We start from the raw sequence: 57,671 nt of genomic DNA, 5'->3' as shown, positions 1-57,671 counted from the left end.
CCTATCTCCCCGGTCCGTACACCCCACAGGGGCGAGGGAGCGGTGAGCGCGAAAGGGGAGAGGGAGCGGTTGAGCGCGGCGCGCGACGCCCCGAAACTCCTTTCTCCCCTCTCCCTCCGGGAGAGGGCTGGGTAAAGGCCCATGACACCTCCCCTCTCCCTCTGGGAGAGGGCGAGGGTAAGGGCCGGGTAAGGGCGGGGAAGAGGTCTCGTGCAGACGGAGGCGGATGCGAGGTGGACCCGTCGCGCGGTCCACCGGAAGGGGATTGCGGCGCACCTGGAATGGTTCGGCTGCAGGAGAGATTATCCGGTGCCGGGTGGAAGGACGTCCTCCGTCGTGTCCGCTCGGTGTCTCTTGCGAACCGGCCCACCACCTTCCTGTCCGCTTTCGTCACTCCCTCGTCCCGTTAGGGAGAGGAGTTCCCAGGGTTAGCGGACAGGCTCGCCCCGGGGCTTTTCCGGCGCCGGCGTGGGGCGGGCGCGGCCTCTGGTCCCGGCAGCCTCCGGGGCCTTGGGAGCCGCCGCCCGGGGTGCGGCCTTCCGCATCCGCCGCCGGCGGCGCGGCCGGCCCGGCCGCCTGCGGTCCACGCTGAACAGCAGTTCGGTCTTCTTGCCTGTGTCCAGGAAGTGAATCTGCCTGCGCAGCAGCCGGCCGGCGGCACCCAGCCGGCGCTTGACGGCGCGGGCGCTCTCCCGCGGCGCGATCACTACCCGCGCCCAGTCTCCGGGCCGCAGTTTCTGCAGGAATTCCACGTAGTCGGCCAGCTCCGGGCGCCCACCTGGTGCCTGCAGCCGCCTGACCTCCGCAGCGGAGAGCTTTTCAAATCTCGGCATTACGTCTGCCTCCTTTCCCGTGTGGCGAGGTGTTTCGCCGGTGCAATCTCTTCCTGTAACCCTAACCTCATTATAGGTAACCAGAACCGGGTTTGTATTCTCCGGGCATTGATCGCACGATCGCGCGATTGCGACCTGCATTTTCTTTGCTTTCGCTGGTGAAATTCCTCTTCCGGCTCGATCTTTCGCGCCTGCCTGCCGCAGTACACTCTGAGCCGACAGTCACAGTGGCTTGTTTCTTTGACATCGCGCGAGGAGCCAACTACGATAGTTTGAGGAGCGACCTGGTTATGGCGCGCGTGTCGCGACTCGACAGGCTGGAGGCGGCCCTCACCCGGTTGGCGGAAGCGCAGGCCCGGGCGGACGAACGGTTTGCGGGCCTGGAGCAGTCGCTGCAACAGCTGGCCGACGCGCAGCGGCGGACCGAGCAGCGGTTGGAGACGCTGGCGGCGCGGGTGGACCAGCTGGCCGACGCGCAGCGGCGAACCGAAGAGCGGTTGGAGGCGTTGGCGGTGCGGGTGGACCAGCTGGCCGACGCGCAGCGGCGAACCGAGCAGCGGCTGGAGGCGCTGGCGGCGCGGGTGGACCAGCTGGCGGTCCGGGTGGACCAGCTGGCCGACGCGCAGCGGCGGACCGAGGAGCGGTTGGAGGCGCTGGCGGCGCGGGTGGACCAGCTGGCCGACGCGCAGCGGCGGACCGAGGAGACGGTCCGCACACTGGGGGAGCGCGTGGACGATCTGGCCCGGCAGGTCGGCCGGCTGGCGGAGACGATCGGGTTCACTCTGGAAGACCTGGCCCGCGAGGTGACGCCGGCCTATCTCGCCCAGCACTACGGGATCACCGTCGCGAGCCTGGACCGGCGGTTCTTCTCCGTGGACGGGCAGGAGGTAGAAGTCGACCTGTACGGAGAAGGCCGGCGGGACGGCGAGGTCGTGGTGGTGGTGGGGGAGGTCCGCAGCCGGATCTACGGGCGGGACGTGGAGCTGGCGGCACGGCAGGCGCAGCGCCTGGCGGCCCAGCTGCCGGGCCCCCCGGTGACCGTGCTGTTCGGTTTTGTCATTCACCCCTCGGCGCGGGAGGCCGCTGCCCAGTACGGGGCGGTGCTGATCTCCTCTTCGGGCCGTCCCTGAGCCGCCCAACCGCCCGCCCGGGCCGGTTGGCTGTGCGGCCAGTCCGGCATCCCTTCCAGACCAGGCCGGCCCGATGCTCGTTTTCCGCCCCAGGGCAGGTCGGCGGTCGCAGGTGCCGTCGTTTGACGGATACCGTATAGCTGAGGTCATCATTCGAAAGGGATTTTGGTCGGTCGAGTCGTACTCCTTATGACACCTGCGTCCCCCCGATTGGGAGCCTGGGCCAGATTGGCGGGGCTGAGAACGCACCGGCCCCGCTCGTCAACCGGAGTGGCGGGCGATGGGGATCCGGCTTCTCATCGTGGACAGCCAGCCCCTCATCCGCTCAGGGGTGGCTGAACTGCTGCGCCGGGCGCCGGACATTTCCGTGATCGGGCAGGCCGCCTCCGCGCGCGAAGCCGTCAGGCTTGCCTGCGCGGAGCGGCCGGATGTGGTGGTCATCGAACCGTTTACTCCCGACGACGACGGCGTGGAGGCCATCCGGACGATTCACGCCAGGTGTCCGGGCGCGAACGTGCTCGTCCTTACCCAGCGGGAGGACCCCGAGGAGGCGGTGCGGGCGCTGGAGGCGGGAGCGGTGGGGTATGTGCTCAAGGACATTGAGCCCGAGCACCTGCTCAGCGCCGTCCGCCGGGTGGCCAGCGGCCAGGCGATGCTCAATCCCCGGATCGCCCGCCACCTGGTGGCGCGGCTGGGATCGGGCAACGGAGCCGGTCCGCCGTCCCCGCGGGCGATTGGGCTGACGGAGCGAGAAGTGGAAATTCTGCGTTTGGTGGCCTCCGGACTCAGCGACCGGGAAATAGGCAAGAGGCTGTTCCTGTCCGAGGCCACCGTCAAGACGCACTTGAAGGCGACCTACCGCAAGCTGCGCGTCCGCAACCGCGCCCAGGCGGCCGCCCTGGCGGCTCTGGCGGGTCTCCTGTCCCCGCCTTCCGTGCCCCCGGCCTCGTCGGCGGAGGCCGACGAGGGGCGCCGTCGCTGACCACGCGGGCGGGAGCGGCGGTCACTGTCGGTGTTCTGACCATGGACCGGCTGAATTCCGTGGCGCGGGCACAGCCCCCGCAGGGGAACAGGGGGCAGACCCTCCATGTCCGGCCATTTCGTCCCGTTCACATCGCGTTTACCGTTCCGCTTCGCCGGGCAAAACGAGCAAAAAGGGGTCAGACCCCATTCGGTGCGTTCGGGCCCGCGGGGTGGTGCCTCGTGGCCGTGGTAGGCCTCGCTGTCGCCGCGAGCGCGGCGGGCGCCGGCGGCACGGACCCCGCTCCCACCTTCGCGGAGGTCGTCCGTCGCCTGGAAGCAGTCAACCCGACGCTGCGGACGCTGATCGTGGAGCAGGACGCGGACGTGCGGGTGCTGGGGATCTTCCGCTTCATCCTGCGCACGACGGTCTACGCCGCCCGCCCCGCCGTCTACCGGGTAGTCGTCCACGAGGCGCCGGCGGCGTTGCGGTCGCTGGGCAACACCTTCCAGCTGGTGTCCTCCCCGCAGCAGGTGCTGGCCGACTACCGTGCCTCCGGCGTCCGCTGGGCGGACCAGCAGACCTTGGAGGTGGAACTGGAGGCCCTGCGGCCGGCGGTGAACCCGCCGTCGGTGACGGCCCTGATCGACGCCCGCCGCTGGCTGGTCCTGGAGGCGACCCTGCGCTACGCGTGGGGCCCTCTGCAGGTGCGCTACCACTATGCGGAGATCGAAGGCTACCTGCTGCCCGACGCCGCCCGGGCGTCCATCCCCACGCTGTTTCCGGTGACCGCCTCTCTCAGCTACCGCAACTACCGCCTCAACGTCCCGCTGCCGCCGGACATCGTATCGGGGCCCCCGTCCACCGCCCCGTAACTCCTCCCGCCCGCACGTCCCCGCCCATCCCGCGGCTCTCGAGTTTCCCTGGCCGGTCCTCCGCACCCGGAACGCTGGGCCGGGCGTCGGAAAGGCCTGCGGGTGCGGTTCCCGAAATTCATCCGTCGTGGCCATGCGGGTCATGATCCCTTACGACGTCCCGGGCACGTTTCACCGGGCTCAGCTGCACTGCCACACCACCGAGTCCGACGGACGGTTCACGCCGCGCGACCTGCTGCGGATGTACCGGGACGCGGGGTACAGTTTCGTGGCCCTCACCGACCACAACCGGGTGACCCGCTGCGACGACCTGAACGGATCGGACTTTCTGGCCATCCCGGGCACGGAGGACACCGTGTCGCGGCTGCTGCGCCCCCTGGGGCCGCACATGGGCCGGCTGTTCGTGGACGTCCCCCTGCGCGAGGGGACGGCCCAGCAGCGCGTCGACCGGACCGTCGCCTCAGGCGGCATCGTGTCCCTGTGCCACCCCTCCTGGACCGGGAACCTGTGGACGGGGACGTGGTCTCCTCAGGCGGTCGTCACGCTGCGGGGATACCACCTGCTGGAGATCTGGAACCCCCACTCAAACCCGACCGAAGACCTCCGCCGGTGGGACATGGCGCTCACCGCCCGCGGGCCTCAGGCGCCCGTCTGGGGGGTGGCGGTAGACGACTGTCACCACGCCGGGCAGTTCGACCGGGGCTGGATCATGGTGAAGGTGCCGGCGGTGACCGCGGAGGCCCTGCGCGCGGCCCTGCTGGGCGGGGCGTTTTACGCGTCCACAGGGCTGTCGGGGGAAGTGACGGTGTCGGACGGGCGCATCGACGTCCGGGTGGACGAGCCCGCCCGGATCCGGTTTGTCGGCCGGGGAGGCCGGCTCCTGGCGGAGGCGCGGGGAACGGCCGCCGGCTACCGTCCCGACGGGACGGAAGGCTACGTGAGGGTGGAGGCCACCTCCGGCGGACGGGCCCTGTGGTCGCAACCGTTGTGGGTTGCGCCGGAGTGAGGATGTCTATGGCGGCCCGACGACCGGGCACCACCGGGAAGAGGATTTGCTCTCAGTGTGGGGAAACCACGGGGCAGGAACGGTGTGGGAAGGAGCATCCGCCCGATGATCGGACCTGAGGTGTACATTCTCCTGGGGCTGATCCTGCTGGTCTGGTTCATGCGTCAGGCCGCGGGTGAATAGACCCGACGGTCGCGCGTCGTCCTCCCACCGGCCCGTGCGCCTCTCGGTGAGGCCGCCTCTCACCGGTCCTCCGGATGTCTGAAGCCCCGCGCTCGTCCGTCTGGCCCGGGTGGTGGCTTGCGGCAGCCGTGGCTGTCCTGGCGGCGGGCCTGAATCTCCCCCTCACAGACGGCGATACGGCGCTGTACGCCACGGTCGCCCGGGACGCGCTGGCCCGCGGAGAGTGGGTCGCCTACACCTTCCGGGACGGGCGCGTCTTCGACAAGCCGCCGCTGACCCTCTGGCTGCTGCAGGTTTCCATCGCCGCGTTCGGGACGGCGGAGTGGGCGGTGCGGTTGTGGCATCTGGCGCTGGCGCTGGCGACCGCCGGCGCGACCTACCGGCTGGCGCGCCTGGTCCTTCCGGTGCGGGAGTCGCTGCTGGCCGCGGTGGTCCTGCTGACCTCGGCGCAGTTCTTCTACCAGGCCCTGGTCCCCCAGCAGGACGTGCCGCTGACGCTGTTCGTGGCCCTGGCGGTGTACGGCTACCTGCGCTGGGAGGCGGACGGGCGCGTGGTCTGGGCCGTCGTGGCGGGGGTGGCGGCCGGGCTGGCCGTCCTGTCCAAGGGGCTGGTGGGGGTGGTGCTGCCGGCTCTGGTCGCGGGGACGCGGCTGGTCGTGGACCGTCCGCGGCCTCCCGCCCGGTGGCCGGTGGCGCTGGCCGTCGCGGCCGCCGCGTGCCTGGCGGTGGCCGCCCCGTGGTTTGTGGCGGCCGGACTGCGCCAGGGCCGGGAGTTTGTGGAGACGTTCTTCGGGGGCGGGACTCTGGGCGTGGGCCGCTTCTTCCGTCCGGCCCTGTCCGCGCCGGGGTGGGTGCCGGCTGCGGCCGGGCTGTTCGCCTACGCGGTCTTCCTGCCGCTGGGCCTGCTGCCCTGGACGGGGTGGCTGTGGCCGGCGCTGCGGGAGGGCCTCCGCGCGCGCGATCGCGTGCTGCGGGTGTGCTTTCTGTGGGTTGTGGCGGTGCTGGTCTTTCTGTCGGTGTCGCCGGGAGACAAGGTCATCCGGTTCCTGCTGCCGGTCTTTCCGCCGGCGTCCGTGCTGCTCGCCTCCGTCGTGTCCGACCCTCGCAGGATCCGGGGGGCGTCGGCGGTCTCGCTGGCGGCAGGGGGCCTGCTGACGGCGGCCCTGGTGACGCTGGCGGCGGCCCCGCTGCCGGCCGAAGTGACGCCGTTCCGGCCGGTGGCAGCCGCCCTGCTGCTGCCGCTGGCCGGGGGGCTGGCGGTGTCCTCGCTCCTCCTGCGGACGAGAGCCGGCCGCTCCGCAGTCCCCGCGCTGGCCGCGGCGGCGCTTGCCGGCTACAGCCTTCTCCTGGTGGCGACGGCCCGCCAGTGGGACCGGATGTCCCCGTGGAGGCCGGTGGCCAGGATGGTGGAAGTGGCGGCCGCCGAGGACACCCACGTCCTCGTCGAAGGCGAGCCGACACCGTTCGCCTGGTTCTACATCCGGCGGCCGGTGCGCTTTGTCTCCCGCGACGGGCTGGCGGCCGAGTGGACGAGCGGGCGGGTCGTGGCCGTCATGCCCGTGGACATGGTGGCCGCCCTGCCCGGTCCTCCGGTGGTGGTGGGCGGCGCCCCGGGCGGGCTGGTGGTGGTCAAGAACTACTAGGGGACGACGCCGCGGGCCGGGGCAGCAGGGCCAGCACCTCCGCCGCGATCTGACTGACGGCTCCGGGGGGCCCCATCCGCTGCCGTCCTGCCTCGCCTCTGCGGGCCCGCTCGGCGGGATTTCCCAGCAGGCGCAGGACGGCCTCCGCGGCTTCGTCCCAGGAGCCCACCGCCACCACCGCATCTCCCAGGATGCGCTGCTGCAGCCGCAGGAACGGGCGCGTGAACTGGGGGCCGGGACCCGGGAACGCCACCACGGGTTTGCCCAGTCCCGCCGCCTGCTCGTTGGCGGTTCCGGCCAGCCCGACCACCACATCAGCGACGCGCACGGCCGCGCCGAAGGCGCCCGTCAGGCGCACGGCCGCCTCCGAAGAGCGCAGCACGTCTCCGTCCGCCTGCCACCCGGCCCGCACGGCTGTCGCGTGCACGCGGTCCAGGTCCAGAGACGGCGCCAGCGCGCACACGAGGTTGACCCGCTCCGTCCGGCCCACCCGGCCCGCCAGGGCCAGCAGCAGCTCCAGGTTGCCGTAGGCCTCCTGGCGGCTTCCCGGCAGCAGGAGTACCGTCGGCAGGCGCGGGTCCAGGCGGGGGTCCGTGCCGTCGGGGCCGATGGTGTCCATCAGGGGGTTGCCCACATGGCGCGCCGGGACGCCCCGGGCCGCCAGGGCCGAAGCGGTGAGGGCATCCCGGGCGAACACGACCGCGGGCAGCCGGCGCATCAGCCGCAGCTCCAGCCACTGGTGAGGCTCGCCGTGCTCGGATTTGGCCGTGGCGATGTAGACCACCGGCCGGCCGGCGTGGGCGGCCATCCACAGGCAGTAGAAGTCCCCAATCGCCACCACCGCGTCGAACCGGCCGCGGCACGCCCGCAGGGTGCGCCGCTGCTGCCACCACAGGCGCAGGACGCCGGCGCGCAGGTCGGCCAGCAGGCCCGGCAGGTGGTTGCGGAATCCGAACCCCCCCGAGGGCAGCGCGCGCCGGGGGTCCAGGAGCGGGATGTCGCGGTAGGCCGTGCCCAGGCCGACCAGGGGAAAGGCCGCCACATCTGCCGCCGGGCGCAAGGCCTGCGCCAGGACCATCCCCACGGCGTCCTCCCCGTGGCCGTTGCTGACCACCAGGACCGACGGCCGGCCCGCCAGCGGGGCCGGATCCCCGGAGACCGGGGCAGGCTGGCGATGTTGTGAGAATGCCGCCTGCACGGCGACCAGCATCCAGAACCCTGCCGCCACGTTGACGGTCATGATTGTCCCGTCGAACTGCTCCCTCACCAGCAGGCCCACAAACGCCGCCAGCACCGCGGCGGCGAGGATCCGCTCCTCCCGCGTGGCCGCCGCGCGGCGCCACCGGTAGCCGGCTGCCAGGGCGCCAGCGATCACGGCGACCAACGCCGCCAGCCCCACCAGTCCCCCTTCGGCCGCCGCGTTGAGGATGATATTGTGGGCGAACGCGCGGGGTATTGCATCGACCACGACGTAGTCCGGGTGCACCATCCAGAAAGTGTTCATCCCCGTCCCCACCAGCGGGTGGTCACGAAAGATGGCGAGGGCCGCCCGGGCCAGGGCGAGGCGGTCCTCGTTGGCGGCCGGATTGAAGATGGTGGCTGCCCGCTGCACAATCCCCGGTCCAGCCGAGGGGAACAGCACCACCCAGACGGCGGCGGCGGCTGCCAGCGACACCAGTGCCGGTGCCACCCACCGTCCCCGCACCATCACGAGCAGTGCGACCACTCCCGCCGCGGCGCCCACCCAGGACCCCCGGGAGTACGTGAGGGCGAGGGCGAGGACAGAGGTCGCTCCGGTCGCGGCGGCCAGCAGGCGGACCGCCCCCGCAGACGTCATCGCCAGGCCCAGGCTGAGGACGCACGCGATCATCAGCGTCGTCCCCAGCGGGTTTACCGACAGGGCCGGCAGCTCGGCCCGGCCGGTCAGCGGGGTACTGGCAAGGGTCCACACCGCCGCCCCCAGGCCGCCGGCGACCCACGCCCGGACCAGCGCCACCCCCAGCGAGGGCCTACCGCGCAGGTTCCGGTAGAAGGGGGCAAATCCCGCCCACAGCACCAGGGCCGACAGCACGGCGGACCCCGTGGCGGTGCCGCGGTAGGGGGACGCCACCCCCGCCAGCAGAAACGCGGCGACAAATGCCGCCAGGGGCAGGTCCAGCGGGCTCCGCTCCCAGGGGATCCGCCGCGTCGCCAGGCTTTCCGCAACGCCGAACACCAGCAGGAGGAACAGGCCCGCGGCCGCGTAGCCGGAGCTGAAGACCAGGGCGGTGCCCAGGATCAGCAGGCGTGTGAGGCGCGTCCACCAGGTCTCCTGGTTCACTCTTTGAGGGCTCCTTCCAGGGTGTACAGGTAGTGGCGGTTCAGCACGCCGCGCAGCGCCAGGTCCGCCAGACCTCCCAGGCGGTGCCGTCTTAAGGCCGACGTCACGGCCCGGATGTTTTCGCGGGTCGTCAAGCCTCCTGCGGTCTGGAGCCAGTACAGCAGGCGGTGCAGCCGCGTGGCCTGGATGAGGATGCGGGTCTGAAAGGTGGGGTGCTTGCGGTAGAAGTGCACCGCGCTGCGGGCTCGGTCCTCTTCCTTCGCCAGGAGGGCATCCACATCGACGGGTCGGGCGGCCGGCGCCAGGTGGAACGCGACGGCCTGACGGCAGAACACCCGCCGCAGCCCCAGCCGCTGCAGCCGGAGCCCCAGCTCAAAGTCCTCCCACCCGTAGCCGGGGAAGTCCTCGTCAAACAGGCCCGCCCGCAGCAGAGCCGCTTTCTCCACGGCGGCGTTGGCGGTGGTCAGAAACGCCGGCGAGGGAGGGACCCACCGCAGCCGGGAGCGCCGGGCGGTGGCCGCGTCGGGCACGTCGACCACCGGCCCGCGGGAGACGACCCCCGGGCCGCGGCGGCGGTGGACGTCCAGGTGACGGTCGAGGAAATCGGGGCGGACCACGATGTCGCTGTCGATCAGGACCACCAGCGGCGCCGCCGCCTCCCGGATGCCGGCGTTGCGGGCGGCGCTGCGGCCGCGGTTGGACGGCAGCCGCACGGCGCGCACCCGGGGGCTGAACTCCCGCAGCACGGCCGCCGTGTGGTCGGTGGACCCGTCGTCCACCACGATGACCTCGTAGCGGTCTGTGGGCAGCGTCTGGTCTACTAGCGACCGCAGGCACTCCCGCAGCAGCTCGGCCTGGTTGTAGGTGGGGACGACGACGGTCAGGTCAGGCATCGGGGGACGAGCGCGGGGAAACGTCCACCAGCTGCAGGCCGGCCAGCCGGGCGTAGACTCCGCCCCGGCGCAGCAGGTCTTCGTGGCGGCCTTCCTCCACGATGCGCCCGGCCTCCAGGACGACGATCCGGTCGGCCTTGCGCACCGTGGACAGCCGGTGGGCGATGATGAACGTGGTGCGGCCCTGCATCAGGCGGTCCAGGGCTTCCTGGATCAGGCGCTCGGACTCGGCATCCAGGGCCGAGGTGGCCTCGTCCAGGATGATGATGCGCGGGTCGGCCAGCACCGCGCGGGCGATGGCCAGGCGCTGGCGCTGCCCGCCCGAGAGCTCGACCCCGCCTTCGCCGACCATCGTGTCGTAGCCCCGGGGCAGGGCCAGGATGAAATCGTGGGCGTTGGCCACCTTGGCGGCCGCCACCACCTCCTCCTCGGACGCGTCGGGGCGGGCATAGGCGATGTTGTCGCGCACGGTGCCGACGAACAGCACCGTCTCCTGGGGGACCAGCCCCACCTGCCGGCGCAGCGACCGCAAGGTGACCGTCCGCAGGTCCCGACCGTCGATCTCCACCACGCCCCGGGTGGGGTCATAGAAGCGGGGGATCAGGTTGACCAGGGTGGACTTGCCGGCGCCGCTGGACCCCACGATCGCCACCCGCTCCCCGGCCCGCACGTCCAGCGACACGCCCCGCAGGACCATGTGGGAGCCGTCGTAGCTGAACCACACGTCCTGCATCCGCACGTCGCCCCGCACCGGCGGCAGGTCCTTGGCCTTTGGCGCGTCGGCCACACCCTCGGGTACCCGCAGCACCTCCATCACCCGGTCCAGCGCTCCCAGCCCCTGGCGCATCCCGGCGTACAGCCGGGACAGGGCGATGGCCGGCTCCACGGCGATCCCCGCATAGGCCAGGAACGACACCAGCGTCCCCGCCGTGATGGCGCCGGCGGTCACCATCCGCCCGCCCAGCCACAGGACGCCCACCAGGCCCAGAGCGGTGAAGAAGCTGACCACCGGCACCTGCACGGCCGTCAACTGGCTGACCCGCAGGTTCTCGCGGAAGGTGCGCTCGTTCTCCTGGACGAACCGCCCGACCTCCCGCTCCTCCTGGACGAAGGCGCGGATGACCCGCGCGCCGCCGAACGCCTGGCGCAGCAGCGACGCCAGCCCGGCGACCCGCTCCTGGGCCCGCACCGAGACCCGCTGGATCTCCTGACCGAACGCGCGCGCGCTGCCCAGCAACAGCGGGACCACCACCAGCGTGTACAGGGCCAGCCGCCACTGAAGGATGAACAGCATCGCCGCAATGCCCACCAGCGTGAGAGCCGTGCCGATGAAGTCCAGCAGACCCACCAGCAGGGCATTCTGCACCACCTGAGTGTCCTGCAGGCTGCGGGCAATGAGGTCCCCGCTGGTCCATCCCGTGAACCGGTCCAGGGACCAGCGCTGGACCTTCTGGAAGATCATCCGCCGCAGGTCGGCGATCACCCGGTGGCCCAGGTACAGGCCGAAGTACAGCTGGCCGTACAGGAACAGGCTGCGCAGGGCGAACGCCCCCAGCATGACCAGGGCGGCCTCGTCCAGCACCGCCAGGCTGCGCGTCCGGACGATGGCGTCGATGGTCAGCCCCGCATAGCGCGGCACGAACAGCTGGGCCGCCGTGAGCAGGACCACGCACAGCACGCCCGCGCCCAGGTGGGGCCAGTAGGGGGCGATAAGGCGCGCCAGGCGTCTCATGGCCGCCTCTCCGATCCCGCCGCCAGGGACAGGGCGCAGGCAGCGACCCGGTCGGCCGCCCCGGCCTCCGCCGGGTACAGCCGCCGCAGGTCAGCGGTGATGGCCGCCCGGCGGTCCCGGTCGGCCAGGAGGTCGGCCACCCGGCGCGCCAGGTCGGCCGGGCTGAACCGGCCGACCCACTCGGGTACGACCGCGCGGACGGCCCGGATGTTGGGCAGGGCCACCAGCCGCGGCCGGCGGAAATACCACGCCGCCGCGGCGCGCTTCAATGGCCTGCCGACCCCGGGCAGCCGGCTGGCCCACTCCAGCAGACCTTCGGCCGGCGCGCGGTCAATGAGGTCGAGCGGAACGATGACGGCAAACGGCACGCCGAGCAGGGCGAGCTCCATGGTGTTGGTGCCCGGGATGGTCAGGACCAGATCGCTGTGCCTCAGGCTCTGCCAGGGCTCGCCGGCGACCCACCGCACCGGCAGGTGAGGCCAGCCCTCGCGCACCCGCCGCTGCAGGGATGCGACCAGGGCCGGGGAGAGGAACGGGGAGGCGACCACCTGGAACGTCACCCCGGGGCGCAGGCCGGCCAGAGCATCCGCGGCCCGCAGGAAGAAGGGGACCAGCTCCCGGGCAAACCGGTCCCGGCTGCCCGGCAGGATGGAAACCACTTCGCTTTCCCGCTCGTGACCGAAATCGCCGGCGCGGCCCGCTTCCGCGTGCGCCGCATCGGCCATCTGCGTCGTCCACCCGTCTCGGAGAGTATCGTCCCCCCCACCCTTCGCCTTCTGACTCCCCTCTCCCCTCCGGTCCTGACTCCCCTCTCCCCTCCGGGGAGAGGGCGAGGGTGGGGGGGTATGCAGGACCCCAGTCAGGGCGTCCGCCCGGGGATCCCCCGTCACCACCACCTTGCCCGCGGGGACCCCCAGGCCCACCAGGCGGCGGGCCAGGTCCTCGGAGGTGGCGCAGATGGTCTCAAACGCCGCATGCCGACGGGCCACCAGCGGCGTCTCCACCAGCGCGCAGGCGGGAACACGCAGCCGGCGGGCCAGCCGCGCGGAGAACCACAGGTCCCCGCCCAGGTGGACCACGGTGGCCTGCGGCACGATGTCCAGCGGCTTCAGCCCCAGGGCCACCCGCACCGCCTCCGCCGGTTCCAGGATCCGGTCAAACAGCCCCCAGCTCCGCGCCACCGCCGGCTCGCGCCCGCCCGCAAACTGGGTGGGCGACAGGACCAGTGTCACCCGCAGCCCCGGCGGGCCCGCGCGACGGGCGGCGTCCGCCACCGGACGGATCCACCCCGCCAGTTCGCCGGGGCCGTTGCCGGCGAGGATGAGGTCGACGATGTCGGGCAGCGCCGATCCGTGCGGCATGCTTCACGATTATAGTGTCCCCCCCGGCACGGCGAAAGAACCGGAGGAGGGAGGGGAGGAGGGGAACCGAACCTGTCGCGATGTGGGCAGACGAACGCCTTTCGCGGTGTGCGTGGTCCTGACGGGCGCTCTGCTGATTTCCCCAGGCACCGTTGCACGGGCCTCCGAAGGAGGACACGGGGCCTGCGGGCGTGCCGCCGCGCGCCTGGAGGGTGGCCGCGTGGCGTCGCCGGCGGTGTCCCCGGACGAGCTGACCGTCGAGGCGGATCGGATCGTCTACGACGATGCCGCCCGGACGGTGGAGGCCGTGGGACGGGTTACCCTCGCCTACCGCGGGATTGGTGTGCGGGCCGATGTGGTCCGCGTGGACCTGGACGCCGGACGCGTGGAGGCCCGCGGGCACGTCATCATCCTGGACTCCCAGGGACGGGAGATGCGGGGAGATGTCCTCGTCTATGACGCCCGGCACGAGGCCGCCGAGCTGGCGCCGGCCGAGACGATCGTCAGCGGCGTGTACGTGCGCGCCGCGCAGGTGCGGGCCACCCGCGAGCGCATCGAGGCCACCGACGCGACCCTCACCACCTGCCATCCCGCCGCGCCTCCCTACCGCGTCACCGCCCAGCGCCTGGAGGTCATTCCCGACGACCGCGTGACGGCGTACGGGGCCACCTTGTGGGCGGGCCGCCACTGGCTCCTCGGCCTGCCGGTGCTGGTGGTGTCCCTGCGCAGCCCCCAGGAGACCGCGGGGAGCTTTCCGAGCGTCGGATACAACAACGTCGACGGGCTGTGGGCGGCCTACAGGTACGCCTTTCCCACGGGCACGCCGCGCGCTGATGTGTCCGCCGCCCTGGGGACCCTGGCCCAGCGGGTCGAAGGCGGCCTGAGCCTCTCCCCGCAGCCGCTGGCGGGATCATTCCTGTGGTCGGCCGCCGTCCGCTACGGGTGGCACCGGGAGCAGGGGACAGGCGTCGAGACGACCAGGTTGCGCTATGAGGCGGGCGTGCACCTTCCCCCTGTGGCGTTGGGCCCGACGACCGAGGCGAGGGCAGCCTGGACCTGGCGGCAGGCCACCTACGCCACCGGCGACCGCCTGGAGACGGCGGTGGCGGACGTGGCGGTCACCCACCGCCTGGGACCGCAGGCGCTGCTGTCTTTGACCCACACCCAACTGCGCCCGGCGGGAACGACGCCGCTGGCCGTGGATGTCGTCAATCCCGCGGACATCGTCGACCGCGTGACACTGGCCTATGAGACATCCGGCCTGCGGGACGGCACCGTGGCCACCAGGTTTTCCGCCTCGGCCTCCTATGACTTTCTCACGGAGACCCCGTCGGTCGGCGTGTCCTACGGTGAGCGGATCCCGGGCGCCTACCACTGGACGGTGGGTCCGGCCTACAATCTCACCACCCGCGCGACCACCCTGCGGGCCGACGTCGGATGGGCCCTGGGGACCGACGCCTACGTCACCGTTCGGGGGACATACAATACGACCACGGCGCTGTTCGAGGACCTGGATTATATCCTCACGGCGCAGGTCGAGGGCTGTTTTGAGCTCTCGGTCGAGTACCGCCAGGTCCGCCAGGAGCTGTGGGTCTCCCTGGGCCTGGCGGCGTTTCCCCAGGCTCAGATGCAGTTTCAGTTCCGGGGTCCCTGACGATCTCGAGTCGTGGAGTTGATTGAGTAGATTGAGCCGATTGCGCAGATTGCGTAGATTGAATGTGGTGACCATCTCCCCGACGATCTTCCGCGAATACGACATCCGCGGTGTGGCCGGGCGCGACATCACCCCCGAGGTCGCCGAGGCCATTGCCCGGGCGTATGCGTCCTACCTGCGCACAGAGGGGGCACAGGAGCGCGAGACTCCGGTCCTGGTGGGCAGGGACAACCGCGAGAGCTCTCCGTGGATCCGCGACGCCGTGGTGCGCGGCCTGGTGGGAAGCGGATGCCGCGTGGTGGACATCGGCACGGTGATCACCCCGGTCTTCTACTTCGCCCGGGTGCACTACGGCATCGACGGCGGGGTGATGGTCACCGCCAGCCACAACCCGCCCGAGTTCAACGGCTTCAAGCTGGCCCACGGATTCGGCACCCTGTACGGCGAGCAGATCCAGCAGATCCGCCGGCTGACGGAGGCGGGGGAGTTTGTCGGGGGGGTCGGGTCCGTGGAGGCCCGCGACGTGATCCCCGCGTACCGGGCGATGCTCCGGGAAAAGGTCCGCCTGGGTCCGCGGCGGCTGCGGGTGGTGGTGGACTGCGGTAACGGCACCGCCAGCCTGGTGGCCCCCGACGCTCTGGAGGACCTGGGGGTGGAGGTCGTCCGCCTGTACTGCGAGTCCGACCCGCGCTTTCCCCACCACCACCCCGACCCGGTGCAGCCGGAGAACCTGCGCGACCTGATCGCCGCCGTGCGCCGCGAGGGCGCCGACGTGGGCTTCGGCTTTGACGGCGACGGGGACCGGCTGGGGGTGGTGGACGACCGGGGCGAGATCGTCTGGGGCGACATCCTGATGATCCTGTTCTGGCGGGAGATCCTGCCCCGCCACCCCGGGACGGTGGGGATCGTGGAGGTCAAGTGCTCCCAGGCGCTGTACGACGAGATCCAGCGCCTGGGCGGCCGGCCCATGTTCTACCGCACCGGCCACTCCCTCATCAAGGCCAAGATGCGCGAGGTGGGCGCCGTCTTCACCGGCGAGATGTCGGGCCACATGTTCTTCGCCGACGAGTACTACGGCTACGACGACGCCGTCTACGCGGCGGCCCGGCTGCTGCGGATCCTCTCCCACACCGACCGGCCCCTGTCGGCGCTGCTGGCCGACGTGCCCCGCTACCCGGCCACCCCCGAGGTCCGCGTGGACTGCCCCGACGAGGTGAAGTTCGAAGTCGTCCGCTCCCTCACCGAGCAGTTCAAGCGGGAGGGCTACCCGGTGATTGACGTGGACGGGGCCCGGGTGCTGTGTGCGGACGGGTGGGGCCTGGTGCGGGCCAGCAACACCCAGCCGGTCCTGGTCCTGCGGGCGGAGGCCCGGACGCCGGAGGGCCTGGAGAGGATCAAGCGCACCCTGGAGCAGGCGCTGTCCCGTTTCGCCGACGTCGGTCCCGTGCGCTGGTGACGGCCGGTCCGTCCGCCGGACGACGCGTGGGCGCCCCGGGCACTCCCGCGATCCGGTCCCGCCGCCTCACCCGGCACGCTGCTCAGGCGGCGGCCGCGGTGCCGCACCGGGCGGGGACCTGACGACGCGGGGATGGACCTGGGTAGGCAGACAGGCCTGGAGGGCGGCCCGGGAGAATTTCTCACACCCGTGAAGGCCATCATCCCCGCCGCCGGGATGGGGACGCGGCTGCGGCCCCACACCTTCACCCAGCCCAAGGCCCTGCTGCCGGTGGCCGGGCGGCCGATCCTGGCCCACATCGTGGACGAGCTGTCCGCCTGCGGCGTCGACGAGGTCATCCTGGTGCTGGGCTACCTGGGCGAGCGGGTGATCGACTTCGCCCGCAGGCGCTATCCGCACCTGACCGTGCGCGCCGTCTGGCAGGAGCAGCCCCTGGGCAACGGCCACGCCGTCTACGTGGCCCGGGAGTACCTGGACGGCACGCCGGCGGTCATCATCTTCGGCGACACCATCGTCAAGGGCGACCTGGCCGCCCTGGTGCGCGGCCCGCACTCCCTGGCCGGGGTGAAGGAGGTGGCCGACCCCCGGCGGCTGGGGGTGGTGGAAGTGGACCGGGAGGGCTTGATCCGGCGCATCGTGGAAAAGCCGGAGGTGCCGCCCAGCCGCCTGGCGGTGATCGGCGTCTACTACATCACCGACACCCTGGCCCTGCGCGAGGCGCTGGAGCGGCTGGTGGCCGAAGACCGCCGCCAGCGGGGGGAGTTCTGGCTGGCCGACGGGCTGCAGCTGATGCTGGACCGGGGGGTGCCGATGCGGCCGTTTGCGGTCGAGCGTTGGTACGACTGCGGGACCGTGGAGGCGTGGCTGCAGGCCAACCGGGACCTGCTGGCGCTGGACCCCCCGCCGGTCCCGGAGGGGCTGGGCGGGACGGTGATCCCCCCCTCCTACGTCAGTTCCTCGGCGACCCTCGAGGGGTCGGTGGTGGGCCCCCATGCGTGCGTGGGGGATGAGGTCCGGGTGGTGCACTCCACGGTCCGGGACTCGATCCTCCTGCCGCGGGCGGTCGTGGAAGACGCCCACCTGACCGCCTCGGTGGTGGGCGAGGGCGCGGCGGTGCGCGGGGTGCGGGGACGGGTCAACATCGGCGATGCCTCGCGCGTGGAGGGCGCGTCTGGAGAGGCAGGCGGCGCGGGCAGAGACCCGATGCCGCCATGAGGCACCGGCTGCCTGCTCTACCCGCCGCCCTCGCGATCCTGCTGGGTGGACTGCTCGCCCTCTCCGGGCCTGCCGGCGCCTCCTCCAGGGCACAGACGTACGTAGTTCGCCCGGGCGACACCCTGTGGGCCATCGGCGCCCGCCTGGGGGTGCCAGCCAACACCCTGGCGCGGGCCAACGGAATCTCGGATCCGGAACGACTGGTCCCCGGGCAGGTCCTGCGGGTGCCGGCGGGGCCGGCCTCGCGGCGGCCTCCTTCCTCCGGCACCCGGCCGGCCGCTGCATCACGGGGTCCGGCGCTGGTGGTCGCCGTCCACCGGGTGCGGTGGGGCGACACCCTGCTGGCCATCGCCCGCCGCTACCGCGTCCCCGTCGAGTGGATCGTCCGGGCCAACGGGCTGTGGTCGGACAGGATCCACCCCGGCCAGCGCCTGGCGATTCCCACCCGGCGGGGAGTGGAGGTGCTGGCGCGCCGCCACGGACCTCCCCCGCGCCCGATCCCGGTGCCCCCGGCCGCGTTCGCGCGCTCGGCGGCGGCCGGAACGGCGGCGTGGGATCTGGTCCAGCGGGCACGCCGGTACCTGGGCGTCCCCTACCGCTGGGGCGGCGAGTCGCCTGCGGGGATGGACTGCTCGGGGCTGGTGCACCGGGTCTTCGCCCCGTACCTGTCGGGGGTGGGGCGGCTGACCTCCTACGACTACTTCCGCCTCGGCCGGCCGGTCCGGCCGGAGGCGATCCTGCCGGGCGACGTGGTGTTTTTCACCACCGACGAGCCGGGGCCGTCCCACGTGGGGATCTTCATCGGCGCCGGCCTGTTCATCCACGCCTCCTCGGCCGCGGGCGAGGTCACCGTCACCTCCCTGGACGACCCGCTGTACCGGGAGCGCTTCCTCGGGGTGCGGCGCCTGGTCGACCTGTCGGCGCGCAATTGACGGGGCGGGGGGTGGCCGGTACAATGGTCCCCGCCGTGTCACGCAGCGCTGCACCTGTGAAAACCTTCCAGCCTGCTCCGGGCTCTGTCGTCCGCCGGTGGCACGTCGTCGACGCCGAGGGGATGGTCCTGGGCCGCCTGGCGAGCCGGGTGGCGACACTCCTGCGGGGCAAGCACAAGCCCGAGTTCAGCCCGCACATGGACGTGGGCGACGGGGTGATCGTCATCAACGCGGCCAAGGTGCGGCTGACCGGCCGCAAGGCCCAGCAGGAGAAGGTGTACTGGCACACCGGCTATCCGGGCGGGCTCAAGCAGGCCACCCTGGGCCAGCTGCTGCGAACCGACCCGGAGCGGGTCATCACCGAGGCGGTCTGGGGGATGCTGCCCAAGACCTCCCTGGGGCGCAAGATGCTGCGCCGGTTGAAGGTCTACCGGGGCAGCGAGCACCCTCACCGGGCGCAGAAGCCCGAAATGGCGGACCTGCGGGACCGGCGATCAGCGGTCAGAGATCAGGGATCGGACGGGACGGAGACGTGAGCGCGATGGCTGTGGAAGCGGTGGCGACCGCCACGGGGCGGCGCAAGGAAGCGGTGGCGCGGGTGCGCCTGCTGCCCGGCAGCGGGAAGATCGTGGTCAACGACCAGCCGGCCGAATCCTACTTCCCGCGGCCCACGCTGCAGAGCCTCGTCCGCCAGCCTCTGCAGCTGGCCAAGGCCGAGGGGCGGTTTGACGTGGTGGCCACGGTCGACGGCGGAGGGATTTCCGGACAGGCCGGGGCGCTGCGGCACGGCATCGCCCGGGCTCTGGCCAGCCTGGACGCATCCCTGCGCTCGCTGCTGCACAAGGCGGGCCTGCTGACCCGCGATCCCCGGATGAAGGAGCGCAAGAAGTACGGGCACAAGCGGGCGCGCAAGGCGTTCCAGTACTCCAAGCGCTGACTCTGGGCAGGGTCACGAAGTCCCTCACCCTGGCCCGCTCGCCAGGGAGAGGGTAGGTGAGCACACAGCGGGTACCAGCGGGAGAGGCGCAGGACGGCGGGACCTGTGGGTCCCGCCGTCGCGCTTTTGCGGGGGGTCTAGGCGCGCGGCGGACGCGGGTACACACGTAGTACCGCAACCCCACCGATCCGCCGATGCGCCTGGGCACCGTCTCCGCCGCCGCCGTCCTGGTGCTGGCGCTGGCGGGCCCGCTGGCCCCGCCGGCCCCGGCGTCGGCGTCGGCTCACGTGGTCCGGCCGGGCGAGACCCTGTACCGGATCGCCCTGCGCTACGGCGTGCCCGTGGACGCCCTGGCGGCGGCCAACGGGATCGCCGACCCCGCGCGCATCCGCGCCGGCCAGGTCCTGCGCATCCCGGCGGCCGGCGTCCGCCCGGTGCGGCCGTCTGCGGCCCCGCGCATTGCCCCCCCATCCGTCCAGACCTCTGCCCGCGGGCCGCGCGCCGACCTGGCCTCCGTTCAGGTCCGCCGCATCAGCCTGCGCTACACCGTCGGCCGCGGGGACACGCTGTACGGCATTGCCCGCCGGTTCGGCGTCACAGTCCACGCCCTGCGTGGCGCCAACGGATTGCGGTCGGACCTGATCCACCCCGGCCAGAGGCTGGTGGTCCCCGGCGCCCGCGTCGTCGTGCGCATTCCTCCGCCCGGCCCGACCGTGCGCCTGCGCCTGCCGGTCCCCGAGCCCGCGCCCGCCCCGCAGATCCCTGACCTGGACACCGGCGATGAGATCAGCGCGCCCCGTCCCGTCCGCGTGCGCCGGGGCCCGGCGTCGTATTTCACCACCCTGGCCGTCGCCGCGGCTCAGACCCCGCTGCAGGTGGTCGGTCGCCGGGACGAGTGGTACGAGGTGCGCCTGCCCGACGACACCACCGGCTGGATCCGCGCCGCCGACCTGACCCCGCCGCCACCCATCCCCGCCTCTCCCCAGCCCGCCGCGGCGGTGATCGTCCGGGAGGCGTTGCAGTACGTGGGCACCCGGTACGTCTGGGGAGGCGCGTCGGCAGGGGGGCTGGACTGCTCGGGGTTCGTCTACCTGGTCTTCTCGGCGTTCGCGCCCGAGCTGGCCCGCCTGCGCTCCTTTGACTACTTCCGCCTGGGCGTCCCGGTGCCCCCGGGCCAGCTGCGGCCGGGCGACCTGGTCTTCTTCACCACCTACGCCCCCGGTGCGTCCCACGTCGGGATCTACCTGGGCGACCGCCGCTTCATCCACGCCTCCAGCAGCGCCCGCCAGGTCACCGTCTCGTCCCTGGATGAGCCGTACTACGCCGCCCGCTACGTGGGCGCCCGGCGGCTGGCTCCCTGACCTGCGCTGGACTGGCCCGCGCGCCGGTGCCAGGGTTTGACAGTCTTTGCACAGAACAAGGTCAGCAGGACAGTCCGACGCTTCTGGGAGCCCCGATGCCCAGGACCACCGCCCGACGGCGCGCCCGGAGACCCCTGCGCGGCCTCGCGCGCCCGTCCCGCTCTGCACCCCCCACCCGGGTCATCATCCTGGGGGCGGGGGGACGCGACTTCCACAACTTCAACGTCGTGTACCGGGATCGGCCGGAGTACCGGGTGGTGGCGTTCACGGCCACCCAGATCCCCGAGATCGAGAACCGCATCTACCCTCCCGACCTGGCCGGGCCCCTGTACCCGGAGGGGATCCCCATCTACCCCGAGGAGGAGCTGGCCGACCTCATCCGCCGCCTGCGGGCGGACCAGGTGGTGTTTGCCTACAGCGACGTCTCCCACGAGCACGTGATGCACGTCAGCTCCCTGGCGCTGGCCGCCGGCGCCAGCGTGGTCCTGCTGGGCCCCCGGGCCACCATGCTGACGGCGCGGGTGCCGGTGGTGAGCATCGGCGCCGTGCGCACCGGCGCCGGCAAGAGCCCCGCCACTCGCCGGGTGGCCCAGATCCTGCGGGGCCTGGGGCTGCGGGTGGCCGTCGTCCGCCACCCGATGGCCTACGGCGACCTGGCCCGCCAGCGGGTGCAGCGGTTCGCCACCCTGGAGGACCTGGACCGGATCCCCGTGACCCTCGAGGAGCGGGAGGAATACGAGCCGCACCTGGCGGCGGGGACGGTGGTGTACGCCGGCGTGGATTACCGGGAGGTCATCCGCCAGGCGCAGCGGGAGGCCCACGTGCTGGTGTGGGACGGCGGCAACAACGACTTCCCTTTCGTGCGCTCGGGCCTGCACATCGTGCTGGCCGATCCCCACCGGCCCGGCCACGAGCTCACCTACCACCCGGGGGAGACCAACCTGCGGATGGCCCAGGTGGTGGTCATCACCAAGGTGGACACCGCCCGCCCCGACGACGTGGCGGCCGTGCGCGCCAACGTCGCGCGGGTGAATCCCCAGGCGGTGGTCATCGAGGCGGCCCTGCCCCTGGAGGTGGACCGTCCCGACCTGCTGGCGGGGCGGCGGGCGGTGGTGGTGGAGGACGGCCCCACCCTCACCCACGGCGAGATGTCCTACGGCGCGGGCGTGCTGGCCGCCCGGGCCCACGGCGCCACCTTGGTGGACCCGCGCCCGTATGCCGTGGGCTCCATCCGCGAGGTGTTCGCCCGCTACCCCCACCTGGGCGCGGTCCTGCCGGCCATGGGCTACAGCCCGGCCCAGATTCGGGAACTGGAGCAGACCCTCGCCGCCGCCGACTGCGACGTGGTGGTCATCGGCACGCCCGTGGACCTGCGGCGGGTCATCGCCCTGCGGCATCCGGCGGTGCGGGTGCGCTACGAACTGCGGGAGCGGACCCGGCCCACCCTGGAGGAGATCCTGACCCGGTGGGTGCGGGAGGGCGCGCGGGCGGGGGGACAGTAGCGGCGGAGGCGACCGTGGACCTGCGGGGCCGCGACCTGGTCAGCATGGACGACCTCTCCCCCGAGGAGGTGGCCTGGATCCTCGACACCGCGGCCGACCTCAAGCGCCGGCGCGGGTCGCCCGACCACCCGCGGCCTCTGGCGGGCAAGGTGCTGGCCATGATCTTCGAAAAGCCCTCCCTGCGCACGCGGGTCACGTTCGAGGTGGCCATGCTGGAGCTGGGCGGGCACGCCGTGTACCTGGGCCCCCAGGACATCCAGATGGGGGTCCGGGAGAGCGTGCCCGACGTGGCCCGCAACCTCAGCCGCTGGGTGCACGGGATCATGGCCCGCACCTTCAGCCACCGCACGGTGGAGGTGCTGGCCGAACACGCCGCGGTGCCCGTGATCAACGGCCTGTCGGACCGGGAGCACCCCTGCCAGACCCTGGGAGACCTGCTCACCATCCGGGAGCGGTTCGGCCGTCTGGACGGCCTGCGGGTGGCCTGGGTGGGCGACGGCAACAACGTGTGCCACTCGCTGCTGCTGGGCGCCGCCAAGGTGGGCCTGTCGGTGACGGTGGCCACCCCGCCCGCGTATGCGCCCGACCCCGCCATCGTCTCCCGGGCCCGGCAGATCGCCACCCGGACGGGAGCGCGCCTGGAGGTGGGCACCGATCCCCAGGCGGCCGTCCGCGGGGCCGACGTGATCTATACCGACGTCTGGGTGAGCATGGGCCAGGAGGACCAGCGGGCGGGTAAGCTCGCTGCCTTCGCCGGCTACCAGGTGAACGCGGCCCTGGTGGCGCTGGCGGCTTCTCACGGGGTGGTCATGCACTGCCTGCCGGCCCACCGGGGGGAGGAGATCACCGACGACGTGCTGGACGGCCCCCGCTCGGTGGTCCTGGACCAGGCCGAAAACCGCCTGCACGCCCAGAAGGCGCTGCTGGCCCTGGTGCTGTGACGGAGGACCCGTGCCGGAGATCCGCCCGCAGGACATCATCGACATCCTCATCGTCACCCTGCTGGTCTACCAGCTGCTGCTGCTGATCCGGGGCACCCGGGCGGTGCAGCTGGTCATCGGGCTGGGAATTCTGGTGGCGGCCTACGCCGTCAGCCGGGCCCTGGGCCTGTACACGCTCCAGTCGGTCCTCCAGTACCTGGGCGTGGTGATCCCCATCGCCCTGCTGGTCATCTTCCAGCCCGAGCTGCGGCGCATGCTGGAGCAGCTCGGACGCGGCGGCGTGCTCATCAGCGGGCTCACACCCCACGCCCTGGGGCGGGAGGAGCGCATCCGGCTGGCCAACGACCTGGCCCGGGCCGCGCGCATCCTGGGGCTGCGCAAGATCGGCGCGCTGATCGTCCTGGAGCGGCAGACGGGGCTGGAGGACTTCATCGAGACCGGCGTGCGGGTGGATGCGGTGGTCACCGTGCAGCTGCTCATCACCCTGTTCTTCCCCAATTCCCCGCTGCACGACGGGGCGGCCATCATCCGCGGCAACCGGGTGGTGGCCGCCGGCTGCCTGCTGCCCCTGTCGGAGAACCCGTCCCTGGCCCGCCTCCTGGGCACGCGCCACCGGGCGGGGGTCGGGATCACCGAGCAGACCGACGCGGTGAGCCTGATCGTGTCCGAGGAGACCGGGACGATCAGCCTGGCCCGGGAGGGCGAGCTGATCCGGGGACTGTCGGAGGAACAGGTGAAGGCCGCCCTGCTGGAACTGACGGCGCCCGGCCCGGCGGCCGCCGTGGGCCCGTGGCGGTGGTGGAGGACGATCCGCCGCTCATGAAACTGCGCCGCCCTCTGCTCAGCGAGCAGCAGTTGCTCCTGCTCCTGTCGTTTCTCATCGCGGTGACCTCCTGGTATTATGTGGTGTCCACCCGCCCGCCCCGCGGCCCGCAGGTCACCTCCAAGGTGGTGGCCGTGATCCCCCGGATCGAGGGCGAGCCGGCCTACGGGTACAGCATGCTGGGCGTCCGGGTCACCCCGCCCACGGTCGTCGTGACCGGCGTGGCCGAGCAGCTGGCCGCCCTGGACGCCGTGCGCACCGAGGCCGTGGACGTGACCGGGGCCACCCGGGATGTGGTGCGGGAGGTGGCGGTGGACGCGCCGTCGGGAATGGCCCGCCCGGCCCGCGTGCGGGTGGCGGTGCAGGTGGTGCCGGCCATCGCGGCCCGGGTCGTCCCCGGCGTGCGGGTCCGGGTGCAGAACGTCCCGCCGGGGGTGGTGGCGCGCGTGGAGCCGTCCACCATCGCGGTGCAGGTGCAGGGGCCGGTGGCGGTGGTCAGCCGGCTCCGGCCCGACGACCTGGTGGCGGTGGTGGACGGGGCCGACCTGTCCGAGGGGCGCCGGCGGGTGCGGCCCCAGGTGGTGGCGCCCGAGCAGGTGACGGTGGTCGACCTGCGGCCGGACATGGTGGTGGTGGTCGTCCGCCGGGGAGGATAGCAGGTGCACGGGAGCATGTGCGCGGGCGGGCTGCAGGCGCCCGACCGGTGAGGGGCGCGGTGGGCCGTCTGTTCGGAACCGACGGCGTGCGCGGCGTCGCCAACGTGGACCTGACGCCCGAGCTGGCCCTGCGCCTGGGGCGGGCGGCGGCCCACCTGCTGAGTCCCGCCGGCGGCGGGCAGTTCCTGGTGGGCCGCGACACCCGCCTCAGCGGGCCGATGCTGGAGGCGGCGCTGGTGGCCGCCATCTGCTCGGCCGGCGGCCAGGCCCTGCGGGGCGGGATCCTGCCCACGCCCGCCGTGGCGTACCTCACCCGGCGGCTGGGGGCGACCGCCGGGGTGGTCATTTCGGCCTCCCACAACCCGGTGGAGGACAACGGCATCAAGTTCTTCGGCCGCGACGGCTTCAAGCTGCCCGACGCCGTCGAGGACGCCATCGAGGCCCTGCTGGACTCGCCGGACCTGCGGCGGGCCGTGGGCCTGCAGGTCGGGCGCGCCGAGGACATCCCCGAAGCCGCCGACCTCTACGTGGACCACCTGGCGGCCCTGGCCGTCGCCCCGGCGGCCGGGCTGCGGGTGGTGGTGGACTGCGCTCACGGCGCGGCCTGCCGCACCGTCCCTGCCCTGTGGGAGGCGCTGGGCGCCACGGTGATTCCCATCAACGACACGCCCGACGGCGCGCGGATCAATGTCCGCTGCGGCTCCACCCACCCCGATGTGGTGGCCCAGGCGGTGCGGGACCGCCGGGCGGACGTGGGATTCGCCCACGACGGGGACGCCGACCGGGTCATCGCGGTGGACGAGACCGGCGCCGTGGTGGACGGGGACGGCCTGCTGGCCATTTGCGCCCTCCACCTGCACGCCCGGGGACGGCTGCCCGGCGCGCGGGTGGTGGCCACCGTGATGTCCAACCTGGGTCTGGAACGGGCCCTGCGCCGGGCGGGAATCACCCTGGAGCGCACCCGGGTCGGTGACCGCTACGTGCTGGAGCGGATGCGCCAGGTCGGGGCGACGGTGGGCGGCGAGCAGAGCGGGCACATCATCTTCCTGGACCACGCCACGACCGGCGACGGCGCCCTGACGGCGGTGCAGGTGGTGAACGTGATGCTGCAGACCGGCAAACGTCTGTCGGAACTGGCCGCGGTGGTGGAGCGGCTGCCCCAGGTCCTGGTCAACGTGGCCGTGGCCGACCGCGCGGCTCTGGACACCCGCCCGGCCATCGCGCGCGCGGTGGCCGATGCGCAGCGGGCGCTGGGCGAGCGGGGGCGCGTGCTGGTGCGCGCCTCGGGCACCGAGCCCCTGGTGCGGATCATGGTGGAGGCGGAGGACGCCGCCCAGGCCGCGTCCCTGGCCGACCATCTGGCGGACGTGGTGGCCCGCGAGCTGGGCGGCCGCCGCCTGGAGGCCCCACGGGGTTAGCGCCCGGTGGCATCGGCCGCGCATCCTCCCGGCCGCGTTCCCGCCGACCGCGAGCCGCCCGCCTCCGAACTGCTGGGGGTTCGGGTCCACCACGTCACCCTGGACCAGGCGGTGGAGCGGGTGGCCGCCCTGATCGCCTCCGGCGGCCCGCATCAGGTGGTGACGGTCAACGGGGCGATGCTGGTGGCCGCCGCTCGGGATCCGGCCGTGCGCTCGATCCTGTCGCAGGCGTCGCTGGTGGTGCCCGACGGGGTCGGCGTGCTGGTGGCGGCGCGGATTCTGGGCCGCCCCCCCTTCGTGCGGGTGCCGGGCGTGGAGCTGGCCGAGCGTCTGTGCGCGGAGGCGGCCGCCGCCGGCTGGCGCGTGTTCCTGCTGGGGGCGGCGCCGGGGGTCGCCGACGACGCCGCGGAGGCGCTGCGCCGCCGCTATCCGGGCCTGCAGGTTGCCGGCGTCCACCACGGCTACTTCTCCGACGACGCTCCCGTCCTGGTCCAGATCCGGGCGGCCCGCCCGCACGTGCTGCTGGTCGCCCTGGGGTTTCCGCGCCAGGAGATGTGGATCGCCCGGCACCGGGCGGCGCTCGGCGTGCCGGTGAGCATGGGCGTGGGGGGGACGCTGGATGTGCTGGCGGGACGCGTGCGCCGCGCGCCGGCGTGGATGCAGCGGGCCGGGCTGGAGTGGGCGTACCGGATCGCCCGGGAGCCCCGGCGCCGGTGGCGGACGGCGGCGGCGCTCCCGCACCTGATGGTGCTGGCGCTGAAGGCGCGGCTGCGCCGGGAGAGGGGAAAAGACCTCAATGGACAGGGATGCTAAAGTGTGGTCTACTGAGAGGGCCCGCCGGCACCCGTGCGGGCGGGGGAGGTGAGAGCAAGCCGCAGGTCAGGTGCCGCAGCGCCAGGCCCCTGGCGCGGAAGGCGGGTTGTGCGGGGCGGACCGGTGGACCAGACGCCCCCGTCCGCAGTCCCACGCCAGGGGTGACGAGGGAGGGGATCTCGGACGGCCCGCCCGGTCATCGGCGTGATGATCCGGGCGGTGACCGCATCGGCGGGTGACCCTAGGCCGGTGGTCCCGGCCTGCACCCCTCCGACGCCCGTCGGAGGCAAGGCAGCCGCCAAACCCCGGAGGCAACTCCGGCCCAGAAGGCTGCCAGGACCAGGTCGCACACACGAATGGATCCCGCGGCGCCGTCGGCGCGCCGCGCGGGTCTTGTGCGGCCGGAGCTGACATCCGGTCTGTCCATTCGGGGAACAGTGTCCGCAGGAGGGCATCATGTGCGGCATCATGGGATACATCGGCCGGCAGAGCGCGCTGCCGGTCCTGCTGGACGGTTTGAAACGGCTGGAGTACCGTGGCTACGATTCGGCGGGCGTGGCGGTCCTGGCCGACGGCCGCATCGAGGTGCGCAAGACGGCGGGCAAGCTCAGCCGCCTGGAGGAGATCACCCGGCAGCCTCCTCTCCCCGAGGGAACGGTGGGTATCGGCCACACCCGCTGGGCCACCCACGGCCTGCCCACCGACGCCAACGCGCATCCCCACACCGACTGTCGCGGGCGGGTGGTGGTGATCCACAACGGGATCATTGAGAACTTCCTCCCCCTCAGGGAGGAGCTGCAGGCGCGGGGCCACACCTTCCGGTCGGACACCGACACCGAGGTGCTGGCCCACCTGATCGAGGAAGAACTGGCGGGGCCGCCCGGGCGGGAGGGCGACGACCCGGCGGGAAGCGGCGCGGCGCCGCCGGGCACCCGCCAGGCGGTGGTGGACCGCCGCCTCCGCCTTCCCCTGGACGAGGCCGTCCGCCGGGCGGTGGCGCGCACCCGGGGAGCGTACGCCATCGTGGTGATGAGCGCCGACGCCCCCGACCAGATTGTGGCCGTCCGGCAGATCAGCCCGCTGATCGTGGGGATCGGCCAGGGCGAGACCGTCCTGGCGTCGGACATCCCGGCGCTGCTGCCCTACACCCGGGACGTGCTGGTGATCGAGGACGGCGAGCTGGCCGTGCTGACGGCGGGCGGCGTGCGCATCCAGCGCCTGGACGGCACCCCGGTGCGGCGGCAGCCGGTGCACATCACCTGGGACGCGCAGATGGCCGAGCGGGGAGGCTACCCCCACTTCATGCTCAAGGAGATCTTCGAGCAGCCGCGGGCCCTGCAGGAGACCATGATGGGCCGGCTGGACGTCCCCGGGGTGGTGGAGCTGGACGGGGTGGGGTACACCGACGCCTTCGTCCGGGACCTGCGCGCGGTCTGGATCACGGCGTGCGGCACGGCCTACCACGCCGGCCTGGTGGGGCGGTGGCTGATCGAGCACTGGGCGCGGATCCCCGCCGAGCCGGAGCTGGCCTCCGAACTGCGGTACCGCGATCCGCTCATCGGTCCCCACAGCCTGGCGGTGGCCATCAGCCAGTCGGGAGAGACGGCCGACACCCTGGCGGCGGTGCGGGAGCTGCGCCGGCGGGGCGCGCGGGTGGTGGCCGTCACCAACGTGGTCGGCAGCACCCTCAGCCGCGAGGCCGACGACGTCCTGTACATCCGGGCCGGCCCGGAAATCGCCGTGGCCAGCAGCAAGGCATACGTCTCCATGCTGGTGGCTCTGCAGATGCTGGCGCTGGACCTGTCCCTGCGCCGCGGGGTCCTGGCGCGGGAAGAGGCGCTGGCGCTGGTGGCCGCCATGAAGGCGCTGCCCGCCCAGGCCCAGCAGGTGCTGGACCGGGCGCCGCAGGTGGAGGCGCTGGCCCGCCGGATCGCGGACCGAGAGCACGTCTTCTTCATCGGGCGGGGCCTGGACTACGCGGTGGCCCTGGAGGGCTCGCTGAAGCTCAAGGAGATCTCCTACGTGCACTCCGAGGCTCTGGCCGCCGGCGAGCTCAAGCATGGCACCCTGGCCCTGGTGGCGCCGGGCGTGCCGGTGGTGGCCCTGGCGACCCAGCGGCACGTGTACGACAAGACCCTGTCCAACATTGAGGAGGTCAAGGCGCGGGGCGGCGAGGTGATCGCGGTGGCCTACGATGACGACGGCGAGATCGACAAGCACGCCCACACCGTGGTGCGGATCCCGCCGACCCGGGACGAGCTGGCGCCGGTGCTGGCCATCATCCCCCTGCAGCTGCTGGCCTACTACGTGGCCCGGGAACGGGGGAACGACATCGACCAGCCGCGAAATCTCGCCAAGAGCGTGACGGTGGAGTGAGGAGGGCCCATGATCGACGAGGAGCTGCTGAAGATCCTGGCCTGCCCGCTGGACAAGGCGCCGGTGGAGCTGCGCGGGGACCGCATCGTCTGCACCCGTTGCGGGCGGCGGTACCCGATCCGCGACGGCATTCCGGTCATGCTGATTGACGAGGCGGAACTGCCTGGATGACCGCGGCGACCGGGGGTCCGGGCGGCGCGGGTCAGGGGAAAGCGGAAGGAGCGCCGATGGTGGTCTGCGGCGTGGGCGTGGACTTGGTGGAGGTCAGGCGCGTGGAGCGCGCCCTGGCCCGGTGGGGCGACGCGTTTGCGCGCCGGGTGTTCACCGCCGCCGAACTGGAGCGCGCCCGCGCGCCCCGCGCCCGCAGCATGCGCCTGGCGGCGCGGTTTGCCGCCAAGGAGGCGGTCATGAAAGCGCTGGGGTTGGGGTGGAGGACGATGGGGTGGCGGGAGATTGAGATCCTCCATGATCCCCTGGGCAAGCCGGTGGTGGCCCTCCACGGACACGCCCGCGCCGCCGCCGACCGGCAGGGCGTGGCCCACGTGCTCGTCAGCCTCGCTCACACCCGCCACCTGGCCCTGGCCAGCGCGGTCGCCCTCGCCCCGCCCACCCCCGCCTCGATGCCGTAGGTCACGTCCCCTGTTGGAGTGATCGCCCGATCAGGCGACGTGCCCACGACCTCCCTGCGCGCGAGTATATAGCTTATACGCTCCTGGCTCGGTGACTGTCACCGTGTCTTCCCCCGACCGGGGGACTTGTCGTTGCCCAGGGGGAGGTGGTGTTCTAAATGGTTGCCCCACGCTGAGGGTGACTGTCACCGCGGCGGGGCGGCAGGAGATTCCCGCGGGCGCACCGAAAAACCTGGTAAACGTTTTCCACCGGCGGCGCGGGAGGGGAGACGGTGGCGACGATCCGGGACGTGGCCCGGCGGGCCGGGGTGTCGGTGGCCACCGTCTCCCGGGTGGTCAACCACAGCGCCCACCGGGTGAGCCCCCAGACCCGCCGGCGGGTCCTGGAGGCCGTCCGGGCCCTGGGCTACCAGGCGAACGTCATCGCCCAGAGCCTGAAAAAGCGGGCCTCCCGCACCGTGGCCCTCATCGTCCCCGACATCAGCAACCCCTTTTTCCCGGCCATCGCCCGCGGCATTGAGGACGTCGCCAGCCAGCACGGGTATGCGGTCCTTCTGTGCAACACCTACGAGGACCTCGCCCGGGAGCGCGCCTACCTGGACCTGCTGCGCAAGCGGTGGGTGGACGGGGTGATCTTTGCCACGGCCGGCACCAACACCGCGCACCTGCGGGCGCTGCGCCGCGAGGGCCGGCCGGTGGTCCTGGTGGCCCGCGACGTGGACGGGGTGCGCATCGACGCGGTCCTGGTGGACAACTACCACGGGGCCTACGAGGCCACCGCGCACCTGCTGCGGCTGGGCCACCGGCGCATCGCCCACATCGCCGGACCGGCGTCGGTCCGGGTGGCGCAGGAGCGGCGACGCGGCTACGAGCAGGCGCTTGCCGACGCGGGTCTGCCCCGCGATGGCGCCCTGGTCGGCGAGGGGGACTTCACCGCCGACGGCGGCCGGCGGGCGGTGGAGGCGTGGCTCCGGCGGCGAGCGGACATCACGGCCATCGTGGCCGCCAACGACCTCATGGCCATCGGGGCCCTGGAGGTTCTGCGCGCGGCCGGCCGGCGGGTGCCCGAGGATGTGGCGGTGGTGGGATTTGACGACATCACGTTCGCCTCTCTGGTGTCGCCGGCTCTGACCACCGTGGCGCAGCCGAAGTACCGCATGGGCCAGCTGGCCATGCAGCGCCTGCTGGAGCTGATGGCCGGAGAGTCCCCGGCGGGCCGGCGCATCGTCCTGGAGCCACAGCTGATCGTCCGGGATTCCTGCGGGGCTCGCCGGGCGGTGATCATCCCGCCCGGCGGGAGAACGCGGGCGTGAGCGTGGCGCCCCACACGGAGGAGGGATCATGAAAGCACTGGTGCTGACAGCCGAGTGGGATCCCCGGCCGGGATACCGGCTGACCGAATGGGAGAAGGCCACCCGCACCGCCATCACCGGCAGCAGCGTCTGGCGGCGGCCGCGGGTGAGCCTGGAGACGCTGCCCGATCCGGTGCCGGGCCCCAAGGACGTGGTCATCCGGCCCCGGGCCTGCGGGATCTGCGGCTCCGACGTGCACTTCTATGAGACCGACCCCGACGGCTACATGTTGTACCCGGGGCTCACGCGCTTTCCCGTGGTGATCGGGCACGAGTTCAGCGGCGAGGTGCTGGAGGTCGGCCGGGAGGTGCGGGACCTGCGGCCCGGGGACATGGTCACCTGCGAGGAGATGATCTGGTGCGGCGAGTGCGTCCCCTGCCGCAACGGCTATCCCAACCAGTGCCAGCGCCTGGAAGAGATCGGCTTTACCATCAACGGCGCCCAGGCCGAGCGGATCGTCATCGGGGCCAAGTACTGCTGGAAGATCAACGCCCTGGCCGAGCGGTACGGCAGCGTCGAGCGGGCCTACGAGGCCGGCGCGCTGTGCGAGCCCACCAGCGTCGCCTACAACGCCATGTTCACCCGCGCCGAGGGGTTCAAGCCCGGCGGCCACGTGGTGGTCTTCGGCACGGGGCCGATCGGCTTTGCCGCCATCGCCCTGGCCCGGGCCGCGGGCGCGGCGAAGATCATCGCCTTCGAAGTGAGTCCGGTGCGCCAGGACCTGGCGCGCCAGGTGGGGGCGGACGTCGTGCTGAACCCCGTGGAGCTGGAGCGCCAGGGGACATCCCCCCGCGAAGCGATCCTGGACCTCACCGAGGGCGAGGGGGCGGCCCTGCACGTGGAGGCCGCCGGGGCGCCGGCCCGGACCATCCCGGAGATGGAGGCGTCGCTGGCGGTGGGCGGCAAGATCGTCATGATCGGCCGGGCCGCCGAGCGCACCCCCGTGTACCTGGAGCACTTCCAGACCCACGCGGCCCAGATCTACGGCGCCCAGGGGCACTCGGGCTACGGCAACTTCCCCAACGTGATCAAGCTCATGGCCGCGGGGCGCATTGACCTGACGCCGATCATCACCAGCCGGTTCCCCCTGGATCGGGCCGTGGAGGCCCTGCGGAAGGCCACCCGGCGCGAGGACGGCAAGATCATGATCCGGGGGTGAGGCCGGCGGGCCGATCGCTGAAGGGGGGTGAGCGCGGAGGGAGTGACGTGAGATCAGTTCGAGGAGGCGAGAGGATGCGTGGGAGAATGGCCAGGATGGTTGTGTTACTTGTCGGTGCGCTGGCGGTGGCCTCCACCGCTGTCGCCGCACCGGGGCTGCCGCCCAAGCCCGCCAAGCTCACCATGGCCGTGGTGGCCGGGGGTGAGACCAAGGGGCTGAAGGCAATCCTGCCCATGTGGGAACGGGAGATGGGGGTGAAAGTCGAGCTCGTCGAATTCCCCTACCCGACCCTGTACGAGAAGCTGGTGACGGCCTTCCAGGCCAACGCGCCCACCTTCGACCTCCTGATCGCTGACGATCCGTGGATGCCGAAGTTCGGGTCCGAGGGCTGGCTGGTGCCCCTGGATCAGACCTTCGGGTACCAGCGGGACCCGGACATCTTCCCGGTGGTTTACGACCTGGGGTCCTGGCCGCCGCCTCGGGGTCCGATTCCGCCCGGGGAAGCGGGCAAGCCGCGCCGGCTGTATGCGATCACGCTGGTGGGCAACGTCGAATTCTTCATGTACCGCAAGGACCTGCTGCCGGCGCCTCAGACCTGGGATGACGTCATTGCCAATGCCCGCAAGGTCCACGATCCCAGCAAGCCCTTCTACGGGTTCGTGATCCGCGGCGCCAAGGGGAACCCGGTCATCTCCGAGTTCACGCCGGTCCTGCTGTCGTTCGGGGCGCGGATCTTTGACAACAACTGGCGGGTGGTGCTCAACTCCAAGGAAGCGGTGGATGCGCTGCGGTTCTTCGCCGTGGAACTGAAGAAGTACGCGCCGCCGGGTGTGGCCAACTATGATGCCGCCGAGCGGGCGCGGGAGGTCGCCACCGGGCGGGCGGCGCAGGGGTTCATCTGGCCGGCAGAGATCACCGACATCGTCGAGAACCCGGCCGTGTCCACGGTCATCGGCAAGATGGGTTACACGCTGGCCCCGCGGGGACCGGGAGGCAAGCACGCTCCCCTGATGGGGAACTGGCTATTGGCCATTCCCAAAGCGAGCCGCAACCAGCGGTGGGCATACGAGTTCATCCTGTGGGCCACCAGCGCCCGCGTGCAGCGGCCGTACGCCCTGGGCGGTGGCATTCCGTTCCGGCGGTCCATTCTGCAGGACGCGGACCTGAACCGCCGCTTCCCGTTCTTCAAGGCCATGGCCGACTCGCTGGCCGCCCCGGCCGAGTGGAGGCCCCGGACACAGGAGTGGTTTGCGGTGGAAGCCATCCTGGGCACCCACGTGAACGCCGCGCTGGCGGGTATCGAGACACCCGAGGAAGCCATCACCAAGGCCGCCCGGGAAATCGAGCGTCACATGAAGGAGGCCGGCTACTATCGGTGAGGTCGGGGCCCGGGGGCTGATCGCCCCCGGGCCTCTGTCCACACGTCTGGGGCGTCGGCTGACCCCCTACCTGCTGGTGGCGCCGCCCGTGGCCCTGCTGGCCGCGCTGGTGGTGTACCCGCTTCTGTATAACGTCGGCCTCAGCCTGCGCAACTACCGCACGGGAGAGTTCGTCGGCCTGCACAATTTTGCCCGGGCGCTGGAGGACCCGCAGTTCTTTGCATCCCTGCGGGCGACGGGGGTGTACGTCTCGGCGGCCCTGGCCACCGAGCTCACCCTGGGACTGGCACTGGCGCTGCTGGTCCATCGGACCATCCACAGCGGCTGGGCCCGGGCGCTGGTCTACGTGCTCTTCCTGATCCCGATGGTCACTCCGCCAGTGGCCGCCGGTGTGATCGCGCGGCTGATCTACACCCCCACCTACGGCATCCTCAACGTCCTGCTGCTCCGCCTGGGGGCCATTTCGTCAGACGTTCTGTGGCTCTCAGAACCAGCCACGGCCATGTTCGCCGTGCTGAGCGTCGACGTGTGGCAGTGGATGCCCTTTGTCTTCCTGGTGTGCTTTGCAGGACTGCAGGCGGTTCCGGCCGACACGGTGGAAGCGGCGCGGGTGGACGGAGCCGACGGTTGGCGGCTGTTCTGGCATATCGAGTTCCCGTACCTGCAGTCGCTGCTGCTGCTGGTCCTGGTGTTTCGGTTCACCGACACCTTTCGCGTCTTCGACCACGTGCAGGTCCTGACCGCGGGGGGACCGGGGGCCACCACCGAGTTCCTCAGCCTGTACCTGTACCGCGTGGCCTTCAAGTTCTTCAACCTGAGCTACGCGGCCGCCCTGTCTCTGTTCGTCCTGCTGGTGACCTCGCTGGCCTTTGCGGTTCTGGGACGGTACCTGGTGCGCGAGGTGAGCGCGTGAGCCGGGTGGGTCTGTGGCGCATGGTGACGGGGGCCGTCCTGGCCGTTCTGACGGCCGTGTACCTGTTTCCCTTTTACTGGATGGTGGTGACCGCCCTCAAACCGCTGCCGGAGTTCTACCGGTTCCCTCCCACGTTGCTGCCCCTTGATGCCACCGTGGCCGCGTTCAGATCGGTCATGCTGCAGCGGGGATTTCTGGTCCTCCTGCGCAACAGTCTGGCGGCGTGCCTGGCTGCCGTCGGGGCAGCCCTGGTGGTCGCCATGCTCATCGCCTACCCGGTGACGCGGTTGCCGGTGTCGCCCGCGTTCCGCCGCGGGCTCCTCAACTGGATTTTGAGCCTGCGTTTTCTGCCGCCCATCGTGGTCGTCATCCCGTTCTTCGATATCGTCCGGCGGCTGGGACTGTACGACAGCCTGGGAGCCCTGGTGCTCCTGTACACCGTGTTCAGCCTGCCCTTTGCCACCTGGATGCTGCGAGGATTCTTGCTGGAAGTGCCCATGGAGATCGAAGAGGCGGCGCTGGTGGATGGCGCCACCCGCTGGTACGCATTCTTCGTCGTCCTCCTCCCCCAGCTGGCGCCGGCGCTGCTGGCCACGGCCGTCATCACCTTCGCCCTCGCCTGGAGCGAGTTCATGTTCGCGTTCATCCTGACGGCCACGCCGCGGTCGCAGACCTTCCCCATCGGCGTGGCCAGCCTGGTGACCCAGTTCGAGATCATCTGGAATGAGATGGCGGCGGTGGGGACCATCGCGGCCGTGGTCCCGATCCTGCTGCTGGTCTTCGCGCGCCGGTACGTGATCGGAGCCCTGACCTTTGGAGCGGTGCGGGAGAAGGCGTGAGCGCATCCGGGGGAGGGGAACTGTGTCCCTGCCTGGACGCCCTGTGGGCCGGACGGCCCGCCGAGCCGGCGCTGGGGCTGCTGGCCGAAGAGGGCTTCCGGCTGGTGGAATTCTGGGACTGGCGGGAGCGGAACATCGACCATCTGGCCGCGCAGCTAGAGAACCTGGGGATGTCGGCGGTGGCCTTCAGCGGCACGACCTTTGAGGAGCCCCTGCTGGATCCCGCCGGCCACGAGGCGGCCCTGGCGCACCTGCGCACGTCCCTGGAGGTGGCACGGCGCCTGGGCACGCGGCTGCTGGTGGTGCACGTGGGGTACGCCCGCTCCGACCGCCCCCGGTCTGCACAGTGGGAGGCGGCGGTCGTGGGGCTGCGGCGGGCCGCCGATCTGGCCCAGGCGGCCGGGGTGAGGCTGCTGGTGGAGCCGTTGAACTCCGTCCTGGACCATCCGGGCTACTTCCTGGACAGCCTGCCCGATGCCCTGGCGCTACTGGAGGACGTCGGCCATCCGGCGGTGGGATTGCTGCTGGATGTGTACCACATGTGGGTGACGCACGATGACCTGCTGGACCGGCTGGAGGGCGCCGCGGCTCGGGCGGGGCACGTGCATGTGGCCGACGTGCCCGGCCGCGGCGAGCCCGGCAGCGGGGTGATCCCCTGGCGCGCGGTGCTCGACCGCCTGCGCGCCGGCGGCTACCGCGGGGCGCTGGGCCTGGAGTGCTGGCCGACCGCCGACGTCCGCGGCGCGCTGCGGCGCTGCCGGGAGGTGCTGGACGCCTGATGCCGAGATTCGGGCTGAACGGAGCCACCACGGGACCGGCCGACCTGCTGACCGACGTGCGGGCGGCCCGGGAGGCCGGCTACCAGGCGCTGGAGATCCGGGACACCAAGCTGCAGGCGTACCTGGACGGCGGCGGCACCCTGTACGCCCTGCGCCAGCAGATCGCCGACGCCGGGCTGGAGGTGGCCAGCCTGAACGCCCTGGAGAAGTCCACGCTGGCCGCGGGGGCGGCGCGGGAGGCCGTGCTGCGCCGCTGCCGCATCCTGTGCGAGTGGGCGGCGGCGCTGGACTGCCCCTACGTGGTGGCGGTGCCCAGTCCGCGGGCGGACGCGCCCGACCCGGACCAGATCGAGGCGCTGACGGTGGACGCCCTGCGCGCCCTGGCCCAGGTGGCCGAGCGCTACGGGGTGCGGGTGGGGTTCGAGTTTCTGGGGTTTGCCGACTGCTCGGTGAACACCCTGGCGGCCGCCCGGCGCATCGTGGACGCGGTGGCCCACCCCGCCGTGGGTCTGGTCCTGGACGCCTTCCACTTCTACGTGGGAGGATCGACGTGGGAGATGCTGGAGGGGCTGTCGGCCGACCGCCTGTACGTTGTGCACCTGGACGACGCCGAACCGGGCCCCCGGCAGGCCCTCACCGACGCCCACCGGCTGCTGCCGGGGGACGGGGTGATCCCCCTGCGGGAGCTGGTCCGGCGGCTGGAGGCGCTGGGCTACCGCGGCGTGTACTCGGTGGAACTGTTCCGGCCGGAGTACTACCGGTGGGACCCGGTGGAGCTGGCCCGCGCGGCGCGGGCGAAGATGGAGGCGCTGTTTGGAGACTGACCCCTCGGGGGGAGAAGGGAGGACCGTATGCCGGTGCGGGTGGGGATCCTGGGGTGCGGATTCATCGGCCGCCTTCACGCCCTCAACCTGAAGGCCGACCCGCGGGCCCAGCTGGTGGCCGTGGCGGACGCGGTCCCTCAGGCCGCCCAGCGGCTGGCCGCCGAGGTCCAGGCCCGCCCCCTCGGGTCGCTGGACCAGTTGCTGGGGGAGGGGCTTGACGCCCTGTACGTGTGCACGCCCAACACCGCCCACGTGGAGCCGGTCCTGCGCGGCCTGGCGGAGGGGCTGCACGTCTTCTCGGAGAAGCCCATGGCCACCACGCTGCCGGACGCCTGGCGCATCCGCGAGGCGGCCCGGCGGTCCCGGGGCATCTACCAGCTGGGCTTCAACCGCCGCTTCGCCAACGTCTACCGCTTTGCCCGCCGCCTGATTGACGAGGGGAAGATCACGCCGTTGCTGGCCCAGATGAAGCACAATCGCGGGGAGTTGCAGCAGCCCCCCTGGACCTCCGACCCCTCCGTCACTGGCGGCTACCTGTACGAGACCCCGGTCCACCTGTTCGACATGGGCCGGTTCCTGTTCGGGGAGGTGGAGGAACTGGCGGGGTGGGCCCGCCAGAGCGTCTACCGGGAGCTGGACGGCTTTGTGGTCCTGCTGCGCTACCGCAGCGGGGTCATCGCGTCGCTGACCAGCGTCGCCCACACCAGCTGGCTGTTCCCCTACGAGCGGGTGGAGATCTACGGGGAGCACAAGACGGTGGTGACCGAGGAACTGGAGCGGGCGTGGTTTTCGCCGGGAGCGCGGGAGCAGGTGGAGGCGGTGGACTGCTTCCAGATGCCTGTGGAGCGCAAGTGGGGATACGTGGCCGAGGACCGGCTGTTCATCGACGCGTGCCTGGGCGAGCGGCCGCCCGCCGTGACCGCCGACGACGGCTACCGGGCCACCGAGCTGGTGGAGGCCACCTACCGGGCGGTGCGCACCGGTCAGCCCGTCCGCCTGCCGCTGGAAGAACCGCGGGACTCCGCCCCCGCCCGGGAGGCGCGGTGAGCGGGCGCGCACAGCCTCCCCCCAGGGTGGTCGCCACGGGCGCTGGGCCGGCGGGGACTCCGGAGCCGGGGGAAGGCGGCGCGCCCCGCTACCGCCTGGTGGTGGCCGACATCGACGGCACGCTGGTGACCAGCACGCGGGAGATCACCCCCCGGGTCCGGGCGGCGGTGCAGGCGGCGCGGCGGCGGGGCGTGCGGGTGTGCCTGGCCACCGGGCGCATGTGGCCGTCGGCGGAACCCTACGTCCGGCGCCTGGGCGCCGACCCGCCGATCATCCTGTACAACGGCGGCCTGGTCTACGACTTCGCCACCGGCACCGTCCTGCGCCGCGTCCCGCTGGACGTCGACCACGCCCGGGCGGTGCTGGACGTCCTGCGGGAGCACCCGGAGGTCCAGCCCCACCTGTACGTGAACGACCGGGTGTACACGGCCCGGCCCAGCGAGATCACCGACCAGTACCGGCGCAAGGACGGCATCCCCGTGGAGGTGGTGGGCGACCTGCGGGCCGTCCTGTCCGCGCCGCCGATGAAGATCCTCATCATCGGGGCGCGGCCGGACCTGGAGCGGGTGCGCGCGCGGATCCGCCAGCTGCCCCGGCAGATCCACACGGTGTTCTCCGAGGACACCTACCTGGAAGTGCTGCCCCAGGGCTCGTCCAAAGGCGCGGCGCTGCAGTGGATGGCCCGCCACCTGGGGATCCCGCTGGAGCAGGTGGTGGCCGTGGGCGACAACCTCAACGATCTGGAGATGATCCAGGTGGCGGGGCTGGGCGTGGCCATGGGCAACGCGCCCGCCGATCTGAAGGCCGCGGCGGACGTGGTCACCGCCTCCAACGACGAGGAGGGGCTGGCGGAGGTCATCGAGCGGTGTGTGCTGCAGGGCACAGGACAGGACACGGCGCCGCCGCAGCCCGGGGCTGCGGCGGGATCCTGAAGGAGGGGGAAATATGCGCAGAGGGGCAGCACTGCTGGCCGTCATCCTGGGGGTGCTGACGCTGGCGGGCACCGCCGCCACCGCCCCGGCCCCCCGCCTGGTGGTGTACTCGGCGCTGCCGGACCTGGAGACGTCGCTGATCCACCGGGAGTTCACCCGCCGCACCGGCATCCAGGTGGACGCCCTGGTGGTCCCCGCGGCGGGCACGCTGCAGGCGCGGATCCGCACCGAGAAGGACCGCCCGCGGGCCGACGTGTTCGTGGGGGGATCCCGGGACTTCCACATCCCGCTGGCCCGGGAGGGGCTGCTGCTGCCGTACCGGTCGCCGGTGGCGGCCCAGGCCAAGATCAACCCGGCCTACCTGGACCCCGACGGCTACTGGCACGGGTGGTACCTGGGGGCTCTGGCCATCATCGTCAACACCGAGCGGTTCGAGCGGGAGCTGGCGCCCCGCGGCGTGCGCAAGCCCGCCACGTGGGACGACCTGATCCGGCCCGAGTTCCGCGGCCACTTTGTGATGCCCAGCCCCGTCACCACCGGGGGAGGGTACATCTTCGTGGCGGCCCAGATCTTCCGGCTGGGCGAGGAGCGCGCGTGGGCGTACCTGAGGGCCCTCAACGCCAACGCCTCCCAGTACACCCCCACCGCGCCGGGGACCATCACCCTGCTGGAGCGGGGAGAGGCCATCGTGGGGATGATGTGGGCCCACGAGGCCATCGGCGCCCGGGTGCTGCGGGCCGCCCCCCTGGAGGTGACGGTGCCGCCGGACACCGGCTATGAGGTGGGCGCGGTGTCCATCGTCAAGGGCGGCCCCAACCCCGAGGGCGCCAAGGCCTACGTGGACTTCCTGATGACCCGGGTGCCCCAGGACATCAACGCCCGCTACGGATTCCGCTACCCCGTGCGGGCGGACGTCCCCGTGCCCATGGGGGCCACGCCGTTCGAGCAGCTGAAGTTCGTCGCCTACGACCTGGACTGGGCGATCCAGAACCAGGCGCGCGTCCGCGAGCGGTGGACGCGGGAGATCGGCCGGTAGAGGGCCGGGCGGGCCGGCGTCTGCTGTGCGGGACGCCGGCCCGCCCGTTGCCCGATGTGTGAGACGAGGTGGAGTGCGTGGCTGTCCTGCGCTGGCAGGAGGTCCGCCGACAGGCCGCCGACCCGGGGCTGCTGCTGATGCTGCTGGGCACGGCCGTCGCGCTGGGGGCGTTCGTCCTGTACCCGGCGCTGCGGGTGCTCACCTACCCGACCCTCAGAGACTACCTGGGGATTCCCCACAGCCTGCGCTGGCTGCAGGCGGCGCGCAACAGCCTGATCATGATGGTCCTGTCCACCGCCACCGCCACGGGGGTGGGCCTGATCTTCGCCTTCGCCGTCACCCGGGAGGATATGCCGGGGCGGCGGCTGTTCCGGACGCTGGCGCTGCTGCCGCTGTTCGCCCCGCCGTTCATGGTGGCCTTCGCCTACATCCTCCTGTTCGGCCGCCAGGGGCTGATCACCCGCGGCCTGCTGGGGCTGGACGTGAACATCTTCGGCTGGCCGGGCCTGTGGCTGGTGCAGACGGTGGCGTTCTTCCCCCTGGCCATGCTGATCATCGCCGGCGTGCTGGAGTCCATCGCCCCCAGCCTGGAGCAGGCGGCCCGCAACCTGGGGGCGGACGAGTGGGCCGCGCTGCGCAGCGTCACCCTGGCCCTGGCGCGGCCCGGGGTGGCCGGGGCCATGCTGGTGGTCGCCATCTCCGTCCTGGCCGACTTCGGCAACGCCGTCCTCATCGCCGGGGGCTTTCCGCTGCTGGCCACCGAGGCGTGGTTCCGCATGGAGGGGATGGGCGACCTGACGGGGGCGGCGGTGGTGGTGGCGATGCTGCTGGTGCCGACCACGGCGCTGTTCTTCCTGGAGCGGTACTGGGTCAGCCGGCGGCTGTACGTGACCGTGACCGGCCGCGGCACGCGGCTGGACCGCCCGCCCCTGCCGGCGCCGCTGCGGGCGGCCCTGGTGGCGGTGTGCGCCCTGGTCAGCCTGCTGGTGGTCCTGGTGTACCTGGGAGTGGTGGCCGGGGCGTTCACGGCCGTGTGGGGGCGGGACTGGTCGCTGACGTTCGACCACTGGCACCTGGCCTGGGAGCGCGCCGGCACGCTGCTGACCAGCCTGAAGATCGGCGCCCTGGCCGGAGCCATCACGGCCGTGGTGGGGGTGGTGGCCGCCTTCCTCACGTCCCGGGCCGTCCCCCTGCGCCGCGCCCTGGACTTCCTGGCGGTCCTGCCGGGGGCGATGCCCGGCGTCTTCGTGGGCGTGGGGTTCGTGCTGGCCTTCAACCGCACCCCCCTGGGCGGCACGCCCTGGCTGGTGGCCCTGGCGCTGGCCTTCTGGCACCTGCCCATGGGCTATCAGGCGGCGGCGGCGCGGCTGCGGCAGATCGAGCGGGCCATCGAGGAGGCCGCCATGAACCTCGGCGCCGGCGGCGTGCGGGTCCTGCTGGACGTGTACGTGCCGCTGCTGCTGCGCGGGCTGGTGGAGGCGTTCGCCGTCTCGTTCATCCGGGCGGTGACCAACGTCAGCATCGTGGTCTTCCTGGTGGCGCCGGGAACGATGGTGGCCACCTTCGTCATCCTGGGGCTGATCCAGAGCAACACCTGGGGTGCCGCCGCGGCGCTGACCACCATGCTGCTGGCGGTCACCTTCGCCGCCGTGGGGCTGACCGGCCTCGCGGTGGGCCGGGCGCTGCGGGGCCAGCCGGTGGGGTGAAGCGATGGCGCGGGTGCGGCTGGAGGGCGTGAGCAAGCGCTTCGGCTCCACGGTGGCCGTGCGCGACGTGACCCTGGACGTCCCCGAAGGCTGCTTCTTCACCCTGCTGGGGCCCAGCGGGTGCGGCAAGACCACCACCCTGCGCATCGTGGCGGGGTTCCACCTGCCCGATCAGGGGGAGGTGTACATCGACGAGCAGCGGGTGACCCATCTCCCGCCCCACCGGCGGCGGACCGCCATGGTGTTCCAGGAGTACGCCCTGTTCCCGCACATGACCGTCTTCGAGAACGTGGCCTACGGCCTGCGGATGCGCCGCGTGCCCGAGGACCAGGTGCGGGCCCGGGTGGCCGCCGCCCTGGAGCTGGTGGGCCTCCCCGGACTGGGGCGCGCGTTTCCCTCCCAGCTGTCCGGCGGCCAGCAGCAGCGGGTCGCCCTGGCCCGGGCGCTGGTGGTGGAGCCCGACGTGCTGCTGCTGGACGAACCGCTGAGTAACCTGGACGCCAAGCTGCGGGTGCGGGTCCGGGGGGAGATCCGCCAGCTGCAGCGCCAGCTGGGCAAGACGGTCCTGTATGTGACCCACGACCAGGAGGAAGCCCTGGCCATCTCGGACCGCATCGCGGTCATGGAGGCGGGGCGCGTCCTGCAGGTGGGCACCCCGGTGGAGATCTACCACCGGCCCGCCCACCGGTTCGTGGCCGACTTTGTGGGCCTGGCGAACTTCCTCGACGGGGAGGTGATCGGTCCCGACGCCGTCCGCTGCGCGGGCGTGGTGGTCCGGCTGCGCGGGGACGGACTGTCGCCGGGGCGCGTGACGGTGATGCTGCGGCCCGAGGCCCTGCGCCTGCACCGCCAGCCGCCGCCGTCGGGAACCGTCCTGCCGGGCCGCATCACCGCCAGTAGCTTCCTGGGCACCCTGGCCCGGTACTGGGTGGCGGCCGGCGGGATCACCTGGATCGTGGACGTGCCGGCGCCGGGCGAGACGGTCTACGAAGGGGAGGTGTTCCTGGAGATTCCCCCGGAGCGGGTGCACGTGCTCCGGGACGACACCGCCAGCGCCTAATCGCATCAGGGAGGAGGGCGACCGATGGGCAAGTGGCAGCTGCCGCCGCCGGGCGGCCACATGGACAAACGCACCGGCATCTACCTGCAGACCATGACCATGCGCGATGTGGAAGAACGCCTGAAGACCAACGACGTGCTGATCGTGCCGCTGGGATCTACCGAAGCCCACGGCCCCAACGCGCCCCTGGGGGAGGACATCTTCCTGGTGACGCGCATGGCCGAGCTCGTGGCCGAGCGCACCGGGTGCACCGTCAGCGAGCCGCTGTGGTTCGGCTCGCACCCCTACCACCACATCGGCATGCCGGGCACCGTGCCGATTCCCGAAGACGTCTTCACCGCCTTCGTGCGGGCCATGATCGCCGGCTTCTGGAACATGGGGTTCCGCAAGCAGATCCTGCTCAACGGCCACGGCCAGGAGTACGTGATCCCCACCGCCATCCACCAGTTCGCCAAGCGCTACCGGGTGCCGGCGCTGATCGTGAACGTGAACTGGTACCACGCCATCCCCGACCACTTCCGGCTGCGGGCGGAGGGCGGACCGTACGAGACCCCGTTCATCCACGCCGACGAGGTGGAGACCAGCTGGTGCCTGGCCCTGTTTCCGGAACTGATGAAGCAGGAGTGGGCGGTGGACAACACGCCGTTCGGCTTCCTGCCCGAAGGGCACGTGGACAAGGCCGGCAACCTCCTGCGGCGGCCCATCGCCTGGTACGGCCACGTGGGCGCCGGACCCATCGAAGTGAAAGCCTATCTGGAGGGGGTCGTGGGCCGGCCCACCCTGGCCCGGGCCGAGAAGGCCCTGCCGGGGGTGGAGGCCCTGCTGGACTACCTGGAGCGGCTGGTCACCGACATCCTGCAGAAGTTCCCGCCCGGCCAGCTGCCTCCCGCGCACCTGCTGACCGAGCGGGACGAGAGGGAGCTGGAGGAGATCCTCAAGGGGCCCGCCCGCGGGGGGAAGAGCATCTACAGCCTGGGGTGGCCGCCGTAGGGAGGAGAGCAACGGGATCGGGGATCCGGAATCTGGGATGAGGGAGTGGGGATCCGGGGACCGGTCCGCCGACAGCCGCTGGTCCCGGGTCCCGGATGACCGACGCCGGCAGAGGCCGTGAAGATCAGCCTGGTGATCTCCGTCGAGGAGACCTCGTTCGCCGCCGTGGCGGCGCAGGCGGACTGGGCCCGGGCCATCGAGCGGGCAGCCGCGCTGGGCTACGACGGGGTGGAGCTGGCAGTGCGCGACCCCCAGGCGGTGGATGCCGACGCGCTGTGGGAGCGCACGCGCCAGGCCGGCCTCACCGTCCCCGCCCTGGGCACCGGGCAGGCCTACCTGGCCGACGGGCTGAGCCTCACCGCCCGGGATCCCGACATCCGCCGGCGGGCCGTGGAGCGCCTGCGGGCGCACCTTGACCTGGCGGCCCGGTGGGGGGCTCTGGTGATCGTGGGCCTGGTGCGCGGGCGGATCGAGGATGGGCGGGAGAGCGCCGACCGCCGCCTGGAGGAGGCGCTACAGCGCCTGCTGCCCGACGCCGAGCGGCTGGGGGTGCGACTGGCCATCGAGCCCATCAACCGGTACGAGACCGACTACCTGGCCACGGTGGGCGAGGTCCTGCAGCTCCTGGACCGGGTCAGGTCGCCCCGGGTGGGGGTGCTGGCCGACACCTTCCACATGAACATCGAGGAGGTCTCCATCGAGGATGCCCTGCGCCACGGCCGGGACCGGCTGTTCCACGTCCACGTGGCCGACAGCAACCGGCGGGCGCCGGGGTGGGGGCACCTGGACTTCCGGAGGATCCTGGGCGTGCTGGAGGAGATCGGGTACGGCGGGTTTCTGTCGGCGGAGATCCTGCCCCTGCCCGATCCGGAGCAGGCGGCGGCGCAGGCGGTGCGCTACCTGCGGGCCCTGCGCGCGACCGCACCATCCTGAAGGAGGGGAGACGATGAGACGGATCGTGGTGGCGGTTCTGGCCGTGCTGCTGGCGTCGCTGGCCGGGCACGCGGCGCCGGCGGGGAAGGTGACGGTGCTGTGCAGTCCCAACGTGGAGTGGTGCGACCTGATCCGGGCCGAATTTCCCAAGGCCACGGGCATCGCGCTGGAGTTCGTGCGCCTCAGTTCCGGCGAGGCCCTGGCCCGGCTGCGGGCCGAGCGGGCCAACCCGGTGTTCGACGTGTGGTTCGGCGGCACCGGCGACCCGCACATCGTGGCCAACGAGGAGGGGCTGACCGAATTCTACCGGCCCCGGGCGTGGGCGGACCTGCGGCCCGAGCTGCGGGAGGCGGTGGCCGGCAAGTACATCCCGCTGTACGCCGGCATTCTGGGATGGGCCATCAATCCCTCGCTGCTGCGGGAGAAGAACATCCCCGAGCCCCGGCGGTGGGAGGACCTGGCCGACCCGCGGCTGCGGGGGCTGGTGGCGTATCCCAACCCCAACACCTCCGGGACCGGGTACACCATGCTGGCCACGGTGGTCCAGCTGTTCGGGGAGGAGAAGGCCTTTGATCTCCTCAAGCGGATCCACCGCAACGTGGCCCAGTACACCCGGGGAGGTGCCGATCCCGGCGTGCTGACCGGGCGCGGGGAGGTGGCGGTGGGCGTCACGTTCGTCCACGACGCGGTCCTGCAGGTGCTGCGGGGGTTCCCCATCACCTACGGGGCAGCCCGGGACGGCACCGGCTACGAGATCGGAGGGCTGAGCCTGGTCAAGGGTGCGCCCAACCGCAGTCACGGCATCACCTTCATCGAGTGGGCCCTCACCCCCGCCGCCCAGGCTCTGGCGGCGCAGGCGGGCTCCTACCAGATCCCGTCCAACTCCAAGACGCCGGTTCCGTCGGTGGCGCCGCGGTTTGAGGCGTTCAACGTGATCAAGTACGACTTCCTGAAGTACGGGAAGGCGTCGGTGCGGGACGGGCTGGTCAACCGGTGGACGAAGGAGGTCTTCCCCCTGCCCAAGTAGGGGGAGCGGTCCATGGCCCAGGTGCTGGTCGCTCCCGCCCGTCCGGCCGTCCGGGTCGTGCCGTCCCTGACGGCGTGGGGGGCGCTGGCGGCCCTGGCCGCCCTGGCCCTGCCGTGGGCGCGCGTGGGGCGCGACCTGGGGGTTTTCGTCCCGCAGACTCTCGGCCTGGACCTGGTGGGACGGGACTGGCGGGTGGCCGTGGCGGTGGCAGCCGGGGCGCTGGCCGCAGTCGCCGGCGGCGCCCCGCTGCCCCTGGCCGCCCGCGGGCGGGCGGCACTCATCCTGGCCGCGGTCGGGCTGGCCGCGACGGCCCTCGCGGTGGGGCAGCGGGGTGCGCCCATGGGGCCGGCGGCCTGGGCGGCGATCCTGGGCTACCTGGCCCTGGCCGGCGCCGCGCTGTCCGCGGCGGGATACCTCCACGCCGACCCGTTCATCGCCGTCGGGATCCTCTGGGCGTGGGGGTTCGTGGCGGCGTTCATCGTGTACCCGCTGGTGGCCGTGCTGCAGGCCAGCGTGGTGGTGCGCGGACATCTCACCCTGGAGGTGGTCCGGGAGACGGTCCGCTCGCCGATCTTCCTGATGGTCAACAACCCCGCCACCCCCGTCCACGAAGGACGCCTGGCGGCCGGGGTGGGCGCGGCGGCCGGCACCGCGGCCGCCCTGGCCGCCGCAGGGTTGCGCCGCGGCGGCCGGACCGCGCTGGCCTGGGGGCTGCGGGCGGGGGTGGGCGTGGGGGCGCTGGCGGCGCTGTACCTGGGGTTCGGGGCGGTGCGCAACAGCGTCCTGCTGGCGGTGGTGGTCAGCACCATCTCCACCGGGCTGGGCTTTCTGTTTGCCCTGCTGGCCGAGCGATCCCGGCTGCCGCTGCGCCGGCTGTTCGGACCTGTGTCCATCCTGCCGATCATCACGCCGCCGTTCGTCCTGGGGCTGGCCATCATCTACCTGTTCGGGCGGCGGGGGTTCATCACGCACCGGGTGCTGGGGCTGTCCACCGCGGCGTTCTTCGGCCCCCTGGGGGTGGCGCTGGCCCAGATCCTGGCCTACACCCCCATCGCCTTCCTGGTCCTGCAGGGGGTGGTGCGGGCGCTGGACATCTCGCAGGAGGAGGCCGCCGAGACCCTGGGCGCTCCCCGCTGGCACGTCCTGCGCACGGTGATCTGGCCGCTGGCGCGCCCGGGGCTGGCCAACGCCTTCCTGCTGGTGGCCATCGAGAGCCTGGCCGACTTCGGCAACCCCATCGTGGTGGGAGGCGACAAGCCCTACCTGGCCACCGAGGTGTTCTTCTCCCTGGTGGGCCGGTACAACCCCCACGAAGCGGCGGTGTTCGGCGCGACGCTGCTCCTGATGACGTTTGCCATCTTCTTCCTCCAGCAGCGGTGGATCGGGCGGGCTGGCTACGTCACCGTGACCGGGCGCCCCACCGCCGGATACCGGCGGCCCCTGCCGGCGGGTCTGGAGTACGGCGGCAACGCCCTGTTCCTCCTGTGGATCCTGCTGACCGCGGTGCTGTACGGCTCGGTGGCCGTGGGCAGCCTCACCAAGTTGTGGGGGTTTGACTATACCCTGACGGCCGCCCACTACCGGGGACTGTCGCCCACCGGGTGGGCGGTGTTCCGCACGTCCGCGGTGCTGGCGGCGATCGCCGCCGTCCCCTCCACGGCGGTCGGGTTCGGGATCGGCTATCTCGTGACCCGCTATGCGTTTGTGGGCCGGCGGGCCCTGGAGGTGGCGTCGATGCTGTCCTTCGCCACGCCCGGCACCGTGATGGGGATCGGCTACATCCTGGCCTTCAACCAGGGCCCTCTGCTGCTGACCGGCACCGAGCTCATCATTATCCTGGCGTTCGTATTCCGCAACATGCCGGTGGCGCTGCGGGCGGGGGTGGCGGCGGTCCTGCAGATCGACCGGTCCCTGGAAGAAGCCTCCACCGTCCTGGCGGCCGGCGCGGCGACCACCCTCCGACGGGTGGTGGTGCCGCTGGTGTGGCCGGCCCTGCTGGCGGGCGCGGTGTTCAGCTTCGTCCGGGCGATGACCGCCATCAGCCAGGTCATCTTCCTGATCACGCCGCGCACCAACCTGGCCACCACCCAGATTCTCTCCTACGTGAACTACGGCACCGTGGGCCTGGCCGCCGCCCTGTCGTGGGTGCTGGTGGTCTTCATGGCGGCCGTCATCGTGGCCCTGTACCTGGCGACCCAGCGGCTGGGCGCGCGCCACGTGGGGGTGGTGCCGACCCTGTGAGGGAGATGCCGTGACAGCCACAGACCAGGCCGTCCGCGTCCGCCTGGACGGGGTGACCAAGACATTCGGCCCGGTGGTGGCGGTGGACCGGGTGACCCTGGACATCCCGCCGGGGCGTCTGGTCACGCTCCTGGGCCCGTCGGGGTGCGGGAAGACCACCACCCTGCGGATCATCGCGGGGCTGGAGAAGCCCACCGCGGGGCGCGTGTACATCGGCGAGGAGGACGTCACCCCGCTGCCGGCGGCCAGCCGGGGAGTGACCCTGGTCTTCCAGGCCTACGCCCTGTTCCCGCACCTCACGGTCTTCGAGAACGTCGCCTACGGCCTGCGGGTACGGCGCCTGCCCGAGTCCGAGATCCGCCGGCGGGTGGCGGAGGCGATGGCCCTGGTGGGACTGCCAGGGCTGGAAGACCGCTACCCGGCCCAGCTGTCCGGCGGCCAGCAGCAGCGGGTGGCGGTGGCCCGGGCCCTGGTGATGCAGCCCCGCGTGCTGCTGTTCGACGAGCCGCTGTCTAACCTGGACGCCAAGCTGCGCAAGCGGGTGCGGGCGGAGATCCGCGACCTGCAGCGGCGGCTGGGCATCACCACCATCTATGTCACCCACGACCAGGCCGAGGCCCTGGCCCTGTCGGACGTGGTGGTGGTGATGAACCAGGGAAAGGTGGAGCAGGTGGGCACGCCCGAGGAGCTGTACCGGCGGCCGGCCAGCCGCTTTGTGGCCGACTTCATCGGAGAGGCCAACCTCCTGCCCGGCCACTACCACGACGGCCAGGTGACCCTGGGGCCGTACCGCTTCGCCTTCCGGCAGGAGGGCGCACCGTCCGGGGCGGTCACAGTGATGGTCCGCCCGGAAGCGGTCGCCATCGCCACCGACGGGGAGGGCCTGCCCGGCCGGGTGCGGGCGGGGTTCTTCATGGGCATGACGCTGGAGTACCTGGTCGAGACCCTCCTGGGCGAGGTGACGGCGGTCGAGCCGCTGTCCGAGCGGGGCCTGCTGCCGCCGGGGACGTCGGTGGTCCTGCGGATGAGGCCGGCGGGTGTGTACCTGCTGCCGGGGGAGGATAGACCGTGAGGCGCGGTGCGCGGGCGCGGACCAGGGGCCCGTCGGCCGGACAGCAGGGCCCCCTGGGTGCACCAGGGAGGGTGGCCGGCCGCACGGCCGGGGGCGCGGCGTTCTCCCCCGACGCGTTTCTTCCCCCCGCAGCCGTCGCCCGCATCACCGACGTCCGCATTCAGCGGCCGCAGGTGGTGGAGGAGGAGGCCGCCGCCCGGCGGCGGCGGGAGCAGATCGCGCCCGACGGGCGCCTGGTCCTGCTGGCCGCCGACCACCCGGCGCGCGGCGTCCTGCGGGCCGGGGCGGACCCGCTGGCCATGGGCAGCCGCCGGGCGCTGCTGGCCCGCATCCTCCGGGTCCTGATCGGCCGGGCGGACGGCGTGATGGCCACCCCGGACATCCTGGAGGAGCTGATGATCCTCCAGCGGCTCGACAAGGAGCGCGGCGGGCCGGGCTTTCTGGACCACAAGGTGCTGGTCGGGTGCATGAACCGGGGCGGGCTGCACGGCAGCGCCTTCGAGCTGGACGACCGCATGACGGCCTTCACCCCCGAGCGCATCGCCTCCCTGGGGCTGGACGGGGCCAAGGTCATGGTGCGGGTGGACCTCTCCGATCCGGCCACCCTGCGGACCCTGGAGGCCTGCGCCCGGGCGGTGACCGCCTGCCACCAGCGGGGGCTGCCGGTGTTCCTGGAGGTGATGATGGTCGCCCGCGGCCGGGAGGGCTACCACGTGGTCCGGACGCCGGAAGCGCTGGTGACGGTGGTGAACATCGCCACCGGTCTGGGGGCCTCCTCTGCGCGGACGTGGCTGAAGGTGCCCTACTGCCCGCAGTTCGAGCGGGTGGCGGAGGCCACCACGTGCCCCCTGCTGCTGCTGGGCGGCGAGACGCGGGGGGCGCCGGGTCCCCTGCTGGAGGAGGTGGCCGCGGCGATGCGGGCCGGCCCGTCGGTGCGGGGAGTCCTGGTGGGCCGCAGCCTCACCTACCCCGGTCCCGAAGACCCCTACGCCGCCGCCGAGGCCCTGTGGGCGGTGGTGCACGAGAAGGCCTCGGTGGACGAGGCCCTGGCGAGGATGGCGGAGGCCCGCGGGCGCCATATGGACCGCTTCGCCCACCTGGCGGCGACCTAGCCGTGGCCGCCCGACCTCAGAGGGAAGGAGGGACGACGGTGCTGCGGTTTTCCGCGAACCTGACCATGCTGTTCACCGAGCGCCCGTTCCTGGAGCGCTTCGAAGCTGCCGCCCGCGCCGGGTTCCGGGCGGTGGAGTACATGTTCCCCTACCAGGAGGACACCGACGCCATCGCCCGCGCCCTGCGGGAGCTGCGGCTGGAGCAGGTCCTGTTCAACCTGCCGGCCGGAGACTGGGCCCGGGGCGACCGGGGGATCGCCACCGACCCCGCCCGGCGCGCCGAGTTCCGGGAGGGGGTGGAGCGGGCGGTGGACCTGGCGCGCCGGTTCGGCTGCCGGCGCCTGAACTGCCTGGTGGGCCGCCGGCTGGCCGAGGTCCCCGCCGACGAGCAGTGGCGGTGCCTGGTGGACAACCTGCGGCATGCGGCCCAGGCGCTGGCGCCCCACGGCATCACGCTGCTGGTGGAGCCCATCAACACCTACGACATCCCCGAGTTCTTCCTGACCACCTCCGCCCAGGCCATCCGCCTGCTGGACGAGGTGGGCGCGCCCAACGCGGCGTTGCAGTACGACGTCTACCACATGCAGCGCATGGAGGGGAACCTCGTGCACACCCTGCGCCGCCTGCACGGGCGCATCGGCCACGTGCAGGTGGCCGACTCCCCGGACCGCCACGAGCCCGGCACCGGCGAGATCCACTACCCGTACGTGCTGCGCCAGCTGGAGGCGCTGGGCTATGCGGGATTCGTGGGGCTGGAGTACCGGCCCAGCCGGACCACGGAGGAGAGCCTGGGGTGGATCGAAGCGATGGGGTTCAGCCGGGGCTGACGCTCCGGCCAGCGGGCCCCCCGCCGCCCGGGCCCCGGCGGCGCCGGGCCGGGGGTGCGCGGGCGGCCGGGACGGCGATGCCAGGACTCCCCACGGGGGGAGGCAGAACTCCAGCAGAGGAGGTGAGGAGGGTGGCCATCATGCGTGGGATAGCCGCGGCCGGTCTGGTGCTGGCGCTGCTGGTGCTCGCTCCGGCCTATGCACAGCAGGCGGTGACCCTCACCGCCTGGACCATCGGTCCGGACAACCCGTCGGTGACCCGCTTTTCCAACCTGCAGGCGGCGGCGGAGCGGCTCAACGCCGACCTGCGGCGGGAGGGCGCGGGGGTCCAGGTCAAGGTGGAGGGGTTCTTCGATACGACCGACTGGGATCCGTTCCTGCGCCGGGTCCTGCTGGCGTTCCAGGGCGGGAACCCTCCCGACATCATCCAGGCGTCGCACCCGCTGACCACCACCTGGGCGGCGGCCGGGTACATCATCGCCCTGGACGACCAGATCCCCCGCTACCGGCAGTTCGCCGACGTGGTGGAGTCCCTGTGGGACGCGGTGCGCTACCGCGGCAAGATCTACGGCATCCCCCAGGACACCGAAGCGCGCCCCCTGTACTTCAACAAGACGCTGCTCCGGCAGCTGGGGTGGACCGACCAGCAGATCGCCGCCCTGCCCCAGCGCATCGTCCGGGGCGAGTTCACCTGGGAGGACGTGCTGGCCACCGCCCGGGAGGCCGTGCAGAAGAAGGTCGTGGAATCCGGCAAGGGCTACTACCACCGGCCGCGCCCGGGCCCGGACTTCCTGCAGTGGTACCGGTCCTTCGGGGGACGCGACTTTGACGCCGCCAGCGGCAAGCTGGTCTTCACCCGGGAGGCGGCCCTGCGCTACTTCCGCTGGCTGCGCGCGGCCGTGGACGCCGGGGTGCTGGAACGCAACCGGCTGGACGGCGACTGGAACCGCTTCCACCAGACCGTCACCGACGGCAAGGTGCTGTTCTTCTCAGGCGGGACGTGGAACTGGGCCGAGTGGGAGCAGCAGTGGGTGACCCGCAAGGGCGGACAGGAGTGGCTGTTCGCCAACTTCGGCTTCGCCCCCCACCCCACCTGGCGGCAGGGCGGGCGGCCCATCACCCTCTCCCAGCCCCAGGCCTACATGGTTTCCTCCGCGTCCAAGAACAAGGCGCTGGCGGTGCGGCTGCTGGCCTACACCACGGTACCGGACCTGGACGCCAAGCACGCGGTGGGCAGCGCCCACCTGCCGGTGCTGAAGACCACCGCCCGGCTGATCGGCGACCGCTTCCTGAAGGAGGTGAGCTACCTGCTCACCTACACCTCTTTCCAGCCGCCCCATCCCGACCTGCCCCGCTGGAATGACGCCCTGTTCCGGGGCGTCTCGGCGGTGGAGTCCGGGCAGGTGACGCCCGAGCAGGCGGTGGAGGTGGTGGCCACCGAGATGCAGCGGGCCCTGCGGGACCAGATCATCGTCGAGTAACCCGGGCGGGTGCGGGCAATTCCGCACCCGCTCCCTCGCCCCATGGCGGAGTCGGACCGGATCGCAGCCCAGGCGGAGGCCGAGGTCGCACCCGCTCGGGTGGCCGCGGGGGCGCGGGTGGCGCGCGCGGCCACGCCGGCTCTGTTCCTGCTGCCGGCCGGCGTGCTGATCGCGCTGTTCTTCCTGGTGCCCGTGGCGACCACCCTGTACCTCTCCCTCACCGACATCTCCACCCTGACCTTCCGCCAGCCCCGGTGGGTGGGGCTGGCCAACTACCGGGACCTGCTCACGGATCCGTTTCTGCCCCGGATCCTGCTGAATACGGTCCGCTACGTGGTCCTGACGCTGCTGTTCAACGTCGGGATGGGGCTGACGCTGGCCGTGCTGACCACCGCCGTGCGGCCGGGGATCGGCAACCAGGCGCGGGCCCTGTGGCTGCTGCCCCGCATCCTGCCGCCGGTGGTGTACGTGCTGGTGTGGCAGGGGATCAGCCGGGAGGCACCGTACGGGCTGCTGGGCATCCTCACCGGCAGCTCCCGGGGGTGGATCACCAGCCATCCGTGGGCCACGGTGGTCCTGGCCAACGGGCTGGTGGGGGCGTCGTTCGGCATGCTGATCTTCACGTCGGCGATCCGGTCCATCTCCCCCGAGCTGTTCTACGCGGCGGCGGTGGACGGGGCCACCACCTGGCAGACGGTGCGGCGGGTGGTCCTGCCGCTCCTGCGCTGGCCCATCCTGTTCGTCACCGCCTACCAGACCCTGTCCCTGCTGACGTCCTTTGAGTACATCCTCCTGCTCACCGACGGCGGCCCGGGTTTTTACACCACCACCGTGTGGTCGCTGCACGCCTACAAGCTGGCCCTGTCCAATTACTACGGCAACGTCCAGTTCGGCCTGGGCGCCGCCATGGCCGCCGTCCTGGTCGTGGTCGGGGTGGTGGTGTCGGTGGTGTACCTGCGGGTGTTCAACTTCCGTCAGCTGGTGGGCGAGCCCAGGATCGAGGTGTCCTGATGCCCCTGCTGCCTCCCCGGTGGCGCCTGCTGGTGGCCGCTCTGGCCCTCCTGAGCCTGCCCATCGTCGCCGGGGTGCTGTGGCTGTTGCTGACCGGGTGGTTTGACCGGGTGCACGGCCTGCTGCCCGTGGGCGGGTGGTCGCCGGGAAACTGGCGGTTTCTGTGGCAGCCCGTGGGCGGCCGGCCGCCTCTGCGGGTCCCGCTGGTGAACTCCCTGGTCTTCGCCGTCGTGGTGGCCGGCCTGGAGGTGGTGGTGGCGTCCCTGGCCGCCTACGCCATCTCCCGGATGTCGTTTCCCGGACGGCGGGCGTTTCTGGGACTGGTCCTGGTCCTGCACGCCTTTCCGGCGGTGAGCCTGCTGATCGCCATCTTCTACATCCTGCGGCTGCTGGGACTGTTCGATACCCTGGTGGGGGTCATCCTGGTCAAGGTGGCCCTGGAGCTGCCGCTGGGGATCTGGCTGATGAAGGGCTTTTTCGACTACCTGTCCTGGGAGATCGAAATGGCCGCCCTGGTGGACGGCATGTCCCGGTGGGGCGTGTTCTGGCGGATCGCCCTGCCCCTGGTGCGGCCGGGACTGCTGGCCCTGGGCACCTTCGCGCTGCTGTCGGCGTGGGGCGAGTTCATCCTGCCGTTCACCCTGATCGTCAGCAGCCAGCGGTGGACCATGGCCATGTACATGCAGAGCTTCCTCAGCGAGGCGTTCACCGATTTCGGAATGATGGCCGCCGTGGGGCTGACCTACGCGGCCCCGGTGCTGGTCCTGTTCGTCCTGGGCCAGCGCTACCTGCTGAGCATCTACGCAGGGGGCGTCAAAGGGTGAAGGGCATCCGACTACGGTTGGAGCGGCTGAGCAAACGCTTTGGCCGGGTGGTGGCGGTGCACGCTCTGGACCTCGAGGTCGGGGCCGGGGAACTGGTGGCGTTTCTGGGACCCTCCGGATGCGGCAAGACCACCACGCTGTTGATGATCGCCGGCATCTACCAGCCCACCAGCGGAGCCATCTATTTTGACGACCGCCGGGTGGACCACCTGCACCCCCGGGACCGGGACGTGGGGATGGTCTTCCAGTCCTACGCCCTGTATCCCCACCTGACCCTGTTTGAGAACATCGCCTTCCCCTTGCGGCTGAAGCGGCTGCCCGCCGGCGAGGTGGCCGCCCGGGTCCGGCGCACCGCCGAGCTGCTCGGCATCGCACCCCTGCTGGACCGCTACCCCGCCCAGGTGTCCGGCGGCCAGCAGCAGCGGGCCGCGCTGGCCCGGGCCCTGGTCAAAGAGCCGCAGGTCCTCCTCCTGGACGAGCCGCTGTCCAACCTGGACGCCCAGATCCGGGTGCAGGCCCGGGGGGAAATCCGCCGGCTGCAGCAGGAGCTGGGGGTGACCACCATCCTGGTGACCCACGACCAGGCCGAGGCGCTGGCCATGGCCGATCGGGTGGCGGTGTTTTCCACGGGCCAGCTGCTCCAGGTGGCCTCTCCCGACGAGCTGTACCGCCGGCCCGCCACCACGTTCGTCGCGCGGTTTGTGGGCCACCCGCCCATGAACCTGCTGGACGGGACGTTCGCCGACGGCCAGTTCATCGCCGGGGGTCGCCGCCTGCCCCTGCCGGTGCGGATCCCGCCGGGCCCGGGATATCTGGGGGTACGGCCCGAGGACCTGCACCTTCAGGGGGACCTGGCGGGCCGGGTGGTCGTGGTGGAATCCCTGGGCCGCCAGGCGCTGGTGACGGTGGACCTGGACGGAGTGGAGCTGAAGGTCCTGGTGGACCAGGCCCGGCGCCCGGCGGTGGGAGCCCGGGTCGGCGTAGGGGTGGAGGTCGACCGGGTGCACCTCTTCGACGCGTCCGGCGTCCGGATCGGCCCATGACGCTGCCCGGGGGCCTGTTCTGGCGGGGCCGGCGGGTCCTGCTCAAGTACCACAAGCTGCTGTCGGGCACCGGCCGTCACCCGCCCAACAGCCTGTCCGCCCTGCGGGAAGTCCTGGACGGCGGAGCGGAGGTCATCGAGTTCGACATCCAGCCCCTGGCCGACGGGGACTACGCCGTGCTCCACGATGAGCGGCTGGAGTCTGAAACCACCGGATGGGGGCCGGTCCGGGCATGCGCGCGCGCGGACCTGAAGACGCTGCGCCTGCGCGGCTCCGACGAACCCCCGGCCACGCTGTCAGACGTGGTCGAGGTGCTGGCCGCCGTCCGGCGGCCGGTGAAGGTCCAGGTGGACTGCAAGGAGTGGCGGCCGTGGTCGGAAGAGCGCGCCCGACACCTCCTGGGGGCGCTGGAGCCCCTGCGGCGCGTCCCCGCCCTGCGCGTGGTGGTGGGCTGCTTGGGCGACTGGAACCTGCGGTTGCTGCACCGGCTGGATCCGACGGTGGCGGTGGGACTGGACTGGATGTTCTATCTGGACGGCCCTGCGGACGAGCACGCACGGCTGCCCACCCGCGTCAACGCCTACGGCTACCTGGACGATCACCCCCTGGGCTTCCGCCGGATCCTGCCCCCCGCTGCCTACCTGGCCGACCGGGTGGACAGCCTCTGCCGCCTGGTGGAGGGGGCGCAGGAGGTCTACCTGCGCAAGGAGTTCCTGCTGCAGGCGCTGGCCGACGGCTTTAACCCGGTCCCGTTCCTGCGGCAGCGCCTGGGCCGGCCCGTGGTGGTGGACGTCTGGACCCTCAACGAGGGGCCCGACAGTCAGAACGACCTGCGGGCGGTGCTGGAGGCCGGCGTGGACCAGGTCACTACCGACACCGCCGTCCAGCTGGCCGCCCGCGTGCCCCCATGAGCGCGTGGCTGCGGGCCGGGCGTCTGCTGGTGATCGCCCACCGGGGGGCGTCGGCCGCAGCGCCGGAGAACACCCTGGCGGCGTTCCGGCGGGCGGCCGACGACGGCGCCGACGGCATCGAGCTGGACGTGCGCGCCACCTCCGACGGCCATCTGGTCGTCCTCCACGACGCCGACGTCTCCCGGACCACCGACGGCGCCGGTGCGGTGGCCGCGCTGACCCTGGCCCAGCTGCGGCGGCTCGACGCCGGGTCGTGGTTCGGCCCGGCGTTTGCCGGAGAGCGGGTGCCCCTGCTGGAGGAGGTCCTGGGGTGGGCCCGCGGCCGCCTGCTGGTGGACGTGGAGGTCAAAGCGGCCGGGCTGGAAGACGCCCTGGTGGAGGTGGTCCGCCGGACCGGGACGGCGGATCAGGTGCTGGTCTCCGCCTTCGATCCTCAGATTCTGGTGCGCACCCGCGAGCGGGCGCCAGACCTTCCTCTCGGCCTGCTGCAGGTCCTCCCCGATCCCGACGCGGCCGCCGCCCTGGGGGTGCCCGTGTGGCTGCCCGCGGTGGCCGCGCTCACCGACGGGCTTCTGCGGCGGTCCCGGGAGCGGGGACTGCGGGTCATCCCCTGGACGGCGCACACCGAAGCGGATCTGCGCCGCGCCGCCGCCCTCGGAGTGGACGGGATCATCGTGAACGACCCGGCGTGGGCCCGCCGGGTGCTCACTTCTCGGGTTCCACCAGCCCCTTGACGAACCACCGCTGCATGATCACCACCACCGCCACCGGCGGCAGCATGGCCAGCAGGGCCGTGGCCATGATCAGGGGCCAGTCCACCAGGGCCTCCCCCGTCCCGATCATGCGGGTGATGCCGATGACCACGGTCTCCATCTGCTGGCCGGTGGTGACCAGCAGGGGCCACAGGTACTGGTTCCACCCGTAGATGAACAGGATGACGAACAGGGCGGCCGTGGTGGTCGAGGACAGCGGCAGGGCCACGCTCCAGAAGAACCGCATGGGGGTCGCCCCATCCACCTTGGCGGCGTCCACCAGCTCGTCGGGGATGGTGAGGAAGAACTGGCGGAAGATCAGGGTGGCGGTGGCGGACGCGATCAGGGGGATGGTCAGGCCGGGAAACGTGTTGACCGGCCCCAGGTCGGCCACCACCTTGTAGGTGGGGATGATGCGGACCTCCACGGGCGGCATGAGGGTGATGAAGATCATCCAGAACAGGGCCATCCGCAGGGGGAACTCGAAGAACACCACCGCGAACGCCGACAGCAGGGAGATGGCGATCTTGCCGGTGGCAATGGTCAGGGCCATGATCAAGCTGTTGCGCATCATCCGCCGCACCGGGGGAGCCTGGACCCGCTCGCCGGTGCCGGTGCGCCACGCCCGCCCGTAGGTGTCGACCAGGTGGGGGCCCGGCCGCAGGCCCATCTCGCCCCGGGCCACGGTGCCCAGGTCGTGGGTGGACCCCACAAACGCCACGTAGACCGGGAAGGCGAAGACCATCACCCCCACCAGCAGCGTGAGGTGGG

Annotated in this window: 52 protein-coding genes; 46 read left to right on the top strand and 6 right to left on the bottom strand. The window is 72.1% G+C overall.

The features are described 5' to 3' along the window. Positions 1-428 precede the first annotated feature (428 nt). Positions 429-833: a hypothetical protein gene (locus RB150_06985; GenBank protein MDQ7820278.1), complete on the bottom strand. Its 405-nt coding sequence runs from the start codon at positions 831-833 to the stop codon at positions 429-431. Positions 834-1,123: 290 nt separating this feature from the next. Between RB150_06985 and RB150_06980 the strand changes: the two genes are divergently transcribed. The 5 genes from RB150_06980 to RB150_06960 all read left to right on the top strand — a co-directional run bounded on the left by RB150_06980 (position 1,124) and on the right by RB150_06960 (position 6,631). Continuing rightward, the gene (locus RB150_06980) at positions 1,124-1,963 is read left to right on the top strand and encodes a hypothetical protein (GenBank protein MDQ7820277.1); all 840 of its coding nucleotides are present in this window, start codon (positions 1,124-1,126) and stop codon (positions 1,961-1,963) included. Positions 1,964-2,243: 280 nt separating this feature from the next. Then, positions 2,244-2,945: a response regulator transcription factor gene (locus RB150_06975; protein ID MDQ7820276.1), complete on the top strand. Its 702-nt coding sequence runs from the start codon at positions 2,244-2,246 to the stop codon at positions 2,943-2,945. A gap of 221 nt (positions 2,946-3,166) precedes the next feature. Further along, entirely contained in the window at positions 3,167-3,799 is a 633-nt protein-coding gene (locus RB150_06970; protein ID MDQ7820275.1) for a hypothetical protein, read from the top strand. 127 nt (positions 3,800-3,926) lie between these two features. Continuing rightward, positions 3,927-4,805, top strand: coding sequence for a hypothetical protein (locus RB150_06965; GenBank protein MDQ7820274.1), 879 nt, complete (start codon positions 3,927-3,929; stop codon positions 4,803-4,805). Positions 4,806-5,116: 311 nt separating this feature from the next. Beyond that, complete coding sequence (locus RB150_06960; GenBank protein ID MDQ7820273.1) at positions 5,117-6,631, top strand: glycosyltransferase family 39 protein; 1,515 nt, start codon at positions 5,117-5,119, stop codon at positions 6,629-6,631. Here RB150_06960 and RB150_06955 read toward each other — a convergent pair. From RB150_06955 to RB150_06940, 4 genes are read right to left on the bottom strand one after another with little or no spacing between them, the layout of a single operon-like run. After that, a complete protein-coding gene (locus RB150_06955) occupies positions 6,618-8,951 on the bottom strand; it encodes a lipid-A-disaccharide synthase-related protein (protein MDQ7820272.1) in 2,334 nt (777 codons plus the stop codon). The genes RB150_06960 and RB150_06955 overlap by 14 nt on opposite strands. Then, positions 8,948-9,844, bottom strand: coding sequence for a glycosyltransferase family A protein (locus RB150_06950; protein MDQ7820271.1), 897 nt, complete (start codon positions 9,842-9,844; stop codon positions 8,948-8,950). The genes RB150_06955 and RB150_06950 overlap by 4 nt, the downstream gene beginning before the upstream one ends. Then, positions 9,837-11,576 carry an ABC transporter ATP-binding protein gene (locus tag RB150_06945; GenBank protein MDQ7820270.1) on the bottom strand — a complete coding sequence of 580 codons (1,740 nt, stop codon included), beginning with the start codon at positions 11,574-11,576 and terminating at the stop codon, positions 9,837-9,839. Before RB150_06945 ends, RB150_06950 begins: the two co-directional genes overlap by 8 nt. Next, positions 11,573-12,937 carry a hypothetical protein gene (locus tag RB150_06940; protein ID MDQ7820269.1) on the bottom strand — a complete coding sequence of 455 codons (1,365 nt, stop codon included), beginning with the start codon at positions 12,935-12,937 and terminating at the stop codon, positions 11,573-11,575. Before RB150_06940 ends, RB150_06945 begins: the two co-directional genes overlap by 4 nt. A 220-nt stretch (positions 12,938-13,157) precedes the next feature. Between RB150_06940 and RB150_06935 the strand changes: the two genes are divergently transcribed. The 41 genes from RB150_06935 to RB150_06735 all read left to right on the top strand — a co-directional run bounded on the left by RB150_06935 (position 13,158) and on the right by RB150_06735 (position 56,882). Further along, the gene (locus RB150_06935) at positions 13,158-14,591 is read left to right on the top strand and encodes a hypothetical protein (protein ID MDQ7820268.1); all 1,434 of its coding nucleotides are present in this window, start codon (positions 13,158-13,160) and stop codon (positions 14,589-14,591) included. A 67-nt stretch (positions 14,592-14,658) separates the two neighbouring features. Beyond that, positions 14,659-16,047, top strand: a complete 1,389-nt coding sequence (locus tag RB150_06930; GenBank protein ID MDQ7820267.1) for a phosphomannomutase/phosphoglucomutase — start codon at positions 14,659-14,661, stop codon at positions 16,045-16,047. 189 nt (positions 16,048-16,236) lie between these two features. Further along, positions 16,237-17,262: a sugar phosphate nucleotidyltransferase gene (locus tag RB150_06925; GenBank protein MDQ7820266.1), complete on the top strand. Its 1,026-nt coding sequence runs from the start codon at positions 16,237-16,239 to the stop codon at positions 17,260-17,262. Beyond that, a complete protein-coding gene (locus RB150_06920) occupies positions 17,259-18,194 on the top strand; it encodes a LysM peptidoglycan-binding domain-containing protein (GenBank protein MDQ7820265.1) in 936 nt (311 codons plus the stop codon). The genes RB150_06925 and RB150_06920 overlap by 4 nt, the downstream gene beginning before the upstream one ends. A gap of 56 nt (positions 18,195-18,250) precedes the next feature. Next, on the top strand, positions 18,251-18,730 hold the full coding sequence (gene rplM / locus RB150_06915) for a 50S ribosomal protein L13 (protein MDQ7820264.1): 480 nt from the start codon (positions 18,251-18,253) through the stop codon (positions 18,728-18,730). A 5-nt stretch (positions 18,731-18,735) separates the two neighbouring features. Continuing rightward, the gene (gene rpsI, locus RB150_06910) at positions 18,736-19,131 is read left to right on the top strand and encodes a 30S ribosomal protein S9 (protein MDQ7820263.1); all 396 of its coding nucleotides are present in this window, start codon (positions 18,736-18,738) and stop codon (positions 19,129-19,131) included. Between the two features lie 194 nt (positions 19,132-19,325). Beyond that, complete coding sequence (locus tag RB150_06905; protein MDQ7820262.1) at positions 19,326-20,492, top strand: LysM peptidoglycan-binding domain-containing protein; 1,167 nt, start codon at positions 19,326-19,328, stop codon at positions 20,490-20,492. A 95-nt stretch (positions 20,493-20,587) separates the two neighbouring features. Further along, positions 20,588-21,994 carry a cyclic 2,3-diphosphoglycerate synthase gene (locus tag RB150_06900; protein ID MDQ7820261.1) on the top strand — a complete coding sequence of 469 codons (1,407 nt, stop codon included), beginning with the start codon at positions 20,588-20,590 and terminating at the stop codon, positions 21,992-21,994. Between the two features lie 14 nt (positions 21,995-22,008). Continuing rightward, positions 22,009-22,935: an ornithine carbamoyltransferase gene (gene argF, locus RB150_06895; protein MDQ7820260.1), complete on the top strand. Its 927-nt coding sequence runs from the start codon at positions 22,009-22,011 to the stop codon at positions 22,933-22,935. A 10-nt stretch (positions 22,936-22,945) separates the two neighbouring features. Further along, positions 22,946-23,758 carry a diadenylate cyclase CdaA gene (cdaA, locus tag RB150_06890; protein ID MDQ7820259.1) on the top strand — a complete coding sequence of 271 codons (813 nt, stop codon included), beginning with the start codon at positions 22,946-22,948 and terminating at the stop codon, positions 23,756-23,758. Beyond that, positions 23,755-24,414 (top strand): CdaR family protein, encoded by a 660-nt coding sequence (locus RB150_06885; protein MDQ7820258.1) that lies wholly within the window; start codon positions 23,755-23,757, stop codon positions 24,412-24,414. Before cdaA ends, RB150_06885 begins: the two co-directional genes overlap by 4 nt. Positions 24,415-24,473: 59 nt before the next feature. After that, complete coding sequence (gene glmM / locus RB150_06880; protein MDQ7820257.1) at positions 24,474-25,832, top strand: phosphoglucosamine mutase; 1,359 nt, start codon at positions 24,474-24,476, stop codon at positions 25,830-25,832. Between the two features lie 6 nt (positions 25,833-25,838). Beyond that, complete coding sequence (locus RB150_06875; protein ID MDQ7820256.1) at positions 25,839-26,645, top strand: WecB/TagA/CpsF family glycosyltransferase; 807 nt, start codon at positions 25,839-25,841, stop codon at positions 26,643-26,645. A gap of 456 nt (positions 26,646-27,101) precedes the next feature. Then, positions 27,102-29,021 carry a glutamine--fructose-6-phosphate transaminase (isomerizing) gene (gene glmS, locus RB150_06870; GenBank protein MDQ7820255.1) on the top strand — a complete coding sequence of 640 codons (1,920 nt, stop codon included), beginning with the start codon at positions 27,102-27,104 and terminating at the stop codon, positions 29,019-29,021. Between the two features lie 9 nt (positions 29,022-29,030). After that, on the top strand, positions 29,031-29,192 hold the full coding sequence (locus tag RB150_06865) for a Trm112 family protein (protein MDQ7820254.1): 162 nt from the start codon (positions 29,031-29,033) through the stop codon (positions 29,190-29,192). Between the two features lie 56 nt (positions 29,193-29,248). Then, a complete protein-coding gene (gene acpS / locus RB150_06860; GenBank protein ID MDQ7820253.1) occupies positions 29,249-29,650 on the top strand; it encodes a holo-ACP synthase in 402 nt (133 codons plus the stop codon). Positions 29,651-29,922: 272 nt separating this feature from the next. Further along, positions 29,923-30,963, top strand: coding sequence for a LacI family DNA-binding transcriptional regulator (locus RB150_06855; GenBank protein MDQ7820252.1), 1,041 nt, complete (start codon positions 29,923-29,925; stop codon positions 30,961-30,963). Between the two features lie 28 nt (positions 30,964-30,991). Next, on the top strand, positions 30,992-32,161 hold the full coding sequence (iolM, locus tag RB150_06850) for a scyllo-inosose 3-dehydrogenase (protein ID MDQ7820251.1): 1,170 nt from the start codon (positions 30,992-30,994) through the stop codon (positions 32,159-32,161). A gap of 95 nt (positions 32,162-32,256) precedes the next feature. Further along, positions 32,257-33,540, top strand: a complete 1,284-nt coding sequence (locus RB150_06845; protein MDQ7820250.1) for an extracellular solute-binding protein — start codon at positions 32,257-32,259, stop codon at positions 33,538-33,540. A gap of 88 nt (positions 33,541-33,628) precedes the next feature. Beyond that, a complete protein-coding gene (locus RB150_06840; GenBank protein MDQ7820249.1) occupies positions 33,629-34,453 on the top strand; it encodes a sugar ABC transporter permease in 825 nt (274 codons plus the stop codon). Then, a complete protein-coding gene (locus tag RB150_06835; GenBank protein ID MDQ7820248.1) occupies positions 34,450-35,292 on the top strand; it encodes a carbohydrate ABC transporter permease in 843 nt (280 codons plus the stop codon). The genes RB150_06840 and RB150_06835 overlap by 4 nt, the downstream gene beginning before the upstream one ends. Continuing rightward, positions 35,289-36,071: a TIM barrel protein gene (locus RB150_06830; GenBank protein ID MDQ7820247.1), complete on the top strand. Its 783-nt coding sequence runs from the start codon at positions 35,289-35,291 to the stop codon at positions 36,069-36,071. The genes RB150_06835 and RB150_06830 overlap by 4 nt, the downstream gene beginning before the upstream one ends. Next, positions 36,071-36,895, top strand: a complete 825-nt coding sequence (locus tag RB150_06825) for a sugar phosphate isomerase/epimerase family protein (GenBank protein ID MDQ7820246.1) — start codon at positions 36,071-36,073, stop codon at positions 36,893-36,895. The genes RB150_06830 and RB150_06825 overlap by 1 nt, the downstream gene beginning before the upstream one ends. 27 nt (positions 36,896-36,922) lie before the next feature. Beyond that, complete coding sequence (locus RB150_06820; GenBank protein ID MDQ7820245.1) at positions 36,923-37,942, top strand: Gfo/Idh/MocA family oxidoreductase; 1,020 nt, start codon at positions 36,923-36,925, stop codon at positions 37,940-37,942. Then, positions 37,939-38,874 carry a Cof-type HAD-IIB family hydrolase gene (locus RB150_06815; GenBank protein ID MDQ7820244.1) on the top strand — a complete coding sequence of 312 codons (936 nt, stop codon included), beginning with the start codon at positions 37,939-37,941 and terminating at the stop codon, positions 38,872-38,874. Before RB150_06820 ends, RB150_06815 begins: the two co-directional genes overlap by 4 nt. Before the next feature lie 13 nt (positions 38,875-38,887). Next, on the top strand, positions 38,888-39,910 hold the full coding sequence (locus RB150_06810; protein ID MDQ7820243.1) for an ABC transporter substrate-binding protein: 1,023 nt from the start codon (positions 38,888-38,890) through the stop codon (positions 39,908-39,910). 77 nt (positions 39,911-39,987) lie between these two features. After that, positions 39,988-41,616 (top strand): iron ABC transporter permease, encoded by a 1,629-nt coding sequence (locus RB150_06805; GenBank protein ID MDQ7820242.1) that lies wholly within the window; start codon positions 39,988-39,990, stop codon positions 41,614-41,616. 4 nt (positions 41,617-41,620) lie between these two features. After that, positions 41,621-42,676, top strand: a complete 1,056-nt coding sequence (locus tag RB150_06800; GenBank protein MDQ7820241.1) for an ABC transporter ATP-binding protein — start codon at positions 41,621-41,623, stop codon at positions 42,674-42,676. A 24-nt stretch (positions 42,677-42,700) separates the two neighbouring features. Beyond that, positions 42,701-43,666, top strand: coding sequence for a 3-dehydro-scyllo-inosose hydrolase (gene iolN, locus RB150_06795; protein ID MDQ7820240.1), 966 nt, complete (start codon positions 42,701-42,703; stop codon positions 43,664-43,666). A gap of 117 nt (positions 43,667-43,783) precedes the next feature. Beyond that, a complete protein-coding gene (gene iolO, locus RB150_06790) occupies positions 43,784-44,599 on the top strand; it encodes a 5-keto-L-gluconate epimerase (protein MDQ7820239.1) in 816 nt (271 codons plus the stop codon). A 13-nt stretch (positions 44,600-44,612) separates the two neighbouring features. Beyond that, positions 44,613-45,626 carry an ABC transporter substrate-binding protein gene (locus RB150_06785; protein ID MDQ7820238.1) on the top strand — a complete coding sequence of 338 codons (1,014 nt, stop codon included), beginning with the start codon at positions 44,613-44,615 and terminating at the stop codon, positions 45,624-45,626. A gap of 12 nt (positions 45,627-45,638) precedes the next feature. Continuing rightward, positions 45,639-47,867 carry an iron ABC transporter permease gene (locus tag RB150_06780; GenBank protein ID MDQ7820237.1) on the top strand — a complete coding sequence of 743 codons (2,229 nt, stop codon included), beginning with the start codon at positions 45,639-45,641 and terminating at the stop codon, positions 47,865-47,867. Between the two features lie 10 nt (positions 47,868-47,877). After that, on the top strand, positions 47,878-48,939 hold the full coding sequence (locus tag RB150_06775; protein MDQ7820236.1) for an ABC transporter ATP-binding protein: 1,062 nt from the start codon (positions 47,878-47,880) through the stop codon (positions 48,937-48,939). Positions 48,940-49,010: 71 nt separating this feature from the next. Then, positions 49,011-50,051: a hypothetical protein gene (locus tag RB150_06770; GenBank protein ID MDQ7820235.1), complete on the top strand. Its 1,041-nt coding sequence runs from the start codon at positions 49,011-49,013 to the stop codon at positions 50,049-50,051. A gap of 38 nt (positions 50,052-50,089) precedes the next feature. After that, the gene (gene hyi, locus RB150_06765) at positions 50,090-50,878 is read left to right on the top strand and encodes a hydroxypyruvate isomerase (protein ID MDQ7820234.1); all 789 of its coding nucleotides are present in this window, start codon (positions 50,090-50,092) and stop codon (positions 50,876-50,878) included. A 140-nt stretch (positions 50,879-51,018) separates the two neighbouring features. After that, positions 51,019-52,359 carry an extracellular solute-binding protein gene (locus RB150_06760; protein ID MDQ7820233.1) on the top strand — a complete coding sequence of 447 codons (1,341 nt, stop codon included), beginning with the start codon at positions 51,019-51,021 and terminating at the stop codon, positions 52,357-52,359. 42 nt (positions 52,360-52,401) lie between these two features. Then, positions 52,402-53,370, top strand: a complete 969-nt coding sequence (locus RB150_06755) for a sugar ABC transporter permease (protein MDQ7820232.1) — start codon at positions 52,402-52,404, stop codon at positions 53,368-53,370. Continuing rightward, positions 53,370-54,194, top strand: a complete 825-nt coding sequence (locus tag RB150_06750) for a carbohydrate ABC transporter permease (protein ID MDQ7820231.1) — start codon at positions 53,370-53,372, stop codon at positions 54,192-54,194. Before RB150_06755 ends, RB150_06750 begins: the two co-directional genes overlap by 1 nt. Beyond that, positions 54,191-55,237 carry an ABC transporter ATP-binding protein gene (locus RB150_06745; protein ID MDQ7820230.1) on the top strand — a complete coding sequence of 349 codons (1,047 nt, stop codon included), beginning with the start codon at positions 54,191-54,193 and terminating at the stop codon, positions 55,235-55,237. The genes RB150_06750 and RB150_06745 overlap by 4 nt, the downstream gene beginning before the upstream one ends. Further along, the gene (locus RB150_06740) at positions 55,234-56,148 is read left to right on the top strand and encodes a glycerophosphodiester phosphodiesterase family protein (protein MDQ7820229.1); all 915 of its coding nucleotides are present in this window, start codon (positions 55,234-55,236) and stop codon (positions 56,146-56,148) included. The genes RB150_06745 and RB150_06740 overlap by 4 nt, the downstream gene beginning before the upstream one ends. After that, positions 56,145-56,882, top strand: coding sequence for a glycerophosphodiester phosphodiesterase family protein (locus RB150_06735; GenBank protein ID MDQ7820228.1), 738 nt, complete (start codon positions 56,145-56,147; stop codon positions 56,880-56,882). The genes RB150_06740 and RB150_06735 overlap by 4 nt, the downstream gene beginning before the upstream one ends. Here RB150_06735 and ugpE read toward each other — a convergent pair. Beyond that, a partial coding sequence (gene ugpE, locus RB150_06730; protein MDQ7820227.1) for a sn-glycerol-3-phosphate ABC transporter permease UgpE occupies positions 56,854-57,671 on the bottom strand: 818 nt, incomplete at its 5' end. The two genes, RB150_06735 and ugpE, sit on opposite strands and share 29 nt — an antisense overlap.

This window comes from Armatimonadota bacterium, from assembly GCA_031081675.1.
GTDB classification, from domain to species: Bacteria; Sysuimicrobiota; Sysuimicrobiia; order Sysuimicrobiales; family Kaftiobacteriaceae; genus Calidihabitans; species Calidihabitans tengchongensis.
This window is presented reverse-complemented; position numbering and strand designations above follow the sequence as displayed.

Bases quoted from the DNA above. Each gene is read 5' to 3' on its own strand.
- RB150_06905 (MDQ7820262.1), top strand. From the start codon at position 19,326: ATGCGCCTGGGCACCGTCTCCGCCGCCGCCGTCCTGGTGCTGGCGCTG.
- RB150_06785 (MDQ7820238.1), top strand. From the start codon at position 44,613: ATGAGACGGATCGTGGTGGCGGTTCTGGCCGTGCTGCTGGCGTCGCTG.
- RB150_06945 (MDQ7820270.1), bottom strand. From the start codon at position 11,576: ATGAGACGCCTGGCGCGCCTTATCGCCCCCTACTGGCCCCACCTGGGC.
- RB150_06750 (MDQ7820231.1), top strand. From the start codon at position 53,370: ATGCCCCTGCTGCCTCCCCGGTGGCGCCTGCTGGTGGCCGCTCTGGCC.
- glmS (MDQ7820255.1), top strand. From the start codon at position 27,102: ATGTGCGGCATCATGGGATACATCGGCCGGCAGAGCGCGCTGCCGGTC.
- RB150_06810 (MDQ7820243.1), top strand. From the start codon at position 38,888: ATGCGCAGAGGGGCAGCACTGCTGGCCGTCATCCTGGGGGTGCTGACG.
- acpS (MDQ7820253.1), top strand. From the start codon at position 29,249: ATGGTGGTCTGCGGCGTGGGCGTGGACTTGGTGGAGGTCAGGCGCGTG.
- RB150_06985 (MDQ7820278.1), bottom strand. From the start codon at position 833: ATGCCGAGATTTGAAAAGCTCTCCGCTGCGGAGGTCAGGCGGCTGCAG.
- RB150_06800 (MDQ7820241.1), top strand. From the start codon at position 41,621: ATGGCGCGGGTGCGGCTGGAGGGCGTGAGCAAGCGCTTCGGCTCCACG.
- RB150_06865 (MDQ7820254.1), top strand. From the start codon at position 29,031: ATGATCGACGAGGAGCTGCTGAAGATCCTGGCCTGCCCGCTGGACAAG.
- RB150_06845 (MDQ7820250.1), top strand. From the start codon at position 32,257: ATGGTTGTGTTACTTGTCGGTGCGCTGGCGGTGGCCTCCACCGCTGTC.
- RB150_06920 (MDQ7820265.1), top strand. From the start codon at position 17,259: ATGAGGCACCGGCTGCCTGCTCTACCCGCCGCCCTCGCGATCCTGCTG.
- RB150_06885 (MDQ7820258.1), top strand. From the start codon at position 23,755: ATGAAACTGCGCCGCCCTCTGCTCAGCGAGCAGCAGTTGCTCCTGCTC.
- RB150_06740 (MDQ7820229.1), top strand. From the start codon at position 55,234: ATGACGCTGCCCGGGGGCCTGTTCTGGCGGGGCCGGCGGGTCCTGCTC.
- RB150_06755 (MDQ7820232.1), top strand. From the start codon at position 52,402: ATGGCGGAGTCGGACCGGATCGCAGCCCAGGCGGAGGCCGAGGTCGCA.
- RB150_06900 (MDQ7820261.1), top strand. From the start codon at position 20,588: ATGCCCAGGACCACCGCCCGACGGCGCGCCCGGAGACCCCTGCGCGGC.
- rpsI (MDQ7820263.1), top strand. From the start codon at position 18,736: ATGGCTGTGGAAGCGGTGGCGACCGCCACGGGGCGGCGCAAGGAAGCG.
- iolN (MDQ7820240.1), top strand. From the start codon at position 42,701: ATGGGCAAGTGGCAGCTGCCGCCGCCGGGCGGCCACATGGACAAACGC.
- iolM (MDQ7820251.1), top strand. From the start codon at position 30,992: ATGAAAGCACTGGTGCTGACAGCCGAGTGGGATCCCCGGCCGGGATAC.
- RB150_06780 (MDQ7820237.1), top strand. From the start codon at position 45,639: ATGGCCCAGGTGCTGGTCGCTCCCGCCCGTCCGGCCGTCCGGGTCGTG.
- RB150_06820 (MDQ7820245.1), top strand. From the start codon at position 36,923: ATGCCGGTGCGGGTGGGGATCCTGGGGTGCGGATTCATCGGCCGCCTT.
- RB150_06950 (MDQ7820271.1), bottom strand. From the start codon at position 9,844: ATGCCTGACCTGACCGTCGTCGTCCCCACCTACAACCAGGCCGAGCTG.
- RB150_06980 (MDQ7820277.1), top strand. From the start codon at position 1,124: ATGGCGCGCGTGTCGCGACTCGACAGGCTGGAGGCGGCCCTCACCCGG.
- RB150_06825 (MDQ7820246.1), top strand. From the start codon at position 36,071: ATGCCGAGATTCGGGCTGAACGGAGCCACCACGGGACCGGCCGACCTG.
- RB150_06940 (MDQ7820269.1), bottom strand. From the start codon at position 12,937: ATGCCGCACGGATCGGCGCTGCCCGACATCGTCGACCTCATCCTCGCC.
- RB150_06760 (MDQ7820233.1), top strand. From the start codon at position 51,019: ATGCGTGGGATAGCCGCGGCCGGTCTGGTGCTGGCGCTGCTGGTGCTC.
- RB150_06975 (MDQ7820276.1), top strand. From the start codon at position 2,244: ATGGGGATCCGGCTTCTCATCGTGGACAGCCAGCCCCTCATCCGCTCA.
- RB150_06735 (MDQ7820228.1), top strand. From the start codon at position 56,145: ATGAGCGCGTGGCTGCGGGCCGGGCGTCTGCTGGTGATCGCCCACCGG.